This window comes from Nocardia sp. NPDC051832, from assembly GCF_040681285.1.
Lineage (GTDB): Bacteria > Actinomycetota > Actinomycetes > Mycobacteriales > Mycobacteriaceae > Nocardia.
Genome location: NZ_JBFAYL010000002.1, coordinates 1,187,364 through 1,245,034 on the forward strand (window position 1 = coordinate 1,187,364; position 57,671 = coordinate 1,245,034).

Sequence of the window (57,671 nt, forward strand, 5' to 3'; positions counted from 1 at the left end):
CGATAGATGTCGCCGCATTCAGAATCCCGCCGGTGCAGCGCGGTTCGATGAGCAGGATGCAGGTGCTCATGCTCGAGGCTGCCCGGCAGTGCCTGGCCGACGCCGGATATCCGGACCGTGCGCTGCCCAGCGACCGCACCGACGTCGTGGTGGGCACCTGTTTCGGTCTCGACCGCCAGTACGCGAACGCGTTGCGCATCGAAAGTACCCGCTACGTCCGGGAACTCGAACGCGCGGCGGCCACCGACCAAGACGATCGAGTCCGTCGTGCCGCCGATCGACTGACCCAGGAATTACGCTCCCGCCTCGCGCAACGCCTGGGAGTCTCGCGCCACGACCGGGTGGGTGAGATGGCGAGCACGATCCCGGCGCGGATCGCGACAACTTTTCAGCTGCTCGGCCGCACGATCGCACTGGAATCCGCCGACGCGACCTCGTTCGTAGCGCTCGAGGCCGCAATCACCAACCTGCGGGCAGGCACCTGCGACGCGGTGCTGGTAGTGACGGGTCAGCGCCGGGAAGGCCCCCTCAACGAAGCGGCGTTGGCCGCAAAGGGACTCACCACCGGGCCCGATGGAAGCTTCACTCTGTCGGACGGCGTCAGTGCGGTACTGCTCAAATGCCAGTCGAGAGCTGTGGCCGACGGCGACCGCGTCTACGCCTCGATCCTCGACTGCAGTCTGCGCCAGGAATCCCACCGTGGCGCCTTCCGCTACTCGACGACAGCCGAGGAGCGTTATTTGCTTGCCGAGCAGTGCCATCTGGTCAGTGGGGTTGATCCCGCGGCGGTGCGCTATGTCGAAAACGTGGGACCAGGGATCGCGGCCGTCGGTGCGGCTGATGCCAAAGGGATCGGTCGGCTACTCGGCGATGCCGCACCGGCTTCCGTGGCCTTCGGGAGCGCCATCGATGAGCTCGGGCACACCTTTGCCAATGCCGGCCTTGCCGGTGTCGCCAAGGCCGCACTGGCGCTGCATCACCGCACAATTCCAGCTCAGCGTGACGGCGATGCCGGTGTACCCGATCCCGGATCCGGTAGTGGCAGCTGGCCTGTCGAACGGGAATCCGGACACCGATATGCGGCGGTGTCCGGGTCCGGTTTGGGCGGCATGCTCAGTTACCTCCTGCTGCAAGATCACACAGCGCCGAAAACCGAGACCGCTGTACGCCCTCGGCCGCCGGCGAGGACCGAGCCGATCGCGATCGTCGGGTTCGGCGGAGCCTTCGCCGGCTCCGCGGACGCGGCGAGCTTCTGGGACAACAGCCGGTTCGGACGCGGCGGCATCGGCCCCGTGCCGGGCACCGTGCTCGATCGCGACCTGTACTTCGCGCCCGGCGAAATCACTCTGACGCACAGCTATTCGGAGATCGGCGCCGCCATCCCGATCCCGAACCGGCCACCTGCCGCCCTGCGCATCCCGCCGCGCCGCTACGCGGCAATGGACCCCGCACACCGCATCGCTCTGTCGGTGGCCGGCGAAACTCTGGCCAGGTACGGGTCGACGGCCGCGTTGGGCGGTCGCCGAGGTGTCGTGGCGATCGGCAGCACGCTGTGCCTCGCGACGGAGCGCCAGCGGGCCGGTGAACGGTCGTTCCACGAGCTGGAGTCGGCCGCAGCCGACTGCGAAGCGTTTGCCGCACTGCCCGCCGCCGCCCGGACCCGCATTCTCGAGCGCGCCCGCCACGCCTATGCCCCTGACATAGACCCGCTCGTACCCGCCGACCTGGACGGCTGGCTCGCCAGCGGTGTCGCAGGGGTCATCGCGAGCGAATTTCAGCTCGGGGCCGTCCCTATGGCAGTCGAGTCCGCATGTGCGTCGGCGCTCGCGGCGATCGAGCTCTCGGTCAGCGCACTGCGGATGGGCCGAGTCGATTTCGCGCTCACCGGAGGCGTCGAATTAGCTTGCACACCAAGGGATCTGGTGCTCTGCTCGGCGCTGGGCCTGCTGTCGCACACCAGGATCACCCCCTTCGACGCCGCAGCCGACGGGTTCAGCCCCGGCGACGGCTGTGCGCTGTTCTTGCTCAAACGTCTCTCCGACGCGCGGCGCGACGGTGACGAGATCTTCGGTCTGATCCGCGGTGTCGGCGCCGCCAACGACGCGAAATCGCTGATCGCCCCCGATGTCGACGGCCAGATCAGGGCCATGCGGGCAGCTTTCGCCCAGGTGGACTACGAGCCTGCCGCAGTGGACTATCTCGAGGCGCACGGCACTGGAACCCGAGTGGGAGACCGGGTCGAAATCGCGGCTGCGGCAGGTGTTTACGCCGCAGCCCAGCGGGCGCGCCCGCTGGTGATCGGTTCGGTGAAAGCCTTGATCGGGCACACCTTCGCCGCCGCGGGCGGCGCCGGATTGCTGCACGCGCTGCAAGCCATGCGCGGGGGCGTTTTTCCGTACAACGCCTATCTGAACACGATCAATCCGGAGCTGCCGTTGCAGGAGATCCCCGCAGTGCTGCCCCGGGCAGCAGCGCCATGGCCGGCGGAACCAGGCATCCCCCGCAGGGCGGGTGTGAGCTCCTTCGGCACCGGCGGCATCAACTATCACCTTCTACTCGAAGAAGACAGGCAGGACTGAGTCCGATGGATTTCGATCTCTCTGCGGATACCGAGGCGATGTGCGCGGCGTTGACCGCCTTCGCGCGACGCGACCTCGGCGGCACCGGAACCTTTGTGCCCCAGGACTTCCGGCGCCGCTGGCAGCTCGCCGGCAGGCAGGGTGTGCTCGGCGCGACCGTGCCGGAAGAGCACGGCGGCAGCGGTCTGGACGCCGTGTCGGCGGTCGCGCTGATGGAAGCCCTCGGGTGCGGCACCGCCGACACCGGATTCGGTTTCTCGGTGGCAGCACATTTGTTCGCCTGTCTGATGCCGATCGTCGAATTCGGTACACCAGAGCAACAGTCGCGCTGGCTGCCGCGGTTGAGTTCCGGGGAATTGATCGCCGCGCACGCCATCACCGAACCCGAAGCGGGTTCTGACATCTTCGCTATGCGCGCCACCGCTGAGCGGCGCGATGACGGCTATGTCCTCAACGGCGTCAAGGCATTCGTTACGAACGCGCCCATCGCCGACCTATTTGTCGTGCAGGCTGTCACCTCCCCGGGTGGCGGATTCTTCGGGCTGACCACCTTCCTCATCGAGGCCGGGACGCCAGGCCTGCACACCGGGCCGCCCTATGACAAGGTCGGCTTGCGCGGTTCGCCGACAGGGGAGGTGCATCTGGACGACGTCCGGGTGCCCTTGGATGGTGTGCTGGGCGGCCCGGGGGCGGGGGCTGCGGTGTTCGCCGAATCGATGAAGTGGGAGCGCACCTGCCTGTTCGGCGTCTATCTCGGTGCCATGCGCCGGGTTCTCGACAGCACCATCGAATTCGCCGGGGAGCGTGAGCAATTCGGTGCGCCCATCGGCGAGTTCCAGGCGGTGAGTCATCGGATTGTCGACATGGTCCTGCGCTTGGAGTGCGCACGGTTGCTGTTGTTCAAAGCAGCCGTGGACCTGACCCGGGGCGGCGCCGGCGAGCTGGTGTGGCCGGCGCTGGCGAAGATCGCGGTCAGCGAGGCGGCGGTGCAGCTGGGTCTGGACGCCATCGGGGTGCGCGGGGGGCTCGGTGTTGCCGACGGCGTGGCCGAGACCTTGCTCCGTGATGCGCTGCCTTCACGAATCTTTTCCGGTACCAACGAGATTCAGAAAAACAATGTGGCGCGTGCATTGGGATTGGGCCGACGCCGGCCTGCCCGGCGGCGCTGAGAGGGGAAGCCCGGTCATGCAGGTCATCGTTCATCTCATACAGCTTCATCCCGGCGTCGATCCGGCCGCATTCGAATCATGGGTGCGGACAATCGATTACACCACCTGCCCGCGGCTGCCCAGTGTTCGCGCCTTCAGCGTGCAGCGTTCGGCCTGCGTTCCAGGCGAGCCGTGGCAATACTTCGAGATCATCCAGGTGACCAGCCGAACCGACTTCGAAGCCGATATGCGCACACCGGCCTTCGCAGGCCTGGTGAGCGCATTCGACACGATGGCGACGGTGGTGCATGAGTTCGCTGGGCTGCGTCTGGATCCCGGCTACGCGGCCACCTGACTCTCCCGGGTCAGGTTCCGAGGCCGACGGGGTAGCAGCCGCTCCAAGCTCGCGGGCAACCACCAATTCCACTCGCCGAATAGCTTGAGCAGCGCGGGTACCAGCACGAGCCGCACCAGGGTGGCATCGATGGCGATGGCGACGGCGAGTGCGAAGCCGAACTGTTTCAGCTCCGGAACCGGGGCGATGAGGAAGCTGCCGAAGACTGCGACCATGATCGCCGCCGCGGCCGTGATCGGGCGTGCGGTGTGCTCGATCCCGACCGCGATGGCCGAGTCGGTGTCGTGGCCGTCCTCCCAGGCTTCCTGAATGCGGCGGATGAGGAAGACCTCGTAATCCATCGACAGTCCGAACAACAGCACGAACACCGTGATGGGGATATAGACCTGCAAGAACCCGGGACTGGTGAAGCCGAGTAGACCCGAGCCGTATCCCCATTGGAAGACCGCGACGGTCAGGCCGATGGCCGCGGCGGTCGCGAGCAGATTCATCAAGACGGCTTTGACCGGCAGCGCGATGCTGCGGAAGATCGCCAGCAGGAACAGCAGTGACATGCCGAGTACCAGTAGCAGGACCCAGGGCAGCTTGTGTGTGGTCTCGTCGGACAGATCGACGAAGCCCGCGGTCGCACCCCCGACCAAGACCTGGGCGGCGGGCAGGCCGCCGGTGAGATCGTCGCGGATATGGCGAACGAGCGCAATCGCTTGGCTGGAGTCGATGGCTACCTTCGGCACCACATTGAGCAGAATCCGGTTGTCGCCGGCCAGAGTTTCGATGTCACCGACGCGGTGGTCGTCGGACAGGGCGGTGGCGAGATGCTGGGCCTGCTGCCGGCCTTCGGCATCGAGCGGACCGTGATTGGGGCCGGTGATGACGACCTGAATCGGGGATACCGCGCCCGGGGCGAATGAACGGTCGAGAACAAGCTGGGCTTTGGCGGTGGGCTGGTCGCCCAACGACGACGTGCCGAGGTCGATCCCGTAGCGCAGGCTGCCGATCGGGATCGTGGCGATCAGCAAGATCGCCCCCGCCGCGGTCGCGAACAGGACGGGACGCCGCAGCACCAGATGCGCCCACCGTGCCCATACTCCCTGTGCCGCAGCTGAATCCGTGCGGACATCAGCGGGACGCCAGCGTACGGGCAGCTGCCACTTGTTCACTCGATGGCCGAGGATGGCCAGGACCGCGGGCAACAGCGTCAGCGCCGCGATCAGAGTGCAGATCACCGAGACGAGAACGCCGGTGCCGACCTCCCGGAAGATCGGCGAGTCCATGATGAAGAACGAACACACCGAAATGCCCACCACGACACCGGAGAACGCGACAGTGCGACCGGAGGTGGCGACGGCGACGCCGGTAGCCTCGGCGATGGCGGCCGGGGCGGGGCCGGCGATCTGGCGCCGGGCCAGTTCTTCACGGAACCGGCTGACGATGAACATGGCGTAGTCGATGCCGATTCCCGTGCCGATCATGGTGACGATGGTGATCAGGAACGCGTCGAAGGTCAGCCCGAAACTGAGCAGGTACAGCACACCGAAGGTCAGGGTGAGTCCGGCTAGGGCGAGCAGCAGCGGCAACGCGGCTGCCAATACCGCACCGAAGGCGAGCACCAGAATCACCAGTGCGAGTGGCAGACCGATCGATTCGGCCTCGGTCGTCGCCGCGGTTTCCACCGCCGTGAGATCGTTGGTGATCGGCGAGAAACCGGTCACGTTCGCCGTCACCGCACCCCCGGCTGCCCCCGCGACCGCGCGCTGCAAGGCGGCTGCGCGCGTAGGCAGCGAGCCGGCGTCACCCTGCACCGCTACCAACGCCAGGGCCGCGCGCCCATCCTCGGACACCTGATTCTTCGCGATCGGGTCGAACGGACCGATCACGGTGACCACGCCGGTCTCGGCGCGTGCCGCCGCCAGCACGGCGTCGACGACGGCTCGCCGGCCCGGATCGGCGATCCCGCCGTCCAGGCTCTCGAAGACGATTACGTCCTGTTCGTTGCCCAGGCCGGCGAAGTGGCGCTGGATCAGCTCGGAGGCGCGAGTCGAGGCAGCTTGGTCCACACCGTAGTTGGGAGCCTTCAGCTGCCCCATCAACAGCGGCAGGACTGCGCTGCACGCGATCAGCAGAGCAATCCAGGTCGTGATGACCAGGCGATGGTGGCGGGCCATCAAGGCGCCCCAGCGGTGATTTCTCATCGGTTGTCTCTCACTGGTAGGGAGTGTGCTCGTCACAGCGTCCGCAACGAGGCCGCCGGACTCCGGCGGGGTGACGGCGGGCAATGGTGCGCCGAATAGCCAAGGCGCGCAACGAAAAACACCAGTCCCGCAAGTCCGAACTCGGCGCACAGCCGAGCGTGCAGGTCGTCGTGCTGGATGACGACGCTGATCGGGTGCAGGACCAGGCCCATGTCGGTGGCCAGCAGCCAGAAGTCGGTGAGCAACTGCCCGGCGGCAACCAACTCGTCGTCACCGACCGCTGCTTCCGGCAGGCTCAGCAGCAGCACCGCGGGGGACTGCCGGACGAGGGCTGCGAGCTGTGCGGCGAGGATTCGCGGGAAGCCGGTCGGACGCAGCAGTCGCATGGTGATGGGAGCCAGCGCAATACGGCGCAGCAGCATTGCCGTTGCGGAGAGCGGGCCGAACAGGTGCTCGAGACTGAAGCCGTCGCCGCGCTCGCGGGCCTCGGTCTCGCTACGGCGGATGAAGGAGTGTGTTTCCCGCCATGCCGCGGGATGGGCGAAGTCACGCCCGGCGTGGCGGGCGACGAAGCGTACGAACCGGGATCGATCGTCCTCGGACGTCAGAAATCGGATGTCGATGCGCTGGGAAGTCTGGCTGCTACGTCTGGCCAGCGTGTCCGCGACGCCCACAGGAATCGGCTTATCCAGGTATGGCCCGCGATCGGTGTGCCGCGCTGCGGCGAGATCCCGCAGCTGCGTGCGGGTTTCGGTTGGTGTTCCGGCGCGCTCGAGCCGGGCCAGCCGCAGCGGCCGCCAGTCCGCGGGCAGTCCGAGCACGCCCAGGTCGGCGGAGACTACTTCGGTGCGCACGATCCAGCCCTCGGCGGCAAGCGCCCGCTGCAGCAATCGCCAGTACAGTCCGCAGCTGAGCTGCATCTCGGCATGATGGGCGGGAAGGGCCGCGAGCTCACGGGCACGGTCGGCCGCGAGCAGCAAGAATTCGGCGTCGATGTCGACTCGCACGCCTGGGAGGTCGGGTTGCGACAGGTTGTCGCCGCACAGAGCGGCAGCACGGCGGCGGGCCAGGTCGCTGACCACATACGCCAATCCCCACGGCTGACTATTGTGCGAGGACGGGGCTCGTGCCGCGGTGGCCATGGCTGCTGTCAGCGCCGTGCTGAACGAAAGGTCTTCCCGCTGAACGGAACGCCGTACTGTCATACTCATCTCTCCGCGCTCTACCAAACAAGTGCCAGGGAATAGTCCGGGTCCTCGGCCGCCCAGCCGCGCTGCGGCCACGGGCCGGCGGCGGCCGCGCTGTGCAAGTGCGGACCCGGCGCCCAGTGAAATGCGCCGTTCGCCAACCATCGGGTGAGCCGGACCTCGCGAGGATCGACGCGTAGGCCGAAGCCGAAGTATTTGAGCACTGCCTCTCGGCACACCCACCGCAGTGGCGTCCCCATCGTGTCGAGACGGGTGTGGCCTCCACCGGTTTGCGCGGTACCCAGCTCGGCCTCCAGAAATGGCGAGAACCTGCGGTTGCGCTCCAGATCGATACCGACCGGCCCCGAGGCGCACGCCGCGACGGCCAAGTCGCCGGAGTGCGAAATGCTGATACCGACAGGGGCATCCACCACCGGCATGCCCGCGCGAGGGCCGGCGTCGAGGGTGCGCACCGCGATGTCGCAGGTGGCGACGAGGCGGCCGGTGTGCTGCTGCTGGTAGGCCTGGACGGCGTACTTGGCGGCGAGCCGGCCTGCCAGCCACTGTGCGCGACGCCGGGGAATCGGCAACGTGGCGGCACGGCGCGCCTCTTCGGCGGACATGTGGAATTCCGAGTCCGACAAGTTTATCGACACAACGGCAACAGTCGGACCGCCCGGCGTATGGGAGATATGCAGCGGCCGCGCCGGATCAAGCATGCAGTACTCACGACGCGACATTTTCGAATTCTCCAGTATCTGAATAGAGTCATTATTGATGTGGCCGCTGACGATTCCGCTGACGGTCCGTTGACGTATTCGACCCGGTTACCGCTGGTAGGGACGGTCGTCGTCAGGTCTTTCGGAAAGTATTGACGCGCTGTTGATTTCATGGGTAGCTTGGCCGGAGTTCGTCCGAATCGATTATCGAGAACGGCCTTGATTCTGCGAGTGTTCGATTCGCAGTGTATGAATCTGGCCGATATGTAGAGGCTGGCATGAAGACCTTATCCATGGATTCCGTTGTCGTCGCGCGAAACTGGGTCGATCTCGTCAGCGCGAGAGCTCGGCAATTCGGTGATCGCACGGTTTATACCTTCCTCGGCGAGGATGGCCGGGAATCCGATGTCCTCACCTACCGTGAGCTCGATCGGCGCGCCCGGATAATCGCGCACACCCTCGCCATGCGCTGTGCGCGCGGTGACCGGGTGTTGTTGCTGTACCCGGCCGGATTGGACTATGTCGCCGCGTTCTTCGGCTGCCTCTACGCCGGCGTGATCGCTGTGCCACTGTATGAGCCGACGCGCAACCGAGCTGAGCAGATCGACGCGGTCGCGAACGATTGCGCCGCTGTCGCCGTGCTGACCACACACGACATCGTCTTGCAGCCCTTCGCCTACGGCACGGAGCACGCGTTCGCTGCGCTGCCACGGATCGCGACCGATATCTTGCGCGACATCGACGCCCCGCAGTCGGTGGCCACGACGGTGGACAGCGCCACCGTCGCCTACCTGCAGTACACCTCCGGCTCGACTGCTACGCCCAAAGGCGTGATCATCGATCACGCGATGGCGTTGCACCAGAGCGCGGACATGGTCCACTGCTGGCAGGTCGTGCAGGACGACACCATCGTCTCGTGGCTGCCGCACTTCCATGACTTCGGACAGGTAACCGCGATCCTGCTTCCGGTCTACGCGGGGTGCAGCGCGGTGCTCATGGCGCCGTCCACCTTCGCCAAGAACCCGGTCCGCTGGCTCGACGCCATCACCGCATACCGTGGAACACACAGTGGTGCACCGAATTTCGCGCTCGACCTGTGCGTGGACAAGACCACACCGCATCAGCGTGCAGCATTGGATCTCAGTAGCTGGCGGGTCTTGAGCAATGGCGCCGAGCCCGTGCGCAAAGCCGCGCTCGATCGTTTCCAAGCCACGTTCGCGCCGTGCGGGCTCAGCGGGACCACCCTGACCCCTGGGTACGGTCTCGCCGAAGCGACTCTCAAAGTGACGTGCGGCGACGTGCACGGTCGGCGGCTGGCTGTTCGCTTCGACCGCCGAGCCCTCGGTCTCGGTGACGCCGAACCGACCGCAGACGAGGACGGCGTCGACCTGGTGGGTCTCGGTGTCACCGCCCTGTCCACCGAGCTGGCCATCGTCGACCCAGGGACGGCGACGCGCCTGCCCGATCGCCGGGTGGGGGAGATCTGGGTGTCGGGACCCGCGGTCTCGGCCGGCTACTGGCAGCGACCGGAGGAGACCGAACAAACCTTCGGCGCTCGGATCGACGGCGGCGACAGTACCTGGCTGCGGACCGGTGACCTCGGATTCGTCTACGCGGGTGAGATGTTCATCTGCGGCCGTGTGAAGAACATGATGATTGTCAACGGTGTCAACTACTACCTCGAAGACATCGAGGGCACGCTGGCCGGTCACGACGCACTGCGGGCGGGCGGTGTCCTGGCCTTCGGCATCGAGCGGGACCGCCGGGAAGGGCTGGTGCTGGTGGCCGAGCACCGGCCCGAAAGCGGGGCCGAACCGGCGTCGCTGGCCGCCGTGCTGGCCGAACTCGTCGCCGCGCGGCACGGTATCGCCCCGGTCACGGTCGTCCTGATCACCCAGGGCACGATCCCGCGCACAACCAGCGGAAAACTGCGCCGCCAGCAGTGCCGCAACGACTTTCGAGCCGGCCGACTATCCGAAATACACCGTTGGGAAGGCGTGAGCACCACGATGACAGAAACCACCGAGCCCTACATCCCGGATGCAGCGGTCGTAGGAAATATGAGCGAACTGGTGCGCCTCGGCTTGATCGAGCGAGTGCGGACCTGGATGGCGGACCGCCCGGGCGCTGACGGGCCCGGCCTGGATCTGAGCCGATCACTCGTCGAACACGGCCTCGGATCGGTCGACCAGATCGACCTACACGAAAGCCTCGAGACCTGGGCGGGCAGGCGGTTTCCACCGGAATTGATCTGGGACTCGAAAACCGTCGAGGACATGGTCGCAGCCATCGCCAGGGTCTTGAGCCCCGCGCCCGCGAGGATGTGAGATGCGACTTCGTTCTGTAGCAGCCGGTCTGCCCTCGCGCACAGTGAGCAATGCCGACATCCTCGACCTGATCGCCGAACACAGCTCGGGCGGCTTCGAGGGCGACCTCGACGAAACACTGCGGACCATCGATAGCTTGCTGCGCTACACCGGTTCGGCCGAGCGGCGCTGGCTCGCCGCCGGTGAGCGGCCGATCGACCTGCTCCGAACCGCGACGCACAAGGCGCTGGACCGGGCCGAGGTGCACGCCAGCGAGGTCGATTTGCTGATCTACACCGGCATCGGGCGCGGATTCATCGAACCCGGCGGCGCCTATCATTGCGCCGCGGCACTGGGGCTGGGCGAGCCGGACTGCTTCGACATCATCGACGCCTGCATGAGCTGGACGCGTGCGGTGCAGGTGGCGGAATCCTTGATGCGGTCGGGTCGCTACCACACCGCGGTGATCGTCAATGCGGAGTTCAGCTTACGGATGGGCGGGATGGTGTTCCCCCATCTGTTCACTCTGCCCCGCCCGGAAGCGCTCGCCTCGATCTTCCCGGCCTACACCCTCGGGGAGGCCGCGACGGCGACCGTGCTGAGTGCCGAGGACAACGACCCGTGGGATTTCCGGTTCGTCTCCCGCCCAGACCTGGCGCCGCTGTGCAATGTCACGCTGCCGGGGTTCGAGGGCTTCTGTGATCCGTCGGACAAACTGGCCGCGAACGGCGTCGGCTACTTCAGCTCGTTCGGAGCAGAGATGCACGAGGTCGGCCTGGTCGAAGCCTTGGGTGTCTACCGCGGTCTCGAGGTGGATCCGGAGAAGGTCTCGGCCCTGTTCACCCATGCCTCGAGCAAGCGGCACTGGCAGATGATGGCCGACAGCGTTGGGCTCGGCGAGGTGATCCATCACGTCTTCCCCGCCACCGGCAATCTCGTGTCCGCGTCGGTGCCGACAGCGATGGCTTCGGCGATCGAGGCCGGTGCGCTGCGGCGTGGCGAGCGCGCGGTCGGCTGGGTCGGCAGTGCCGGAATGTCCTTCGGCGCTTTCTCTTTCGTCTATTGATCAGCGGAAACGGATAGTCAATTGTTCAGACATCTGGCCAAGGCCGTCGGCTGTGCGGCGCTCGGCGCCGCCGAGTACTCGATCGGTTCGGTGCGCCCGCGTCGACAGGACAGCCGGGACGAGCGGCGTGCCCACGCGATCGTCGATTTCCTGCTGCGGATGGGGCCGATCTATATCAAGATCGGTCAGATCGCGGCGACCAGATCGGATCTGCTGCCCGAATCCTGGATCGACACGTTGCGAGTGCTGCAGGACCACACCCCGCACATGAGCGAGGACCGGACCCGCCGGGCTGTCGAGCGCGAGATCGGTGCTCCGCTGGCCTCGCGGTTTCGTTCGTTCGACCTGGTGCCGATTGCCAGCGCCTCGGTCGCACAGGTGCATATCGCCGAACTGATCGACGGCAGAAAGGTCGCGGTCAAGCTGGTCAAGGATGCGGTGCCGGCTCAGATCGAAAGCAGCTTGCGGTCACTGCGTACCACGGTGCGGGTCGCCCACACGGTGGTGTGGCCGGTCCGGTATCTGGATCTGCCGACCCGGTTCGACGAGGTAGCCAAGTTGCTGCGGCCACAGGCCGATATGACTCATGAGGCCACCCAGCAGCGGCGCATCCACGCGAACTTCGCGGGGCACCCGTTCGTGAAAGTCCCCGCGGTGCTCTCCGAATTCGTCACCGAACGGATGCTGGTGATGGAGTACATGGCGGGCATTCCGGGCAAGGACGCCGCCACGGTGGGATTCCCGCCCGAGCGGCTCGCGCAGCGGTTGCAGGACGCGATCTACACCATGCTGTACATGCACGGCCATTGCCACGGAGATCCGCATCCCGGCAACGTCATGTTCACCACGGACGGTGAAGTGATCCTGGTGGACTACGGCGTGACCGCTGAGCTCACCGAAGACGAGAAGTGGGGACTGTCCTCGTTCTACTACGCGTGCAGCCGCAAGGAATGGAGTGTTGCCGTCGAGCGCTTCACTCGGCACTTCGTGGTCGCGGCTGCGGCTTTGGCAGAGCATCGCGAAGCATACGACGCGGAAATGGTGCAGGTCTTGCGCCAGCATTTCGACATCTCCAATAACAGATGGTCGACTGTCGCCTACTTCAACGACGTCAATGCCGTACTGCGCCGCTATGACTCGCGCTACACGACCACATTCACCAAAGTGGAGCTGGTCTTCCTGTCGGGTGAGGGTTTCGCTACCCAGATCGACCCGGGCATCGACATCTGGTCGAACGCGCGCAAATTCACCGATCGCTACTCGCCCTACATGAGCGCCGAAGTGGAACAGCGGTTCGAAGCCGAATTCCAGGAGCAGATGCCGGCGTCGCTGGCCATGCGCGATCGGGCCCAGGCGACGCTTGTCGCGCCGACGCACATCGACCGCTACTTCTTCCCCAGTAGCTTCCCGGTGTTCGTCGCGCACGCCGCCGGTGGCAGCGTCACCGACTGCGACGGGAACACCTTCCTCGACCTGTCCGGTGGATACGGTCCGCACTTGCTCGGCTACGCGCACCCGGCGATCAACGCCGCGATCGCCGGCGGTCTGGACAAGGGGCTGGTGAACGGCATCGGCAACACACCGGAGCTGGAGCTGGCCGAAAAGCTGGTCGGCGCATTCCCTTCGGCCCAAAAGGCGGTGCTGTGCAATTCGGGCACCGAGTCGGTGCTGTTCGCCATCCGGATGGCGCGCGGCTACCGGAAGCGGACGCGGGTGGTCAAATTCGAGGGCCACTACCACGGCTTTTCCGACCAGGCGATGGTCAGCTCGTGGTTCCGGTTCTCCGGCGCCAAGGACCGGCCCGCGCCAGTTGCCGGCACGCTCGGCACCGACCCGGCCGCGGTCGCGGGCACCACCGTGTTGCAGTACGGAGATATCGCCGGCCTGGATCGGCTCCGCGAAGAGGCCGACGAATTGGCCTGCGTTGTCCTCGAACCCATGCCGACCTCGGTGGTCACGCTGAACGTGGAGTTCCTGCGGGAACTGCGTGCCCTGTGCACCGAGCTCGACATCCCGTTGATCTTCGACGAGGTGGTCTCCGGATTCCGGGTTGCCTACGGCGGCGCGCAAGTGCTCGCCGACGTCCACCCTGATCTGACCTGTCTCGGCAAGGTGATCGGCGGCGGGCTGCCGTGCGGGGCGGTCATCGGCAAGCAGTACCTGATCGACATGGCCAAGAGCTCGCAGGATCCCTTCTACGACTACGAGAACAAAGTGTTCGCCGGCGGGACGCTGAGCGGGAATTCACTGACCTGCACCGCAGGAATCGCGGTGTTGGATCACCTGGACAGCCATCCCGAGATCTACCCGCAGCTCGAGGAGAACACCCGGCTGCTCGCACAGCTGATGCGCGAGGCGACGGAGTCGCGGGGCATCGCGTGCCGGATCAACGCCGAGCACTCGATCTTCTCGCTGAATTTCAGCCACCGCCCGGCAGGGCTGTATCGAGAGCGGATGGCGGGCAGTAACTTCAAGGCCACGATCGCGCTGGCGTATTACATGCGCAAGCACTATGTCTACCTACCCGAGATGCACAGCTTCTTGATCAGCGCCGCGCACGATGTCGAGGATCTCGGCCAGATCGCGCAGGCCTTCGAGAAGAGCCTCGACGAGATGCTGGCAGACCAGCTGTTCGTCACCTAGGAGTGATGGCGACGGCGCCGCGCGGAGTCGTCCGACCATCGCGAACCACGCACCGCGGCACACCGTCCTACCCCGGCGGAGTGCCGCGGTGCGTGCTCGGTGCGAAGGCAACCCGTTCCAGCAGCTCCAATGCCGCGGCGAGCGTGACCATCTCGGAGGGGGCGAGCTGCTCGGCCAAGGCGCGCGTGAGGAAGGTGTCCGTCGCGGTGGTCCGCAGGCCGCGCACCCAGCCCCGCCCCTCCTCGGTGAGCGCGAGCTGGATCCGGCGGGCGTCCACGGTGTCACGTGTGCCGACAACCAGGCCTCGGTCGCGAAGGCCATCCACGACGTTGCGAATGGTTTGCGGTCGCAGTTGCTCGATCCGCGCCAGATCCGCTGAGGACATCGGGCCGCCGCGATCGAGCCGTCCGAGAACCGAGATCTGAGTCAGCGACAACTCCGCTGACGCGGAGTCGTTGCGGGTGTGGCGCAGGATCAGACCGGAGATGATCCGCAACCATCCCGCCAGCGCCGCTTTGTCGATGTGCTGGGGCTCCTGGCCAGACTCATCCCCTTGGGCGATCGGCGATCCGTGTTCCGGGATCGTCTGCGGCCGAACGACTTCGGTCACCGGGCGATAGTTCCTGCGGTAGCGGTGGATGCGAGGATGGAGATGCGTCATTGCGACCCTTCACGGCGGACAGTTGATGGCAAAGCGGTCTCGGCGACAGCCGAGGTCGGCGTATCTTTTATGCGATAGCTGCTATTGCGGTGCGGCAACACGTGCGCGGAATGCGGTCGCACGGATGGCGCTGGGCGGCCGGCCCCACCAGCGGTGACCGCACCGGGTAAATGCGGATTGACTGGAGAGACCGAGCAATTCGGATATCTGATTGAGCGACAGAGCGGTTCCGGTCAGGTAGCGGTGTGCTTCCAGCTGGCGTGCCTCATCGACGATTGCGCTCAGGCTGGTGCCTTCCCGGTTGAGCAGGCGTTGCAAGGTGCGCTTGTGCAGGCGCATCGCATCGGCCACCAGGTCGAGGTCCGGAAAGGTCCGGCCCCGCAACTGCGCGACTACGGCGGCGACCTGCGGCGCGAGCCTGGCCCGCTCTGCGCAGTCCAGCCCGATGTCCTGGGAGTCCAATACTTGCCGCGCAGTCGTTGTGGCAACGGATATAAACGCCATGGCGACCAGCATGGCCTATGTCGTGCAAAGCGAAGAATGAGTCGAGAAGGCGCAGTGATTTTTCACAGCGGCATCCGAATCGCATGCCAATGCGGCACAGCAATAGCAACTGCACCGCGCCGCAACGCAATTCGCTGATAGCGTTCGCGAGGTGAATTTGAACCCGGCGCAGTTGCGGATGTCTTTAGATCCCGCCTTTAGCCAGGTCGGCAATATCTTCGCGCTATCGAACGATGTGCTGCGGAAGACGTTCAAGCGGCCTTTTCAATTTAGGGAACTCATCGAGCAGTCGTGGTTCGTCGCGAATGTTTCGATCCTGCCGAGCGCATTGGTCGCCATCCCGTTCGGCGCCGTCGTGGCATTGCAGACGGGCTCGCTGATCAAACAACTCGGCGCCGAATCCTTTGCCGGCGCGACCAGTGTGCTGGCCACCGTTCAGCAGGCCGCACCGGTGGTCACGGCGTTGATCATCGCCGGCGCAGCGGGTTCCGCGGTCGCCGCCGATCTCGGCTCTCGGACCATCCGAGAGGAGATCGACGCGATGGAGGTGCTGGGCATCGATCCCATCCAGCGACTGGTTGTCCCGCGAGTATTGGCGATGATGCTGGTGGCGGTGTTGCTCAACGGGCTGGTGTCGGTGGTCGGCATCGCGGGCGGCTATTTCTACAACGTGCTCCTGCAAGGCGGCACGCCCGGTGCGTACCTGGCTTCGTTCTCCGCATTGGCCCAGTTGCCCGACCTGTGGGTGGGGGAGTTCAAGGCACTGCTGTTCGGATTCATCGCCGGCGTGATCGCCTCCTACAAAGGTCTGCAACCCGGCCGCGGCCCGAAAGGTGTCGGTGAGGCGGTGAACCAGTCGGTGGTCATCACCTTCATGACGCTCTTCTTCGTGAATCTGATTGTGACGCTGGTGTATCTCCAGCTCGTTCCTGCCAAGGGGGCGTGAAGCATGGCAACGAAATACCGTCCCTCGGGCGTTGCCAAGGTGAGCCGTCGCCTCGGTGGAATCGGCCGGGCGCCGGTCGATGTCATCGACCGCGCGGGCGAGCAGATGCTGTTCTACTCACGCACCGTCGCGTGGATACCGCGAACAGTCGTGCACTATCGGAAGGAGGTCATGCGGCTGCTGGCCGAAGTGACCTTCGGCAGCGGTGCGCTCGCGGTGATCGGCGGCACCATCGGTGTCATCGTCTTCATGTCCGGCTCGGTCGGCGTGGTCGTCGGCCTGCAGGGCTTCAAAGCCCTGGACGCGCTCGGCAGCTCGACCTTGACCGGCTTCCTCACCGGTTATATCAACACCCGCGAGATCGCGCCTTTGGTTGCGGCGCTGGCACTTTCGGCGACTGTGGGCTGTGGTTTCACCGCGCAGCTGGGCGCCATGCGGATCTCCGAAGAGATCGACGCGCTGGAGGTGATGGCGGTACCTGGTGTGCCATTCCTGGTGTCCACCAGGGTGATTGCCGGGTTCGTCGCCGTGATCCCGCTGTATATCGTCGGGCTGCTCGGCACCTTCGTCGCCTCGCGGTTGATCAGTATCTGGTTCAACGGGCAGTCCAGCGGAGCCTACGACCACTATTTCGGGCTGTTCCTCCCGCCAGAGGACGTCCTCTATTCCTTCCTCAAGGTCCTGATCTTCGCCTTCGTCATCATCCTGGTGCATTGCTACTACGGCTTCCATGCCACGGGCGGGCCGGCCGGCGTCGGCGTCGCGGTCGGCCGGGCAGTGCGCGCGGCCATCGTGCTGGTCATGGTGCTGGATCTGTTTCTCGGCCTGGCCCTGTGGGGCACGACAACCACCGTCCGGATCGCCGGGTGAGCAGGGAGTTCGAACAGTGAATACGATCCGGAAAACGCGTGTCCGGATGGCGGGCATAGCGTTCTTCGCGACGGCTGGTCTATTTCTGTGGACCACCATCGCGATCTACAACAAGGACTTCGTCCGAACCGTCCAGGTCACACTCATCACCGACACCGCGGGAAACGCGTTGGCGCGGCACGCTGATGTGAAGGTGCGCGGCGTCGCCGTGGGCCAGGTCCGGGCCAGCCGCAGCGAACGCGACCAGGTGGTACTGGACCTGGCGATCGACCCAGGTAAGGCCGGGCTGATTCCGGCGAACGCGACCGCTCGGCTGCTGCCGAAGACGCTGTTCGGGGAACGGTATGTGGCGTTGGTCATTCCCGAGGATCCGAGCCCGGCGCGGCTGACCTCAGGGCTGACCCTGCACCAAGATCGCAGCGGCAACGCGATCGAGGTCGGCAAATTGCTCGACGACGTGATGCCGTTGCTGGCGGCGATCCCGCCGCAGGATCTCGCCTCGGTTCTGGGTGCGCTGTCCCAGGCGCTGTCGGGGCAGGGTGAGGCGCTGGGTGTGACGGTGGACCGGCTGGACACCATCCTCGGCGATGTCAACGCCGTGTTGCCGGATCTGCGGGAGGGGCTGCAACGCTTCGCCACGGTAGCGGCCACCTATTCCGATGCCGCACCGCAGTTGGTCGAGGCGATGAACAATTTCCGCACCACCAATGCGACGGTTATCGACCGCCGCACCGATATCGAGAACCTCTACGCCACAGTCACTCCGAGCTCATCGCGGCTCGCGGACTTCCTGGTCGCCAACCGCGACAACATCATCGACGTGGCAGTCGACTCACGCCCTGCGATGGAGTTGCTGGCGAAGTTCTCCCCGACCTATGCCTGCACGCTGAAGAACTTCGCGCAGATCAAGCCACGCATCGATGAGCTGTTCGGCAAGGGGACAGACATGCCCGGCACCAGGGTGACGATCGAACTGGTCAACAATCGCGGCCGGTATCTGCCCAACCAGGACGAGCCGCGCTGGTTCGATCCCCGTGGGCCCTGGTGTCTGCCCGAGATGCCGCTGGGAGTCGACCCGGGCCAGTATCCGAGCGGACCTCCGAACGACGGCTCCTATCAGCCGCCGAGCCGTAACCCCGGCGACCAGACCAGCGGGCATCTCCCCGCACCGCAATTGCGGGTGTTCCCCGCCGCGCAGCCGCCGACACTGGCCGGTTCGCCCGGCGAACAGGATTCGCTCGGAGCGATTTACGGCGCGGCGAACGGTGTTTCGCCGGATTCTGTGCCCGGTTGGTTGACCGGGGCCGCAGCGCCCGCATTCCGTGGCAGTGAGGTGAGTGTCCGATGAACGGACGTCGGCGTGGCCTGGTCGGCCCGCTCGTCAAATTCACGATATTCGCGATGGTGACGGTGTTCGCCACCACGATCCTCGCGTTGTCGATTGCCAATTACACCGGCGGTGGGACCGTGTTCAAGGCCCGGTTCACCGATGTGACCTCCCTCGCCGTCGGTGACGAGGTGCGCGTCGCGGGTGTGCGGGTCGGCAAGGTCACCGAGGTGCGGATCGCCGACCGTCGCGAAGCCGAGGTGGAATTCGAACTGCACGACCGGGATTGGTTACCGGCCACCGCCACCGCCACCATCCGGTACCGGAACCTGGTCGGGCAACGCTACATCGCGCTCGAACAGGGTGCCGGCGAGCAAGGTCGCAAACTGAACGCGGGCGCCACCATCGGACTGGACCGCACCCGGCCGGCGCTGAACCTGACGACGTTGTTCAACGGGTTCCGCCCGCTGTTCCGGACTCTCACCGCGGACGACGTGAACAAACTGTCCTACGAGATCATCCAGGTGTTCCAGGGCGAGCAGGGCACGATCCATGATCTGGTGGCGTCCACGGCGGCATTGACCAACAAGATCGCGGACAAGGACGCGGTGATCGGGCACCTGATCCGTGATCTCACCGCTGTTCTGAGTGCCGTCAACGATCGCGACGACCAGTTCGACCAGCTGATCGTGAACACCGAAGCGCTGGTGAGCGGGCTGTCCGCCGAACGGGACATGGTCGGCCGGTCGGTCACCTCGATGGGCAATCTCGCCTCGGCCACCGCGGATCTGCTGGTTCCGGTGCGCCCGACCCTGCAGGGCTCGATCGCGGGTCTGAGTGAACTCACCGCCACCCTCAACGAGCGTTCCGACGAGGTGAATACCGCGTTGTCGACCCTGCCGGTGAAGTTGGAAAAGCTCGGACGCGTCGGCAGTTACGGCGGCTGGTTCCAGTTCTACCTGTGCGGCCTCGACATTCAGCTCGGCACCGGGGCCAAGGACGCACCACAGCTCAATCTGCCCACCATGCCGACGATCAACCAGCCGCTGTACACCAACCCAGCTCCGCGCTGCCACGGGAAGGCCCGCTGATGGAATACCGGACACTACACCGCGGCAAACGAAGTCCCGTCGCGCTGGGCCGCCTCGGGGTCGCTCTGGTGCTGCTGATCACGATCGGCGTCTTCTTCCTGGACAAGGTGCCATTCTTCGGAATCAGCACCGGATACTCCGCGGAGTTCACCGAGGCCGCCGGCTTGAAAAAGGGCAACGAAGTTCGCATCGCCGGGGTCAAGGTCGGTCAGGTGTCCGACGTCCGCCTCGACGGTGACAAGGTTGTTGTCGATTTCCGGACTTCCGGGGCGTGGATCGGCAACGAGACCACCGCATCGATTCAGATCAAGACCGTGCTCGGTCAGAAGTATCTGGCCCTGGACCCGAAAGGGTCGGACGAGGCCGATCCCGACAACCCGATTCCCTTGTCCCGCACCCTGTCTCCCTACGACGTCGTCGAGGCATTCACCGACGCCGCCACCGACCTAGAACGGATCGACACCGCGCAGCTGGCCAACAGCATGCAGGTGCTCTCGGAGGCATTCGCGACAACCCCGGCCGAAATACGCGGCTCCATCGATGGCATGGCCCGGCTCTCGGCGACCATCGCCACCCGAGACGAACAGCTGCGGGCGATGTTCGAGGCCACTGCGGGCACCACGGCCGTGCTGGCCGACCGTAATGCCGAGTTCGAGCGCCTGCTCAGCACCGGCGGGGTGTTGCTTGCCGAGCTGAACGTCCGTCAGCAGGCCATCCATCAATTGCTTACCGGCGCAAAATCATTGGCCGCGGAACTGAGCGCGCTGGTCAAGGACAACAAAGACCAGATGGGCACCGCCCTGACCAATCTGCACTCCGCGATCGGCCTGTTGAACGACAACCAGGACCACCTCTCCAAGGCCCTGAAACTGGCCGCCCCGTTCTATGGCCTGTTCGCGAATGTGATGGGCAACGGCCGCTGGTTCGAGGCCGTCATCGTCAATCTCTCCCCGCCCGCGCTGCCGGAGATCCCCGGAGTTCGGCCGCCGATCCGCACCATCGGAGGTAACTGAGGTGGCAATCAGGATTCGTTCGCTGCCCGCCATCGCGATCTTTGTGGTCGTGGCGGTGGTGGCGGCAGGCACCCTGTGGTGGGGATATGAGCGGGTCACCAGTACGCGGATCACCACCTACTTCGACCGCGCCGTGGGGATCTACGAAGGTTCGGATGTCCGGATCCTCGGTGTGCCAGTGGGTTCGGTGGAATCGGTGGAGCCGATGGGCGATCAGGTGCGGGTGGTGTTGCGGGTAGAGGGTCGGGTCGACGTGCCCGCCGACGCCGGTGCTGCGCTGGTGACGCCCTCGGTGGTCTCGGACCGGCATATCCAGCTCACGCCGGTGTACCGAGGCGGCCCGAAAATGGAAGGCAGCGCGGTGATTCCGCGCGAACGCACCGTTACCCCGGTCGAAGTCGATCAGCTCTACAAGAGCATCACCGAACTCTCCGACGCGCTCGGCCCCAACGGCGCCAATAAAGAAGGCGCGGTGAACCAGCTGGTGCGTACCGGCGCGGCGAACCTGGCCGGCAATGGCGAAGCGATGGCCGAGAGCATCACCCAGCTCTCCCGCGCGGCGCATACCCTCTCGGATTCCCGCGGTGACATCGGTGCGTCGGTGCGCAACCTGCAGCGGTTTGTGTCCATGCTGACCGCCAACGATCAGCAGGTGCGCGAATTCAACACCCAGCTCGCGGATCTGACGGGATTCCTGGCGGGCGAACGTCACAACCTCGGTCAGGCGTTGCAGCTGTTGTCGGTCTCGCTCGGTGACGTCGCGGGCTTCATCGCCGACAATCGAGGTCTGATCGCGGACAATGCCGAAGCGCTGACCAGCCTCACCAAGACCCTCTCCGATCAGCGCGATGATATCGCTGCGGCGCTGCCGGTGATCGCGGTGGCGGCGAGCAACATCATCGGCATCCACAACGGTGAAGCAGGCACGCTGGATATGCGGTCGAACTTCTTCGACCAGCTACAGGATCCGTTCGGGACCATCTGCAAGATGATGGATCTCGGCAAGCTGATGCCCGGCAATCCCACCTTCGACGAGGTCAGCCGGCAGCTACGTCCCCTGCTCGACCATTGCGCCACTATCGCGGCCTCGGTGACCGCCGCGATGAAAACCCCGATGGTCCTGCCGTTCGGCATTTTCAGCGCCGAGAACATGCAGCGCGATCCGGTGCCGGGGACCATACCCGGTACTCCCTCGAACCAACTGCCGCCCTCGGAACAGGGAGATCGATGATGAGTGGAATACGCGGCACCGCACACGGTTTCGGCGCCGCGGTGGCGATCGCGGCGACCGCCTTGCTGGTGAGTTCGTGTGCCTCCGACGGTATCTACAGCGTCGCCTTGCCCGGTGGGGCCGACATCGGTGCTCGTCCTATGGCGATCGACATCGAGTTTGCCGACGTGCTGGATCTGGTCCCGCAGTCCGCGGTGAAGGTCGACGGCGTCCCGGTGGGCCGGGTCGAGGAGATTACCCTCGCGAAGGATATGTGGACCGCCAGTGTGCGGGCTGTGCTGAACTCCTCGGTCGAGCTGCCGGTCAACGCGCGAGCCGAGGTGCGGCAGTCGAACCTGCTGGGGGAGAAGTACATTGAACTCTTCCGCCCTGGTAAGGACGCGGACCAGGCTCGGCTCGCCGATGGTTCGGTGATACCCGTGGCCAATACCCGCCATGCGACCGAGGTCGAGCAGGTGCTCGGGGCGATGTCGCTGCTGGTCAACGGTGGCGGTGTGGCGCAGTTGCAGCCGATCGTCACCGAGCTGAACAAAGCGCTCGGCGGGCGCGAGGACAAGGCGCGCTCCCTGCTGGAGCAGGCCGACACCCTGATCGCGGGTCTCAATGCCCAGGTCGAGGACATCACCGCGGCGATCGACGGCCTGGCCACGCTCAGTGGACGGGTGAGTACCCAGACCGAGCAGATCGGCGCCATTCTCGACGAATTACCCGAGGGGATCAGGATTCTCGAGGAGCAGCGGCCCCAGCTGATGGCGTTGCTGACCCAACTGGACCGGGTCGGACAGGCGGGCTTCGATGTGCTGAATACCGCCAAGGCCGACCTGATCACGGATCTGACCGCGCTGCGACCGGTGCTGCAGGAGCTGGCCAAGGGTTCCGATGATCTGGTGACCGCACTGCCGCTGATGCCCACCTATCCATTCCCGGACGCGGCGCTGGAGAGCACCTTCGGCGGATCGGTCAACACCTGGCTCTCGGTCGATATGGAGATCGGCGTTCTGATGAACAATTTCGGTGTCGGTAAGCCCGCGCCGGTTTACACCCCGCCGCCGTTCGGACCGGAGGTCCCGGTGAACCCGGCCAACCCGTACTACAACGGCAACGGCCCGCGCCCGGGCTGGCCGACCATCACCCTGCTGCCGACACTGCCCATTCCGCACCTGCCGACGCTGGCGGGTGCGCTGACGCCGCTGCTGGAACAACTCGGGATCACCCCCGCCCCCGCTGGAGAAGGTGGTCCGCGATGACCCGTCTGGTTCGGTTTCAGCTGATCGCCTTCGCGGTGATCGCGGTGATCGGTGTCAGCTATGTCGGCGCCACCTATGTCCGGCTCGACGAGATGTTCGGGTTCGGCGTCTATCAGGTGCGAGTCGAGTCGGCCGAGACCGGCGGCCTCTACCAGGGTGCGGAGGTGACCTACCGCGGCGTCCCGGTGGGCCGGGTCGGCGAGCTCGAGCTCACCGCGGCGGGTGTCGCGATGCGGCTGGACATCAGCTCGGACGCACCGGAGATCCCCGCCTCGGCCGTGGCAGTGGTCGCCAACCGCTCCGCTATCGGCGAGCAGTACCTCGACCTGCAGCCGGACAGCCCGAACGGGCCATTCCTGCAAGACAATTCGGTGATCCGCGGTGCGGTGACTCCGGTCCCGGTCGAACAACTTCTCGCCGGAGTCGATCACTTCACCAAGTCGGTGGATCTGGTCGCGCTGCATACCAGCATTACCGAACTCGGAAAAGCGTTCCACGGCAAGGGCGATGACCTGCAAGTCCTGGTCCAGTCGCTGAACAACATCACAACTGAATTCCACACTTCACTCCCGCAGACCATCCAACTGATCCGCGATGGCCGGATCGCACTCGGCACCCAGGCCGAGCAATCCGGCGCCATCCGCGAATTCAGTGCCGGCTTGGATCAACTCACCGCGCAATTGCGCGACAGCGATCCGGACGTGCGCCGGCTGATCGACACCGGCGCGCAGGCGGGCGAACAGATCGACGGACTACTCGTCGACAGCGGCGACGCGATCACCGCGAACCTCGGCTCGTTGCGCACACTGCTCAAGGGCGTTTCGCCGAAATTCTATGCCTTGCAACCGATCCTGATGATGATGCCGCCGATCTCCTTCGGTGGTTCGGCCGCCGCACCCGGTGACGGTACGACCCACTTCGGCTATGTCTTCGAACTGAACTATCCCCCGGCCTGCTCGGTGGGTTACGAGGGCACCCGGCAGATCCTCGCGGATATGAAGGCCGCGAACCCGGATTTCGACGACACTCGCGACGATTTCCCATTCAACACCGACGCGAAATGCACGGTGCCCTTCGGCAACCCGACCGCGGTGCGCGGCGGTGCGCGCGCCGAATTGGCCGACCCCAGTATTCCGCAGCCCTGGGACGGCACTCCGAAAACCGACCCGGACAAGCTCGATGTGAGCCCGATCGCCATCCAGGTGGCGACTCTGCTCGGGGTCACGCCGAAGCGGTGACCGACAACAACGAAGTGAGGTACATGCGGTGAGTGAGTCGACCGAATCCCAGGAAGCGGCAAAACCTGTCGCGCACCCGCCGACCGCGGTCACCGTTGGCACGGCCGCTGCGCTGGTCGTGGCACTGATCGCGGCGATCTGGTTCGGCGGGGGCTGGGTGCGCGCGGCTTACTTCACCGACGGTCCCCGCGCCGAAGCGCGTGCGGCCGCGTTGACGGCTGCGTCGCAGGCCGCCATCAACATGACCACGATCAAGATCGACGACATCCCCGGCTCCTTGGAGCTGGCCCGGTCATCGATGACCGGCGCGATCCTGGATTCGGCGAACCAGAATCGGCAGAAATCCGAGGAGATGGCACAGCAGGCCGCCGTCGGAATGCAGTCACAAGTGCTCAATGCCGCGCTCATCTCGCTCAACAGTGAACTGGACAAGGCCGCGGCCCTGGTGGTGTTGAAAGTGACCGAGGTCAAGCAGGACAAGTCGGCGTCGAACTACCGGTACTCCTGGAGTCTGGACATGACCAAGGAGGGGGATGTCTGGAAGACCGAAAAGGTGGCGTCGCTGACTCAGCCTGTGCTGCTGGACAACCCGACCACTACCGCCACGGTGCCACCGGCGCCGGCCGCGCCCGCCCCCCGGCCCGGATCGTAGGAGCTTCTGATGTCGAACCGTCGACCGATCAACCGTGTCACCACCAAACGTCAGTCCGCGGAGCCGGAGGTCGTCACAACGCCCGAGCCTGCCGAATCGGCCCAGGACGCGGTGACCAGCCTGGAGCCTGCCGCGAGCACGGTCGATGAGCTGACACCTGCCGAGAATCCGTCAGTGGACGAGCAGGCAGAGGAAGAGCTCGAGCATGTCGACGACAAGACCGGGTCGGCGGAAACGGCGGTCGATTCGGCTGACGAGGCCGCACCCGAGTCCGGTGGGCGGCTCGCCTGGGCCCGTATCGGGCCGGGTCGGACGGGCTCGTGGCGTCAGGTAGCGGCCGCTGCCGCGGCCACGGTGATGCTCGGTGGATTCGCCGTGTTCGCGGCTACGCATCCCGGCGTGAACGACGCCAACGCGGCGCTCCTCGACTCGGCAGCTACCGATGAAGTGAAGGCAGCCGGCGTGCACGCCTTACTCACCATCTACGGCTACGACGTGAAATCCATCGACGGCTACGATGCCGCGGTGCGCGCAGTTGTCACCGGCCAGATGCTCACCGATCTGAACAAGTTCTCGGCCACCACCGTCGAGGCGATCAGGCAGGCAAAGACGAGTGTTCAGGCCGCTGCCGATCCGGTGGGGGTGGCCATGCTCACCGCCGATCGCGCTGAGCTGCTGGTCAACTTGACCGTAGCGGCAGCCAAGGACGGGGTCGCTCAGCAGAGTGTCTCCGGGACAGTTGTGCTGCGCATGCAACGCGTGAACGACGCCTGGCTGGCCAGCGAGATCCTCGATCGGTGAGACGAGAGTGTGCTGCTTGCTGTAGATGCGCCGGACGCGAAGATTTCTCACAGCGATTTGCCATGACGGATGTGAATCGTACAGCGCAGCGCATATATCCCACATAAACCGAGGTGCGAAGATAGCGTCGGAGTTGCGGCCTCTATCTTGATCCGTCTGTCGGGTCAGGTAATGATATGGCAGTCGAAGGAACGCAATGGTGCGCTATCCGAATACAGCAATTTCGAACGGTGCGGACGACACGCTGAATTGCCACGTGACCGTTCATTTCCACCGGCCGGATCCTCGGGCCGTGATAGTCCTCGAATATCTTGCGACGTGGCCGGAGGCGACCGAGTTCGCCGCAGCGGCAAGACAATTCGGACTGCAGGTAACGATCGACGGCCAGGTGAAGCCAGGACTGCGGCAGCTGCCCTGTCGCAGTCTCTGGCATTGACGACCTTCAGTCGTCGGCTCCATCCGGCACGTCGCCGCTGCCGGGCACCGACTCGATCGCGTGTTCCGGGGTCGGGGTTCGTACTGTTTGCCCGATCGCGAGCAACCGCTTGACGATCTTGCCGCTGGCGCCGCGAGGCAACTCGGTCAGGAACGACACATCGCGCGGCACGGAGATCCGGCCGAGGCGGCCGCGGATATAGGTCCGCACCATCGCCGAATCCAATCCGGAACCGTGGTCTTTGACGACGAATACGGCCAAGCGCTGACCGAACTCGGAATCCGGTACGCCCACCACCGCGACGTCGGTGACCTGCGGTAGGAACGACAACGCCTCCTCGACCGGCCGTGGAAAAACGTTCTCGCCGCCGGAGATGATCATCTCGTCGTCGCGGCCCGCGATGAACAACCGGCCCGCCACGTCCATATAGCCGAGGTCGCCGGTGTCGAGCATGCCGTCGGCCTCGGCGGGCGGCGTGGAGTTGACGTAACCGTCGAAGAGCATGTGGTTGCCCACGAAGATCCGGCCCACGGCGCCCATCGGAAGCGGGCGCCCGTCGGGGCCCAGGACGGCGACCTTGGTTCCCAGCGGCGGGCGACCGGCGGTGGTGGGGGAGATACGCAAATCCTTCGGATCGGCGATCGTCGCCCAGGACACCTCGGTAGACCCGTAGACGTTATAGAGGACATCGCCGAAGCAATCCAGAAAACGCAAGACGGTCGCCGCCGGAAGTGGCGCGCCGCAACTGGCTACGACTCGAAGGCTGCTGGTGTCGTAACGGGCCCGGACCGTGGCCGGCAGGCCGAGGATCCGCTGCACCATAGTCGGCACGACGATCAGAGAGGTGACCTGATGCTCGGCGATGAGGCGCAGGCAGCCCTCGGCGTCGAACTGTTCCGGCAGCACGACGGTGGCGCGCAATGCCGTGCTGAGCTGGAGAGCTGCCAGGCCCCAGGTATGAAACAGCGGTGCGGGGATGAGCATCGTCTCATGCATTTTCAAGGGGATCCGGGAAAGCAGCGCCGCGATCGTGCCGAACCCCTTGGCGTGCGGTCGCCGCGCACATTTCGGTGCGCCGCTGGTTCCGGAGGTCAGAACGAGCAGCCGACCAGGACGAGCTGGTCTGGGGATCTGTGTGCGACCCAAGGCGATCAGGTCATCGATGGTTGACAGATCAGGGCGTGAGCGCCGAATTCCGGTGGTGTACCGCGGAATACCACCATGCAGGTAGCGAACCAGCGGTTCGAGCTCGGCGTCGACGAACAGGGCTGCCAGGCGCTCGCGTTGGGCGATCTGCTCCAGCTGGGAGCCGGAAAGCCCGGCATTGAGCAGTACCAGATCAGCGCCGAGTTTGCCTGCGGCGACCATTGTTTCGACCATGCCGGCGTGGTTGTGCGCGAGCAGGCCGATCGACTGATGGGAATCGATACCGAGATCAGCCAGTGCGGTCGCCAGCGCGTTGGTTCGCCGGTCCAATTCCGCGAAGGTGCGGCTGCCGTGGTCATCGATGATGGCCGGTCGATCCGGGTCGAGTGCGGCGCCGGCCGCGTAGCCGCCAGGCAGCGTGAACCGCCACTTCGCCAGGCCGGCGAGCTGCCGCACACCACGGTCCGGCCGGGTCGGGGCCAGCACGCCGGTTCGGATCATCTGGCCTGCTACACCTATGCTGCGGCGAATCGGCAGGTTCTCGCCATTGATCAGTACGGATTTCGGGGCTTGCTGAGCGAATTCCGTTATTCGCCGCAGGCCGTCCCGAGTCCACTCGTGGAGTGCGGCCTTGGACACTTTTGTCAGCCCCGGATGCACTCGGGCGGCGGCGAAGAAGGTGATTCGGATAGTCGTCTGCTCGGCTTGATGGAAGCTGCCGCTGAACTCGCGTTTCAATCGAATTGCCGCGAGTGCGCCCACCTTCGGCGCGGATAGCTCCATCCGTTCGTACCATTGGCCGACGGTCAGCTGGACGTCGACGGTTTCGATTCCGAACGCGGGCGATCCGGCCCGAAATGCTGCGCGCCAGTGGCTGTCGTCCTGTTCGAGTTGCTCCATCCCGCCGATTCCAGTGAACAACCGCGCGTAGTTCTCCGGCTGTATGAGTATGTCCCAGACGACTTGCCGTGCCAGCGGCAAATCATCAACCACTTCGACGATTTCGGCAACCATTTCGCAACTCCTAATCCATCCGCGATGGGACGGGACAACTCGGAGGCTACCGCCGTCGAAGGTCGATCTCTTCGGTGATTGCTGGAGGCTGTCGGAATACACATTGCGGATAACAGCGCGCTGGGACGACGTCACGATCCCAATCGAATTCGCCCGCTTTCGAGCTGAGGTGACCACCACCGGCGAGTGCGGCCGATTTCAGACGACGGACCTGTAGCCAGCACACACCGGCGGTGGGACGCACCCGCCGGGATGGGGATTAGCGAGTCGACCCCGGCGGGTGCGGAGGGGGAACAACCCTCTTCACCACCCGCCGTGGGAGCGGCGGGTATGCACACTTTAAGCGTGCATTCACGCCGGGTGCGGACGTCGTGGCACAGGTCTGATCTGCGTCACAGCGCGGCCTGGACCGCGCTGGTGTCTATCACCACGAGCGCGGGCGGAAGATCGCGGAAGCTGTGTCGCGAGCTGGTCCGAAAAATGAGAGGTGACGAACTAACCGCGGTAGGAAAACCGCTCTGTAGCAAGCCTGACAACGGTAAATTCGCTGGTCATATACCGTAATTCGCTGTGCCGAGATCACAGGGCAAAGAGGAGTGGAATGTGAGCTCTGGGCCGACTTAGGGTTCGACTACGGATAGAACCGCAGCAAATGGGCGGGAAGGGAGTCGATGATGACAACCAATGAGACGCTTCGGCCGGGCCTCACAGTCTCGGGTAAACCGATGTCCACACCTCTGAAGGATGTGCGGAAGGTGTCGCGGGAGCTAGTTGGGCACTTCGTCGACAATGTGATCATCTGCGGCACCTTGCCAGGCGACATCATCTCCGGTGACGTCACCATGGTTACCCGGATCTGCTTGGAGCTGTCGGTCAGCATGCTCGACGGCCGCGATATCCCGGCCAAGACCGACCGGCTGGGCGCGGCCGCCGCGGGGTGGGCGCGCGAAGGCGTGCCGATCGACACGATCCTGCATGCCATCCACGAAGGCTTCAAGATCGGCATGGCTCTCATCGTTTCCGATGCGACCGCGCAGGATTACGCCAACTTGATGGACGGTATGGCACGTGTGGTCGAGCTACTCGACACCATGAGCGGGACGGTCGCTCGCGCCTATGTTCGCGAGCACAAAGCGGTGGTGAGCGAGCATCACACGGCCGTGCACACGCTGACTTCCGCACTGCTGGGCGGCTACCCCACCTCGACCATGGCCCGTGAGTGCGGAATCGCCGTCGCGCCAGAGTATTCCGTGCTCGCACTGGATATTCCGACCCACCCGGACGAGCGGAATCCGGCCCTCGACGGCAAGGTCGTCGCGCGCCGAAAACTGCGCCGTCTGCAGGCCGAACTGGCCACCCGCTGCGGCGAGAACGCGCTCGCCTTGCTCAGTGTGGACGGTGGAACGATCCTCATTCCGACGCAGATGTGGGCCGATGAGCAGCTCGATGGCCTGATCGCCCAGTTGTCGGCCGCCGCGCACGTGCCAGTAACCGCGGCTGTCGTGACCGCCTCGGTGGAAGAAGTACCCGGTGCCGCTGACCGCGCACACGAATTGCTCGACATGGTGCAGCGGCTGCGATGTGTGCCCGGCGTGTACCGGTTCGCCGATATGGCATTGGAGTACCAGCTGACCAGGCCCGGACCCGCTCGGGAAATGCTCGGCTCACTGCTTGATCCCCTGGACCCCCACCCGGAACTGCTGGACACACTGCACAGCCATATCAGCAACAACCTTAGTCGTCAGCGCACAGCCAAAGTGATGCACATCCACACCAATACCGTCGACTATCGGCTCCGGCGTATCGGCCGGCTCACCGGACTGGACCCCACTGCCACCTTGGGGCTGTGGCAGCTGCGTTCGGCGCTCATCGCCCGCTCGTTCCGCGAACGCGGCAACCCGGCCCCGAGTGAAGACTCATAGCTGCGGGGCCGGCAGGTCGGCCTGGATCCAGGTGGCGATCATCTGGGCGGTCATGGCCACGGTGTGCTTGCGTTCGAGGCTGTCGACCGAGGGCAACGACGCTCGCATCACTGCCGCGAACCCTGTATTGATCAGCACGAAGGTCATCCTGTCGTACTTCTGGTCGTCTCCGGGCCCTAGAACCTGGATCAGCAAAACCTTGACCAGCAAACGCAGGCGCGGTTCCAGCTCCGGAATGCCGCTGCGGTGGAACTGCACACCGATCACCAAGGCGCGCACCAACTTCGCGTTGGTGGCGAGCACGTCGGCGAAGAGCTCGAGGATCTCGGTGGTCAGCTGCGGTATCGCGGTGACGAGGTCGTCTATCGGGTGTTGTGGGCGGCTCGACATCCATTCGAGGAACCGTTCTTCGGCAATGCGGAGCATGCGCTCCTGCAGTTCGTCGACGATGACGGTGCGCTCGGGAAAGTAGCGATAGACAGTGCCGATGCTCACTCCGGCTTCTTGCGCGATCCGATTGGTCGAGGTCTCGGCGATGCCGCGCTCGCCGAACAGGCGCGCAGCGGTGTCGAGAATGTGTTCCCTTGTTGCTTTCGCCCGATCCTGAGTCGGCTGCCGGCGATGCTGCGGGGCCTTCGGCGGCATCACATCCTCCCTGGTGCGTGTTGAGATCTTGTGGACTGAGCATCGCTCAGCTTAGGTGTCGACAGTAACTATCGCGGCGGTATGTTTGGTTTGCCGCGCGATTTCTACGGAGGTGCGAATGGCCGATGGTCGGGTGCCGAGCAGTCGGCTGGCGCGGGGGAGCCGGCTGGGCCTGCTCGCCGCGGAACAAGCCGCGCGTGGGGTGGGGACACGGCTGTCGATGGTGGGTCGGCCGGAGCAGGCGCGGCGATTGCTGGCTGAACGCTCCTCCATGCAGGCCGCGCAGCAGCTCGTGGCTGTGCTCGGCGGGATGAAGGGCGCGGCCATGAAGGTCGGGCAGATGCTGTCGGTACTCGACGTCGACCTGGTGCCGGAATCGCATCGGGAGTTGTTCCGGCTCAAGCTCGCCGAACTGCGCGATAGCGCACCAGAGGCGCCGTTCCCGGTGATGCGCAAGGTGATCGAGGCCGACCTCGGCCCGCTGTCGGGGGTTTTCGCTGATTTCGACGAGACACCGATCGCCGCAGCCTCGATCGGTCAGGTGTATCAGGCACGGCTGCGGGACGGTCGCGGCGTTGCGGTGAAAGTGAAGTATCCGGGTGTAGACCAAGCGGTCCGCTCCGATCTGCGCAATCTGGAGTTCTTCAGCAGGCTCTTGAAATCCGTCCTTCCCAGCGCGGCTGACGCCGGGGTACTGGACGAGATCACCCGTAACATCGCCGGGGAACTCGACTACATGCGGGAAGCTCGGACCCAGCACCGGGTGGCCGCGCGCTACCGTGACCATCCGCTCATCGTCGTGCCCGACAGCATCGAAGAGCACTGCACAGCACATGTTCTTGTCACCGAGTTCCTCGAATGCCAGTCATTCGAACAGATGCGAAAGCTCCCCGCTGCGGAACGGAACCGGATCGGGGAGCTCATCTACCGTTTCTATATCGGTTCGCTCTTCGCCGACCGTGAGTTCTGTGGTGATCCGCATCCCGGCAATGTCCTGCTGGCCGCCGACGGCCGGGTCGGCTTCGTCGACTTCGGGCTCTACCACCGGATGGACCCGGTGCACGTCGAACACGAGCGGGCAGCTTTGCAAGCCGCGGCGGAGTGCCGGGCCGAAGATCTCTACAACCAGTGGATCGACCGCGGGATTGTCGACCGAGCCTCGGCCGTCACACCCCAGGAATGCCTCGATTACGTTTGGGCCGCCGCGGGTTGGCATCTCCTGGACGAGGAAATCACCATCACGCCCGAACTCGCCACCGGCGCAATGGTTCTCGCCGTCGATCCGAGAGCTGACGAATTCCGGGGTATGCGCAAACAGAGGCTGCCCCCGGAATGCGTCTTCTCCCGCCGCACCGACCTGTTCACCTTCGCCGCCCTCGGCCAGTTGGAGACCACCGCCAACTGGCACACCTTCGCCCGTGAATGGCTATACGGTGAGCCACCGGTTACCGAAATCGGAAAGGTAATGGCGCAGTGGCGAACTGAACGAGGCTAGTACCCGGCCTGCGTGTAGGCGGGAAGTACCTGCGTGTCACCCTCCCCGGCGAGCGACTCGCGGATGGCGTCCTGCGCGGCGCGGGGCAGCGTGTGCATGATTTCGCGGACCCGGGCTTGGCGGCGAGCAACCGCCTGGCGAACCGGCATACCCGGCTGCGCCTTCATCTGCGGGATGATGCCCTCGACCTCTTCGGCGCCGCCGTGGTGGTGACCGGCATCGACCATGGCCTGCTCGCGGGCCATCTGCGCCTCGTCCTTCTCCTCGGACATGCCGATCGGGCCGATCATGCGACCGTTGAGGAACTGCTTGACCACGGGCTCGTCGGAGGTGAGCAGCACCTCGCGCGGGCCGAACATGACCAGCTGGCGGCGGAACAGCATGCCGATGTTGTCGGGCACGGTACGGGCCAGGTTGATGTTGTGCGTCACGATCAGGATGGTGGCGTCGATCTGGGCGTTGATGTCGATCAGCAGCTGCGACAGGTACGAGGTACGCACCGGGTCCAGACCGGAGTCGGGCTCGTCGACGAGGATGATCTGGGGGTCCAGCACCAGCGCACGGGCCAGGCCGGCACGCTTGCGCATACCGCCGGAGATCTCGCCGGGCAGCTTGCCCTCGGCGCCGAGCAGACCGGTCAGCTCCAGCTTCTCCATGACGATATTGCGGATCTCGGTCTCGGACTTCTTCGTGTGCTCACGCAGCGGGAACGCCGTGTTGTCGAAGAGGTTCATCGAGCCGAACAGCGCGCCGTCCTGGAACAGCACACCGAAGAGCTTGCGGATCTCGTAGAGCTCCTTGTTGGAGCAGGTGGTGATGTCGGTGCCGTCGATGAAGATGGAGCCGCGCTCGGGGCGCAGCAGGCCGATCAGCGACTTCAGGAAGACGGACTTACCGGTACCGGACGGGCCGAGCAGCGCGCTGACCTCACCCGACGGCAGCGTAATGCTCACGTCCTGCCAAATACGCTGCGAACCAAAGGACTTGGTTACACTTTCGGTCCTGACTTCGACGCCCACGCCAACCTCCACAAATTCTTCAGCGAGCCCCCCACGTGCCGAACCGAGGGTCTTCGCTGTGCCATATCGCAATGGTTCGGTCACTGATTTCGCGGATGGGACGCGCCGCACCCGAGCTGACGGAAGAGTAGCCAAGATCGGTGCCTCGGGTAAGTGCGCTGACGCAGAGTCTGAAAACATCAATAGATCCCTGCGCCGTCAGCGCGCGCCAGTTCGAGCCGACTGCCTCATAAGGGGTTCCATGCATCAATCCATCAGCGCGGCAACGTAATTGAGGGTATCTTAGGGCGAGCGCGACGCCCTATGTGTAAGAGCGGGCGCGTTAAGGGTTCGCTGCGCTGTAAGCCGAGACGAGTGTGGCCGAGATCCGTCCGCGGCTGGATACTTCGTGCCCATGCTGGCGTGCCCATGCGCGGATGGCCGCACTTTGGTCCTGGTCATCCGCAGGCCGTTCGCTGCGGCTCTTGGCGCGGGATGTGCGACCGACTTTGCGAGCGTGGGGAGTCCACTGTTCGAAGATGCCGCGCAATACATCTGCGTTTGGCACCGACAGATCCATCTCATACGCGACGCCGTCGACAGCGAACGTGACGGTCTCGTCCGCTTTGGACTTGCCGTCGTAATCGTCGATCAGTGTCACAACAACCTTGCGCGCCATGCGGTATCCCTCTGAAGTAGGCGGACTGTCGAGAACTAGACATTAGAGCGGGTGGAAATGATCAAGCTAGATACCTCCGCGTCGCTGACGCGGGTGTTCACATCACCTGTAGAGAGAGCGTCTTGTCCTGTACGGCGATTCTCAACCGCAGGGGGAACAGTGTTCTTCCGGTGCTTTGCTGGTGACGGGCCTCGCCGGCAATGGCGGCGACCGCCCAGTCATGGAGATACGCGGGTACACGATAGGTCGTGCCGTCGGTACAGCGTAGCCAGGGTGATCCTGTGAGTGCCGGGTCGTCGAAACCGATCGCGGTGACGGTGAGAATCAATCCATCGCGTTCGGGGCTCCCGATGAGGAGCGGATGGAGATCACGCCCGGTGGAGGTGCTGTCCATGTACGCCACGCTAGGCCGCTGTTCACCTGTTCACCAGAAAGTTGCGGATGATGGTGGGGCGTCACAGTCATCCGGATGAAGTGTGATGATCTGATACGGAGGAAGTTGCCGCTGAGGGCGGTTGGGCTCAACTTTGGCAGACGTATCGTTCAGTTCCCTTGTCGCTCCGATCGCTGACAGACTCAGCCGGGCGCCCTCGACCGGAGTGGGTGCGCGGCCGAGGACGACCAAGGCGTCGCGGTCGGCGAGGCTGTCGAACGCTTCGAGCGCGCCCGGGTAGTACTCCCGTAGCGTCGACCGCAGGGTGTTGGTGTGGCGGATACGAGCCCAGATCAGGTTTTGGCGCCCGCGGGCGAGGACCTTGATCGCTTCGACATCGGGGCTGTCCCCGGCTATCGGGCGATGGTTGTGGCGGTCGGTGCGCACCAGATCGGCGAGCAGTTTCGCGTCGGCGGCATCGGATTTCGCGCCGGAAACATGATGGCGGTCGCGGTAACGAGCGACCGCGAGCGGATTGATCGCGTAAACCTCGTAACCGGGCCGCGACCAGCGTATCGACCCATAAACCACGATCGGTTTCGATCCCGATCACCACTTCGGTGGGATCGGTGGTGTGGGCGGCGAGCAGCGCATGCAACCCACTGATCCCGGCCAAACCTTCCGGTAGCCGTCGTGCGGTGAGTTTCTTGCCGTTTTCGTCCATCACCTGAACATCGTGATGATCTTCAGCCCAATCATCACCGACAAAGATCATCGATCACCTCCAAGCTGATCGGCGTGAGTTCTGTTCGAGCCCAAGGCAACCCGGCGGCGACCTAATGGATCAGTGCTCCAATGGCACGACATCCCATCAGCGCTACAGGCAACCTCACCGACCGGCCGGGGCACGATCTAACCGTAGGAATCGAGCAACATTCCCGGCGACAGAAGTGCTCACCGACCAGCGGCTCGTGATCAGCTTGCCTCCACCGGACTACATCCGGTGGAGGATTTCCCGATCAACTCCCATTAGGCACTAGCATGCTGAACATGAACCAGAGCCAACCATAGCTCTCATAGTTGGACTGGCCGCAGCCTCCGTTTCATTGCTTGCCTCAGCTTTGAGCTACCGCGCGTCGGCCAGAGATAACCGCTAGAACTGAAGCGGGACTGGGAGCTAATCAAGGATATGCCACCGGTAGAGTTTCCTGTCTGCGCGGGTATTGCGGAGTCCATCAATGCACGCATGTCAGGATTGGTGAGATTCGACCAGGCGGCCATACATCTGAGGCGCAAAGGGATTTTACTCACCGCCTTCTTGGCGGGGCTTACAATTCTGAATGCTGTTGCTGCAGGCCGCGGCTGGGCTAACTACACAGCTGAAATCGCGGGTGCTGGTTCAGCGCCATCGTGCCCAGTAGAACGACTTCCACATCGGCAGGTAGAACGATTCCCCGAGGGCCTCCTTGGGGCCGCCTCTGGCGGGTACCTTGCACACTCTCGTGTGGTCAGCGGTTTTGGCTCTGTGGCTTGGTCTTAATGACTATTGTCACCCCAAGGAGGAAGCAGACGATACCAATGATCGTTAGCAGGCGGAAATTGTGAGATTCGGGGTTGCTCATCAGCGTCACTCCGATGGCAGTCGCCGCTCCGATTAGCAATCCTCCAATACCGAACAGCCATGATGTGAGGGGGGTCCCGCGTGCTTTACTGTCCGCTTTTGTTACGTCGGGAACATCGATCACCGTTTGGTTCCGTTTACGGGCAAATTCAGCAGCGCTGACACCGAGGTCACCTGCTGTCTTTTCTGTAATTGCCGCCAGCTTCGCTAAAGCCTGAGGAGTGAAACCATCCAGCGGGTGAGACTCGTTGACGGCCTGCACGATCCGCTTGACAGCAAGCTCGCCGAACTGGATCTTGTGTTCTTCGTGGTTCAGCTGTACCGCACGGACCGGCTGCAGGATCGGATCCTCAGAACGGGGAGCCTCAGGGTTGGTCATTCCAGTTTGCCCCCGTCGCGACCCGACTCGCCGGTGACAGGCAGATTACTCAAGGAATCGCCCTGGGAATTTAGCATCCCCTGAAGCCAGCCGGGTAGATCGCCGGCCTTGACCACACGGCCGAGGTTACGATCTGCGATCGGGCCGACGAGGTCGTCGGCTCGCTTATCGATGTCGACTATGCGCGCCCGTTCGTTCCGCGCCGCCAAATAAGTTCGCAGGACCCCATACACAGCTGTCGCGACCGAGGCGACAGAGAGTACGACCGGGAACAGATTTTCCACTCCTCAAGTTTAGGCCGACCTTAGACCCGTTGTAGGAGTATCGGAAACGTTCGCGCGCCGAGCCGCATGAAGGACTGGCCAGCCCTGACGCCGAATTCAGCGTGTCACGGGCAACAACCTTGAGGTGCCCGCCTGATCAAGTTCAGTCCGACGACGTCCGTATGGGCTGAGGTACGCGAACAACAGGCCGTCCAGAACGCTATGCGGATAATTGCGCTTACTAAAGACCATGGAGTACCTCGGCTGGCGGATCGTCCGTTGACCGCGTTGCCAACTTCCGATCGTGCGGGTCGCTGCGAGGCAGCGTTTGGTGCAATCCGACATCCGACATCCGCCATTCGGGCAGTGACCGGTCGGGCAACGACGAATTCCCGGCCGCCCGCAACCCGGCGGTGAAGATGAGTTGAACTGAAAGAGCGGCTTCTGCGGACCAGTTCGAGGCGCACGTGTTGCATCACAGTATGTCTCGGACCACCGCGCATGCCCGGCCGATCTGCATTCCCGGCACCGACGGATAGCCGCAACCGATGCGCTCTGCGCCGACCCCGATTCGGCAAGCGCCCGGTGCTGATCCTGATCATCTTCGAACGATGAGCACGTCGCACGCCGGATGCGCCCTGTGCGGCAGCGCGAGCGGGTTTCTCGGCAAATACGCGCCGACGGCTTACCCGCAATCGGCCACTAAAACCACCTATAAAGCCGACCGGTAGGTATGAAATTCCTTGTGCGCCACTGGATTTGCGGATGTATTGTCAGTGTCGGCGTCAGCGCAGGCTCAGGCGATTGGACTCAACCTCCGTCTTGGGTGCCGTCGGAATCCCTCATTGGGGTACGGCATCTGGTCGGCTTCCCGTACCGGGAACCGGCATCCGAAATGGAGGTTGATGCACATGAAGCGTCCCCTGCTCTGGCAACTCAAGGCAAAGGCGAAGGCCGCCACGGTGATTCTCACCGTAGCGGCCTCGTTGGTAAACGCTGGTAAGGCTGCCTACCGGGTTGTTCGCGCTGTACAAGAAGACGACTGGCTATAGCCAGTCGGTGACCCTGGTTCGCTGCAACGGGCCAGGGTCACTTCATGTCCAGCTGCCGTCTCCGAATGTGGGGCGGCTGTAGCTAGCTTACAAACCTTACACTTTCCGCGCATCCGTAGCGGATCAAGAACGCTCAGCAGCCGTCACGACAAGCCCGTCGCAGGGGCCAGACCCTCCTACGGCTTATGCAGCGACGATTAGGCGACCGCGAGCGGTCGTGCCGGGCTGGAGTGTCGAGATGTGATGGATTGTCCGACGCACCACCATGGGGTCGGCGACATGCCGTACGTCCCCCTGTAACCGAGGGGCTTGAGTGATCGAATCGGCGCAGGAGAAATGCTGCTCCAGTAGCCAGTTGTGCCGCACCCTACTAGCGAGCCTCTCGGGCTTGCCTCCTATGAGGAGTTCACGATCCCAACGCCACCTGCATCGGCCATTATGGAGGACTCGAAGACCAAGGGGAGCCACAGGGGCACCGCGCCAGACCGAGCGACCCGAGCTCACAGATCGAATCGTCCGGAGATAAGTAGGGGAGCCGTGAGGATATGTTGGGCCGGCACCAGATCGGCTCGGCCCGTTGACCTTCCGCGGGGTTTCGCTGGCTGGTTCGATCGGCGCGCCATGAAAGCCAGTACGGGATGTTCGGCCTCAGGTTGAAGGTAAACCGGGGATCGTGAGGGCGGGGCGTCTCGGTGGTGGAGGTTCTCAGCAAGACGATTGAGCAGCATGGGGATTGCCTTCTGGCGTTCGTCGACGGGCAGCTGTAGGGGTTCTCCCAGATCATCAGCGCTCAGCCCGACGAGGACGCTGACGGGAAGTATGTGTTCGAACTGGAGCCCGCATCTCGATTTCTGTGGGCGATTGGTCGAAAGATTCCTCTGTAGGCGGCGCGGAACCCGGCTCTGGTCATGAGCGGTCAGGCGGTTCGGGAGTTCCTCGATTCGAATCCTCGGTGAGATCGTCTGCGGCGGTCGCTGGATGCCGCCACCGCAGCCGACGATCTGACGGCGGAAAACGGCGCTGCTCAAGCGGTCCGGTTCAACTGGCCACCCGCACGCGCGACGAGGCGTGCGGCCTCGGTGGTGCCGAGGAGGCGATCGACGTGCCAACGTTCCCACCGTGGCCGTGCGGCGGAGGTGCGGATGCCGTCCTGGTTGAGGGTGGCGCTGATGGCGGGGTTGGACAGGCCGGCACCGGCGCACGCTTGCCGGCACTACCGAGCGTTTAGCGAGGCCAAGACCATCTCTGCCCGTTGATTTTCAATGTCCTCGGCGTACACCAACTCCCAGCGCTGCGAGTCGGGCACAGAACTCGACACCCGGTAGCCGACCAGCGGAAGCCCGCTACTCGAATATCTCGCCGATTAGAGGTTTGCCTGGCTGGCCACCCCTCCGCGCGCGAATACCCGTCATCCAACAGGCGAAGACCATCTTCTGCATGCGAGCTGCCCAATCCAGCGGCTCGTTCCCACCACCGCCGGGCCTGTTCACGATCGCCCGCTTCCAAAGCGAGACTGCCTGGCTCGGACGGGATACCGTCAAATCGGGCAGGTGTGCTCGGTTTCGGTGTGTTGACGAATCGTCGCCCCTATTCTGCTGGCGTGACTCCGACACCATGGACGATGACGTGGCAGGGCGTGAGGGTGGGCGGGATGGAGTGCGGGGACCCGGACGGGTATCCGGTGTTAGCGCATCATGGTGTGCCGGGTTGTCACGTGGAGGGTGTCGCGTTTGCGCATGAGGCGGCTGCGGAGGTGGGCGTGCGGTTGATTGCGATCGATCGCCCCGGGGTGGGGATGTCGGAGATGGCGCCGCGCCAGCGGGTGCTCGACTTCGCTGAAACCGTTGCTGGCATTGCTGATTGGCTCGAGATCGATCAGTTCGCGGTGCTGGGCGCTTCCGGAGGCGGCCCGTACACCCTCGCGACTGCCGCACAGCTTCCCGATCGTGTCAGCAATGCGGTAGTCGTCAGCTCTCCGGCCCCCTTCGAAAAGGGTATCGACGGCGGCAAGAGCGCCGGCGGGTTGTCGATCTTGCGACGCTTCCCGTTCCTGGCCCGTCCAGTAGCTGCGCGGATGGCGAAAGTGGTGCGCAAACCCCGCGGGCTCGATGCGATGATCGCTCAGATGGGTGTGGCTGATCGTGATCGGGTCGCCGGTGATGATTGGCTGAAGAGCAAACTTGCGGAGAATATTCACACGGCGTTCGAGACCGGCAGCCGGGGTGTGGCGGTCGATTTCCAGGTGGTGTTCGCGCGGCCGTGGGGGTTCGACCCTGTCGATATTGCTGTGCCAGTACATATTTGGCACGGCGACGGCGATCAGAACGTTCCGGTCGCGGACGGCCGTCGACTGGCCGCGACGATCCCTAACAGTACTTACGACGAAATCGAGGGTGCCGGACATCTGTTGTTCGTCGATCACGCGGTGCCGATCCTTCGAGCGATTCTCGAAGACGACCACGCGCGGCAGTCGGACTAGGCCTTATTTGAGGCGTCTGGGGTCTACGAGGTCGGCGCAGAGGCTGCAGCCGCTGATCGGTGGCGGGTGGGGGACGGCGGGGGTGATGTCGAGGATGGCTTGTGGGCGGATGGTGTCGAGGCGTTTCCATTGGCTGTGGATGTCGATCCAGTCGTCGAGGGGGTTGAAGCGGATTCGTGCCTCGACGGTGGCGGCGGGTTGCCCGAGTGCGAGGTCGTAGCAGGTCGCGGCGACGCGGGCGCGGCCGTCGTTGTCGTAGGTGGGGTGGTGGTGTGGCCATCCGGCCAGGTGCGGGTCGTCGGTGATCCATTCGTGGACGAAGGCTGTGCCGAGGTCGACCAGGGCAAGGGCGTGTCCGGGCAGGATCGGGACGGCCCGTAGGGCTGCGACGGCCACGTCGGTTCCGGTGGGGTGGTCGGTGGTGGGAACGTCGCAGACGACCGCGCGGATTCGGCGCTGCGCTCCCGTGCCGACGGCGCGGGCAGCGATGTGGAGCTTGTGCAGGGTGCCGTCCTCGTAGCGTTTGTATGCGGAGCCGGCCCACTCGTCGGTGCGGCTGTTGCCGTTGAGGCTGAACATCTCGAACATGGCGAAGAATCCGAATTTGTCTTCCCAGTCTTCGAAGCTGGCCAGTAGCTCGGGCACGGTGTGGCCTGCGGGGCGGTCGTTGGGAGGTCGGAGCAGATACGCCGCGGCCGGAGTGGCGGTGAGGACGCCCGACGGGCTCCATTCCATCGCGCCGACTTTCGGGATCTGGGGCATTTGCTCGATGATGCTCGCTGACCAGACGATCACCGCGTAGATGCTGCCTGTGGGGCCGATAATCGGCATGGTGACCAGCCGATATGTCCGGCCGTCGTTGACGGTGACGGATCTCGAGATTGTTACCCCGGATCGGAGGCAATCGGCCACCGTGATTTCGAGCATCGTGCGTGGCAGGCTCGCCCGTCCGAGGCCTAGAAAGGTCTGGGGTTTGTTCTTCTTGAGCACGACCGAGATCTGATCGGGGTTACCGCGCAGGGTTTCGATGACTGTCCACTCGCGTGCGGCGGGGGCGTTGCCCAGCCGAGCTCGCGACGCGCCCCGGTGTGTGCTGACCATGCTGCCCGCCTCTCCGCCGCGCCAGTCCGGTATCCCAGAGATGGGTTTCGGTGACGGGAAACGCGCGGTCTGTGGAGTGCTCGTGGTTAACGGGTGTCCGTGGCCATCAGGTTTACCTCGATTCTATACCGCAAATACTTAGCAATCATCGGCCCGGCGGCATCCGACCTGCACCAGCAAGTGTGCGCTCAAGCAAATGTTCACAGGCCCGGGGCGAGGACGGGCAGGTAGCGGATGTGGGCGCGTTGCGCGGTTCGGCCATCCGAGGTGGGAGCCCGATTTCTGCCGCCATTGTTGCCTGGGTCATAGTCCGGCGGTATCGTGAAATTGTCAGTCCTGGGCTATCCAGAAGCTACTCGGAGTAGCCCGGTAAGGGCCGGTATTTCCCAGAGCTGCGGTGGCAGTTGCTGGATGAGCGCAAGGCGGATCCGCTTGCGGCGGCTGACGCTTGCGCGACTGAATTTCATTCACCCAAATCATTTGCGCTGTATCCCCATGTCCGCTGCGTGCGCGGCGGTGACGGTGACTTCTGTCTGCGTCCCGATTCGCTGTTGCGGCGGAGATCTTGCACGGGACGGCGACGGCAGGAGAGGTTTCGTGATGACGTCGACGATGAATCGGCATCTGCAGCAGCCGACCGCTACCGCGGTGAAATCTGCAGGCCATGAAAGCGTGAATCATATTGCAGCCCAGGGGATGCGGACGGTGTGGCGTAGCGGTCACAGCACGCCCGATGTATCGGCGTCGACGAATTGCGTTGTACGGAAGGTGGCGGATCATGACCAAGCAACCTGATAGCGCAGATGCCCGTCGGCTCGCATCGGCGCCACCGAACGGTAAGGATCCGTCGTGGCGACCGTACCGGCCGAGGACATCGAAGGACTGGGTGGTCGTCGAGATGCTCGACGACTGGAGCGAGCCGACCGTCGTCGTCGACGGACAATTTCGACGCGAGTTCTCAGCGCTCAAACGCATATCCATCGCCCCCAATACCGCGATCGCCGAGCGAGTGAAGCCGCTCCTCATCCGGTGTGGGAAGGCGCGGACCTCGGTAGTGGACAACGTGACCCTGCGGTCCGGGACACTGGTCAAGCTTGTTGCTCGCCCGGTCTATGGAATCTCAGGGGAGGTTCGCGGCGCGACAGTGTGGGCGGGCCCCGAAGGGGAGCGTCCCCCGCGGCCACCGCAGGTGGGTGTTCTGGAATGGAACACCCACCTGGTGGCGTCGATGTCGCCGACCGCGCGGGCGATGCTCCACGGTGATTCGAAGCTGGACAGTTTGCTGCTGCCGGAGCTGATCGCGGCTTTCGATCGGTTCGAGGATCGCGCTGGGTTTCTCAGCCTGTTCAGCTTGATGAACCCTGTGGCGAAATGGACGGGCGCTGCGACACGCACCTACGGGGACGGCACCGTGCACCAGCTGCATCTGGCCGCCCGCACTCCCTGGGCATCTGCCAGCACCGTCCGCGCTTTGGTGTGCGACGTGGGGCAAGAGCGGGTGCAGCCTGGTGCCGATCTGTACGAGGCGGTACTGCGGTGCGTCCCGATCCTTCCCGGACACGCCCTGGGCATCGTCGATCTCGACGCGATGGCCGTGCACGACTGGGTTGCCAACAACAACGAGCCGATCGCCGGCTGGCTGCACCACCAACCCCGGCCGCACCCCGAGGATTTGGTTCAAGTGGTGGAGCTGGGACGGGACCTGCTGAACGGCACACGAACGCGCGCCCGCTTCCGCAGCCGGATCCGCTTCGACGACAACGACGACTGGATCACAGTCGAATGCACATGGCACCGACTGCCCTCCGGCGCTCAACGCCAAGCGCTCATCGATGTCGCGATCGTGGCGCCGATGCCGGCCTCGGTGGTCGACGTGTGCCCGCGATGCAAGCAAATGCGGCGTGAGGCGTGCTGAATTATTCCGTGCTGCGTACGACGACAACTTCTATGTCGGAGATTGAGCAGCCCTGTCCCCGTTGCGGGACATCTCATATGGGATGTGTTTGGTCTGCTGTATTTCGGTAAATTGCTTGTGCTGGAGAGTGACTCGTATTACATTGGAAGCTGGTTCGTCGATCTTGGCGACATTTCCCGGCAACCGCCGCAGCGGAACCGGATGGCGCGAAATTTGGAAGCTCCTGCCCCGCCTGTTCAGTAATAGGCGTCGCGCCCGCTTCGGTGTGAATCGGAGTTTCCGATATCTACGCATACCCTCATTTGTGCCAAAGGTGCTGGTGTTGAGGGTTATTCGGTGATCTGCGGATGACGGGAGCCAGCCATGAACCTTCTCGATCGACGTGTGCGTCCCACTCGCCTGATCGGCTATTGCCGACCAGATTCCGAATGGGATGACGCGCTCAGTGAACAATTCGAACGACTCTACGACGAAATGATCGACGGCGAACTTCGTATGCGCCGTCACGCACGCCTCCGCCGTGAATTCGACGACGAATTGTAGCGGTTACCTCGAAGTCAATTAGGTGCCTGTGGCATTGATTTATTGCGGCGCAGCGCAATTCGTTCTGACATTCTCGGAGGTGAGTTCTATGCCGGAAAACTCATGTGAGCACTGCGGGCGCGTGCGCCGCGATCGCGTGCTGAATATCCGCCAGATCAGCGACCGGACCGGGCACACGCCCGACCGTATCCGGCACCTGCGAGTGACGGGACACCCGCTGTATTCACAGGCGTGGAAAGCCGGTGACGCGTCGAACTCGCCGCTACTGCTCGAGGCGTCTGTCGTCGAGGAATGGGTGAAGTCCCGCAGGGGGCTATCACTATGAACCACAGGGCAATTCGTGGACCGGCCGAGTGCTGGAGGCGACGCCGCGCTCTGGTTCTCATGACCGCCGCCGCAATCAGCGTGACTGCTGTCTCAGGGGCGGGCGCGGCGGTGGCCACGCCTTCCCACGCTGCAAGGACGGGTGGATGCCCGGCTGTGGCTGGAGTATTCGTCCCGGGGACGTGGGAGACGAGACCGAGCGCAGACGAAACTCGCGCTGTCGGGCTGCTCGGCCCGGTGGCGACGGAATTGGCGCAGCGATTCGAGACGAGATTCGAGTTTCGCTTCCCTGCCTACGCCGCCGCCGCGTTCGACGGAATGGCCTACGGCGACAGCAAAGCCACCGGCGTGGCCGCGGCGCGACGGGTGATCATCGAGTACGCGCAGCGGTGCGCGGCAACGAAATTCGTGTTGGCAGGCTACAGCCAGGGTGCGGACGCGATTGGAGATGTGGCTGCCGCGATCGGCTGCTCCGCCGATCCCGTGCCCGCCGACCGGATCCTGGCCGTCGGACTGGTGGCTGATCCGCACCAAGGCACCGAAGGCGGAAAACTGGTCGGGCCGGCAGTGGACGGGCAGGGGATCGCTGGTCCGCGCGAGAGCGGATTCTGCGGGGTCTCGGCGGTCACCGCCCAGATCTGCGCTCCTCAGGATAAGTACTGCGCGACCTCGGCGAGAGCGAACCCCATCCTGGCAAAGCTCGGCCGTGTGCTCTCTCAGCCGACCTCCGGCGAGCCCGAAAGACCCGGGGACGAAACCGATCTGACCCGATCGCTGGTCACCGATCTCGAAGGCGTGGATTTGGCCGCGCTACCCGCCGCGGTAGCGAACCTGGTCACAGCCGCCACTCGAGGGCCCCTCGACGCGGTCGCGTTGTCGAGGGCGGCCGCGCAGGTCGGCACCACGCTCGGCCCACTGTCCGCCTGGGCCACCCAACTCCTGACTTCAGGGGGCGCACAGGATTCGGTGAAGAACCCGCAGGTTCCTCAAGAGTTGGTGACCGGTGTGTCGGAGTCGGATCTTCTGGCCGCGAGGACGGCGCTGTCGGAACTGGCAGGGCCGGACGGCACCGATCCCGCGGAGGCCGCCAACCGGCTGGCGGATTCGCTTGCCCCGCTGGCGGATTCGCTGACGAACTCCTCGCCGAACGGGCTCGCTCAGGCCTCGCGTGTGCTGGGGCTGGCCAAGCCCTCGGCATTGGTCGGCCAGGTGTCCAACGTGCTCACCCACGGCCTCGATCTTGTGACGAGCCTGCCAGCGATCGTGGACACGCTCACGAAACTGACGAACACCATCGTCGATCTGAATATCGTTCTTCCGGAAAAGGTTTCGCGACTACAACATTTGTTCGGTGAGCTCAATAACCAGTTCGCGCCACTGGTCGCGATGGCCGACGGCGTCGATCTCGGCCTGCTTGCGAAGTTCGTCGCGTTGATCCCTGACCCCACCGGTGTCGCCGACGTCGCCGCCCTGGTCGTGGAACTTCTGGAAAATCTCGACATACGAGCTCTGGCTCGCCAACTCGGCAAACTCCAGGAAGACCTCTGGGGGATCGCCCAAACCCTCACCACCGGAGCGGACCCCGTTCAGCTCGCTACGCGCGTCGCGGCGCTGGCGCCGACCATGCTGGGGTTCGCCGAGATCGCGTTGAACACCCTCACCGGTGAGAAGACCAACCCCTCCGGCGGCACAGCCAGCTTGGCCGGATCGGCACGGGCGCTGACCGAGTCGACCGGCACCCAGACCGCCGACGCCCTGGCTCAGCTGGCCAGCGAGGGCTTATCGGCGGCGTCGTTCCTCGCCTCGGGTGTGCACCAGGATTACGAGCGTCATCTCGTCGACGGGCAGCGCAACACGGTGGCCTGGCTCGTTGATTGGTTCGCCGGGCGGATCCGTCACGCCAACGGGGCCCTGTGATGGCCGCCCCACTGCTGGCCGCGTTGGTGGCCGGAGTGGCCCTGGCCGCCGGGCTCATCGTCTTCGGCTCCCAAGACACTCCGACGACCGAACCCGGTTGCCTGCCCAACATTCCCCGCACCTCACGCCGCGCAGCACCGGTCGAGATTGCGATGCCGCGGCCCGCCGCGCTGACCTCGACGCTGGCCGGCTACACCGAGAACCAGCTCGGTATCGCCCGCACCGCGATCGACGTCGGCCGCCAGCGCGGGATCAACGAGCGGGGAATCACCGCGGCATTGTTGGCCGCGGCGGCGGAGAGCGATTTCCGTAACTACGCCAATTCCGGTGTGCCGGAATCGTTGCGGTACCCCCATGACGCAGTGGGAGCCGATTACGACTCGGTCGGGCCCTGGCAGCTGCGGGCCTCGATCTGGGGGTCGGTCGGGATGGCGCAGCTGATGACGCCGGCCTACCAAGCGAATTGGTTCTACGACCAGCTCACCGCAATCCCCGGCTGGGCTCAGGTCCCCGCCCCGGAGCTCGCCCAGGCCGTCGAACGCTCCGCCGTCCCCGCTGCCTACGGCCGTCACACCGAGCGCGTCACCGAGCTACTCGCAGCGCTCGGCTCGACAACGAGCACGGTATCGGTCGGCTGCGACCCCCATTCTGGCGACGGATTCGGACAGCGTGTTCTTGCAGCGGCGCACCGCTGGATCGGGCAACCCTATGTCTGGGGTGGTGGCGACGAAAACGGCCCCAGCAAGGGCGGTTTCGACTGCTCCGGCCTCACCCTGCATGCGATCCACATTGCCTCGGGCGGACGAATCACGCTGCCGCACTACACCCAATCTCAACTCCAGCACCCCACCGCGGTCGCAGTCCCACGCGGCCAACAACGCCTCGGCGACCTGATCTTCTTCACCCAGCCCGGCGACGCGGACTCCCACCACGTCGCGATCTACGCCGGAGTCATCGGAGGGGTCGAGACCGTCCTGCACGCAGCGACATTCGGCGTCCCCGTCGGCTACTCACCCTTGTCGCAATGGTCTACCGAAACGTGGGACATCAGGCGTTACGCGGCGGGCGACGCACCAGAACCCGACCACGGCCCGACTCGGCCACGCAGGGCTTGAACAACCGCAACGCTATTTGACTTCGAGGAGGACGAGCCCATGGACGAACCCAGCGCACCGAACTTGAACGGGACCGACAACACGGAGTACACAGCCGAGGAACCAGTCAACCTGCGCCGTCAACGAATCCGCCCACCCATGGAAACTGTAGCGGCCACCGATGATTCCGGACCCGACGAATCCTCCGAAGAGCCGATCCCGGACGACCCCTATGGCATCGGTGACGAGCCAGCGCCAGCGGTCTCGGAACAGGAGCTCGCGGACGCGCGCGAGGAGCGGTTGGCGATGCTGCTCGAACCAGCGCCCGGGATCGAAACCGACCCCGCCCGCTGGGGCTGGCGTGGTGGCCTCAACACCCTCGGCCTACGGCTCAAGCCCAACCGCTCGGGCCCGGAGGTCTTGTACCGGCGTGCTGTGGCGCGTATCCGCCAACCTTTGCCCGGTACATCGGTGATCGCGGTCGCCAACCCCAAAGGCGGCTCCGGGGTGACACCGGCAACCGTTGTGCTCTCGGCGCTGTTCGGCCAGATCCGCGGCGGGCAGGTGGTGGCCTGGGACGCGAACGAAGCCTGCGGAACCCTCGCTGCCCGTGCGACGGTATCCGAGGGCCCGGAAACGGTGTGGGATGTGCTCGCCCACGCCCGCGAACTGTGCTCGCCCAACCGTGACGCCTCCGCGCTGGGGCGACTGCTGCAACGTCAGCCGACCCTCGACGAGGTCCTGGCCTCCGATCAGACGCCGGCGGCCACCGCGGTTCTGGGGCGCGAGGAATGCGCGGCGATCATGGCTGTGCTGCGTCGGCACCGCTCGATGATCCTGATCGACACCGCCAGCAACGAGCGCTCGCCCGCGTTCGCCTGGGCGATGGAGCACGCCACACAATTGGTGGTGCCGGTGACCGCGCGCCGTGACAGCGTTGTCGCCGCGCTTCGGCTTCTCGATGGCTTGACCCAGAGCGGCAATATCGCGTTGGCGGCGCGGGCGGTGCTGGTGTTCGCCGAGCAACCCGGCACGCGCCGCGGTGAGCAGGCGCTGGCCGCGCTCGACCGCGCCGGTGTTCAGCGCGTGATCCGGGTGCCTTTCGATCCGATGCTGGCCGAGGGGGAGCGGATCGTCGTGTCCCGCATGGGCCGTGGTGGGGTGCGGGCGTGGGCCGATGTTGCCGCCGCGGTTGCTGACGGGCTCGCCGAAGCGCTCGGCACACACATGGCGCCGCTGGGCACCGATTTCGTGCCTGACTCACGTCCCGACCTCGACCCTCGCCGAAGGGCGACGTCTCGACAGCGCCCCGAATACACGATGACCGACAGCTTCGGCCGTAACCGCCAGGTGCCGCGCGGCTGGGACACCGACAGTGCCTATACCGCGGGCTGGTGACACCGACCGACCCAGGCCAGACAGATCCACGCTGAAGCTAATCCGATCGGAGGCTCGTCATGAACTTCAAACCCATTGCACCACCAGTGATTATCCGCCAGCTGCGACTGCTCTTGATCCTCTGGGCGGGAGCGTTGGTGCTGGCGCTGGCCGGAGCTCCTGCGGCTTCCGCGCAGGGGATTCAGAATCCCCTCGACGGTGTGGCACCGGACTTCGGGCTGCTCTCGGGAACGCTGGACACCACCTGGAAACGCATCATCGCGTTCGTCTGGGCCCTGGTCATCATCGGTTGCGCGGTGCGGGTCATCGTCGGCGCGTTCAAGGTCAAACGCGCCAAATCGCGTGGGTACGCGAACGACCTGTCCGAGGGCTCCGAAGAACTACAAGACGCCCTGATCTCGGTGGCGTTGGTGGCCGCAGCCTCTCCGCTGGTAGCGACCGTCCTTTTCGTCGTCGGCGGCTGACGTGCGCTTCTCGCCGACGTGACCTGATTCGCTGATCCGCGCGATGCGGCAAAGGAGGCTCTTCATGAGTTGGAACGCCAAGGGATTCGGTGACCTCACCCCCGAAAGTCCTGAACGATCGACCGAACCAGCCGGAGCCACCCGCCGAACCAGGACTCCACGTCAAATCCTGATCGCGGGCGTGATCGCGGTGTCGTTGGCGGTCACCGGATTGCTCATTCTCAACCAGTGCGCGGACGACACCACGAGCACAGTCGACTCCGGCGAGTCGGTGCGCCTGCCCCACGGCCCGAGAGATGTGCGTGACGGTGTCCCGGTCGGCTACAGCCGCGACCGTGAAGGTGCGGCCACTGCCGCAGTCAATATCGTGCAAGCCCTCTTTCAAGCGGGTGAGGGCCGGGTCGCGATGAGCGCGGTCGAGACTGTGCTCATCGCCCGTGACCCGGGTCCGAACCTGCGCCGCTCGATTGACCGCGCACGCGACAGAGCCGAGAACTCCAGCGTCGTCAATGTGATGCCGGCGGCTGTCAGCGTCGCCGGATTCGGAGAATCGGGCGCGCGCGTGGCGGTCTGGATGATGGCGGTCTCCCGCTCGCAGATCAACCCGCAGACACCGATCTCGGTACTGACTATCTGGTCGACGCACACCGTGGATCTGGTGTGGGAGCAGAGCGATTGGCGAGCCAAGGAATCGCAGTCCAAGACCGGACCGGACCCTTCGGAACTGACGAACATCACGAAGGACTCACCGCTGGGCCAGCCACTGGAGTCGGGCCATTACTCGATCTACGTCAACTGAGAGGGGGAGTGGTGCCATGAGTGTTCGTGACATGCTGACCCGACTATCCACGGTACTGCTGTGTGCGGCATGGCTTTTCGTCACGTTGGGCAGTGGCATCGCCGCCGCGCAACCGGCGCAGCCGGTCCCTTCGGGCGCGCTACCTCAAGGTTTTCCCGCCGATCTGCGCCGATTCGTCGACGGCACTGACGAATTTCGTGCAGGGCCCTGGTTCGGCGGTGCCTGTGCCGATCGGGGCGGGGACATCGGCGCGTACATCAACGCGGTGATGGCGGTAGAAGACCGCCTCATCTACTGGTCGGCGACACCGGATAAACGCAAGGAGCTCGCCGGGGTTGAAGTCGCGCCCGGAACCGAACCGCTGCCGCAGTCGCTACCCCGCGTGTTCCCGGCAGCCGACCAAGCCTTCGCGATGCCCTCGGCGTGCGCCGAGGACCTGAAAGAGTGGACCGGTCCTGCCGAGAACGCCTGGGGATTCACCTGGGCCACAACCCCGGACCAAAGTTCTCTACAGGCGATCCGCAAGCATGTCGGCGCGGAGGAGTTCCAGTTCGTTCCCTTTGGCGCCTGGACCGATCCGTGTTCCGAGCATGGAATGTACTGCAACCACGCCTTTTTCGCAGATTGTGGTCAGGCAGACGGTCAGTCTGGTGATCAGTCGCGGTGTCTGGATTGGAATCGCGCGGTCGGTCGCTTATTTGTCGGCACGGGGAGATGGATAGACGCCAACACTACTTTCGGTGATCGATTCCGGGAGTCGGTTTTCGGCACGGTCGTCGCTGCCGGTGCCGCGGTGGTGGAGGCGTTCGGTTGGCTGTGGGATGCGGCGGCGGCCACGATCCGGTTCATCGAGGACCCGCAGTCGGTGATCGATGACTGGGCCAACTCGTCCAAAGACAGCGCCGTCGATCTGACCGCCCAGGTCCTCGACGGACTCTCAGCGACAGGTCGTTTCGATCCGGGTGCGCCCTGGTTCCTGCGCTGGTATGCGTTGAGTACCGGTATCGGGGTTGCGGTGATGGGGTTGATGACGTTGCTGGCGTTGTGGCGCGCCGCGGCGAAAGGTCAGACGCTGAAGACGATCGGCGCGGATCTGGTGGCCTACCTGCCCGCGGGGCTGGTGCTGATGCTGTTCGCGCCGCTGTTCGCCTCGATGCTGGTGGACGCGGCGAACGCAGCGACCGACGCTATCGTCGCCACCTCTGGCCCAGAGACCGGCGCGATGATCAACCAGTTGCAGCAGTTCACCGCCGGACTGACGGACACGAGTTTGACCGGCGGCGTTTTGGTCGGGTTGTTGCTGTTTCTGTTGTTGATCGTCGCGGTGCTGAGTGTCTTCTTCGGGCTGTTGGTGCACCAGGTCGCGTTGCCGTGCCTGGCTGTCGCCGCCGGGATCGGGTTCGGGATGTGGGTGCATCCGCAGTGGCGGCGCAAAGCTCTGCGGCCGGTGCTGGTGTTCCTGGCGGTCGTGATCTCCAAGCCGCTGCTGTTCTTGTTGCTCGGCACGCTCACCAGCTTGATGAACGCCGCATTGACCAACACTGTGGGCCCGGAGGAACTCGGCGGATTGAGCCGATTGTGTTTGATCATCGTGGCTTTCGCGGTCGCGGGGATGGCACCGTGGTCGCTGCTGCGCTACGCGCCGCTGCTGCCCTCGCGCTCGGACGCGACCGGGTTCGGACAATCGGGCTCGCTGATAGCCGGAGCGGCCAGCGGCGCCGGGTCAGCGATGTTGTGGCACGGCCGTGGTGCAGCCGGCGGCCGCGGTACCAGGGCCGAAACCACGCGCACCGCAAACTCAACCATGAGCGAAACACAAGGCGGGGAAGGGGATCCGGGATGGCGCACGGCCGGCAGTAGCGACGGCCGTTCACCGACAGAAGCCCGTCTGGGCAACCAACTCAATAGCCGCACCGCCACGAGCGCCGCAGCTGGATCGACCGGAGGGAGCCGGGTCGGGCGCACGAGCAAAGCCATCACCGGCAAGGGTAAAACCGCGCTGCGGATGGGTGCGAAGGGCGCGTTGGCGGCAGGGGTGATCGCCGCACCGATCGCCGCCCAAGCCGCGGGCGGAGCGCTCAATAAGGCCCGTTCGGTGGCCGAGTCCGCGCCGGGTGAGGCCGAGTCGGAGCCGGAGGTGAAGTGATGAATCAACGGACGAGCATTCTCGGCGGTGAGATCGCACGCCGTTCGTGGCTGGGGCTTTCGCGTCCCGTGTTGACCAGCTGGGCACTGGCAGTGGCCACCGCTGTGGTGATGTATCTGCTGGCTGGCGGTGCGAGCTGGGCTCTGGCCGCGGCGGCGGCGCTGTTGGCGGCGGTGTTCGCCGCGACCATGGAGTGGCGGAACAAGCCGTCGTGGGCGGCGAGCCGACTCCATACTGCTCGGACCTGGTTGCGCCGTCGCCGGGGCGAGCACGTTTTCCGCCACCGCCATGATCCGAAATATGGTGACCCTCTCCAGGATCCGGGTTGGGAGTTCCCGCCGCCGCTGGGCAACACCGCCCCGCTCCCGGTCGCCGGTACAGGGTTGGACGATATGTTCATCCTGCGCACTGCCAACCCCGGGGAACGCACCAGCTATTGCACCATCCTGGCCGTGGAAGGCGTCGCCGACGGCTTACGCGGTGACCCCGCCTACGCCGCCTCCTCGTCGGCGTTCGGGACGTTCTTGGCGCAGATGGCGCGGTCGAGCTCCCACATCCGCGGGCTTCAGTTGCTGCACCGTAGCGTGCCTCATGACATGACTCAGCACATCGGCTGGGCCGAGTCCCGTGTCGCCGAACTCGCTGATCCGAGGCTGGCGCCGGCGGTGGAATCCTATGGCGCGCTCATCGATCTCGCCGTGCCGTTGGCCGAGGAGCACCGGTCGGTGATCGTGTTACGGATTCCGCAGACCACCGCGTTCATGGCCGAGACCGCACGCATTGCCCGGGCGAAGGACGCCACCACCGTGGCGGCGATCGCGCAGCTGGTGCGTGATGAAACCGAACGTGCGACAAGGCTTCTCACGCTGGCGGGGATGGGCCGAGTCGACGTGCTGGGGGAGCGGCGGGCGTGTGCGCTGATCCGGGCCTTGATCGACCCCAGCTTCAAGATCGAGCGCCACCGCGACGCGGCCTGGGCGAGCTGCTGGCCCTCCTATGTGGGCGGACGCGACAGTGTCGCAATCGGCGCCGAGGGCCGCTGGCGTACCCGCGTTGGACGCATCCCGGCGCGGGCGATCGAACCTGTCCCGCTGGGTCCGTTGTGGCTGGTGCCGGTGCTGACCGGTGTCGAAGCCGATCCGGGTGATGATGACACCGCCCCGATGCCGACCATCCGAACCTTGTCTGTGCGTATCGATTTCGTGCCCGCGCACATCGCCCGCGCCGCAGCGCGCGGTGACTTCACCGCCGACCAGGCACGGCGCACCAAGGACGCGCAGAAGGGCAAACTCGACGATGGCTCCACCGAAGTCCTCGCGAGCGCCTCCGACCGTCGCCGCGCCGATCTGGTCCCCGGATCCGGCCATCATGGCGCGATCTACTCCGCGACGCTCGCGGTCACAGGCCGCTACCCCGACGATGTCGAGCGCGCCTGCCTGCGCGTGACCGAAGCCGCGAACGAGGCCGCGATCGCCGAGATCGACTGGGCGGTCGGCGATCACGATGTCGCCCTGTTCGCCACCCTGCCATTGGGTCGTGGCTTGGCCGCTACCCGCTACACCCGATAAGGAGGTGGCCGATGCCGAAACGACGGCCCACCAAAGGAATCTCAGCACTTGACTCTGAAAGTGTTACAAGACAACAGAACTCAACCCGCGCCGATGCACCGTGTTCCGGCGAGGCCGCGCAAGTCATGGATCGTAGGCGGGCGCCGCGGCGGCGTCGCTGGCTGGACCGTTACGGCTGGTACGAACCACGCCAAGAAGGGGCATGGACGACCACCCGCCAAGCTGAGGCGTGGAATGTGGCCACCAGCCGGCGGCGTTCCCGCCACGACGGCGTGCTGGCCGGGTTGAACACGATGTCGCAGGAAGTCGAGATCGTCGACGCCTTCGCCTCCTACGGCAGCGACACCAGCGGCATCAACATGGTCATCATCGGCGACATCGGACGCGGCAAGAGCGCCTGGATCAAAACCGTCTGCGTCCTGCGCCAACTGGTCGCTGACCGCCAAGTCGTCATCCTCGACAAGAAGCCCCAAGCGGGAGTGGGGGAGTACACACCACTGGCGAAAGCGCTCGGCGCGGAGAGTATCCGGTTCCGGATCGGAGGTTCCGGTGGTGCGTGCCTGAACCTGCTCGACCCTGCCATCAGCGCCCGCGGCGACCACCACGGCGGACTCGACGGCGTCGTCCCGGCCGGGCAAGAAGCACTCGTGATCGCGGTACTCACCGACGCCATGGGCCGCCCCCTCGATGAGCGCGAAAAGGCCGCGGTCGGAGCGGGACTGTCCGCGGTGACATCCGAGGCTCGCCGCACTGGCCGGGACCCGGTGATCCGCGACCTCGCGATGCGACTACTCGACCCCCACACCGACGACGGAGCCGGCTTCGGCGCACGCTGGTCACAGCGAGCTTTGGAGTGGGGTGTGGAGCCAGGGTTGGCGTTGCTGCGCCTGGCCGAGCGGGATCTGTGCGGGCTCGTCGACGCCCCCACCAGTCCCGCGGTGCGCGACGCGCTCGACACCCATCCCCTGGTGCACTTCGACCTCAGCGCCCTGCCGACCGACGGTCCGGCATTGCGGGTGGTGATGACCACGGCCAACACATGGCTGGCCAACAAGCTGGCAGGGCGCTCCTCGCGCTACCAGCAGACCATCCTTGTGGTGGAGGAAGGCTGGCACGTCGCGGCCGGATCGACCGGCGAAGTGTTTCGCGGGAACGCGAAACTCTCACGCGGGCTCGGGCTTTCGACGGTTGCGGCGTTTCACCATCCGGCTGATCAACCGCCGGATTCACCGGCGCGGGCGTTGATGAGCGAGGCCAGCATCGTGGTGCTGTTCGGCCAGGCCCGCTTCGACGATGCCGCCGAAACCGTGCGACTCTATCGGCTCCCGGCCGGAACCGAGGACATCCTGATGCGACTCGGGCGCGGCCAGGCGCTGGTCAAGATCGGCAGCCGAGACCCCTTCCTGATCACCCACCTGCGCTCACCCCAAGAAGTACTACTCACCGACACCGACGCCGCGATCACCGGTATCCCTGGCGGGACCACCCCATCCGAATGCCCCCGAACTCACCCGGACGGTGCCGGTGTCCATGCCGGACCGCGACCATGTGGCGGATCCGAACCCCGCCCGGTCGAATCGGCGGGCCAGCCAGCAGTCAACGAGGCGTCGGCTCTGTGCGAGCCCACCGTCGCACCCGAACCCAACGATGAAGCCCCAGCAGGCGATAGCGCCACGAATGGATCGAAATCCGTCGGCCCGCTCACGGCCTCGGTCCAGCCCGTCGCGTCCTCGGCGCAGGACGACCCAGCCGAGCATGGCGACGCCGGACACGGCACCGCCTTGACGGGAAGTGGGGCATGAACAGCGGGCGAGGGCTGCCCAATCCCGTGCGCAGCGAACCGGCTCTACCCGCTGGCATTGTTGTCGCGGCGTACGCGGCGACGACGATCGCAGCCGGAATCTGTGGCGGCGGAGCGCTGTCGGGGCTGCTGGCTGGTCACGGCCTCGTTGTGGCTGGACCGGGGAATCTGGTGCCGATACTGATCCGGTTGATCGCCGATCCGGGCTCGCCCGCGGCGGCGTGGCCGGGTGATCCGCGTCCGGGTCCGGCGTGGTTGACCTGGCTGTGCATTGGAATCGTTGCGGCCGTGTGGTGTTCGACTGCCGTCATCCTCTCCGACCTGGTCGACAAGCGCTGGCGCAAACGCCGTCGCCCAGGGCTGGCCGGCGCCGCCGACCTGCGACGAGTCGGCTTGGACCGCCGACGCGCCTTCGCCAAGGCGCGTCATGAGTACCCCAGCCTGACTCAGCGCCGGCGGTGGCGGCGATGAGGCCCGGATGGCGGACCGGCCACCGTCGAGCGAGCGCGGCCGCGATCGATGTCGGTGCCCTGGCTGAGAACCCTGCCGATCACGTCTATCTCCAGCACCGTGACGGCGTGATCGTCCATGGCCCCACCGGCGCCGGCAAAACCTGGCGGGTCGCCTACCAACGTGTCTGCGACGCACCAGGATTCGCGCTCGTCACTACCACCAAAGCCGACCTCGTCGCCGCCACCATCATGCAACGCGCCGCTCGCGGTCGAGTGGCGATCTTCGACCCCGAAGGACTGACCGGCTGGCCTGCGTGCCTGCGCTGGTCGCTGCTCTCGGGTTGCACCGACCCGGACACTGCGATTCGCCGTGCCGACGCAGCCGCACGCGCCATGCCGTTGGAGGGCACTCGCAACGGGGCCTATTTCGAGCAGAAGGCGTCCACGATGCTGCGCTGCTGCTTGCACGCCGCAGCGCTGGCCGGGCACGGCATCCGTGAAGTGCGGGTGTGGATCTCCTCGCGCAGCAACCGCACTCCGGTCGACATCCTCGCCAACCGACTACCGGACTGGGCCAGCGAACTCGACCAAATCCTCTCCTCTGCCAGCGAGTCCACCGACGATGTCCTGGCCGCCGCCGCACGACTCCTCGAACCCCTGGCGTCCCCGAAACTCCTCGACGCTGTCGACATCGATCCTGCGGGTTCCTTCGACGTAGAGGAATTCGTCCTCTCCGGAGCGAACACCCTGTATCTGGTCTCACGCGGCAGCAGCCGCTCGATGGCTCCCTTCGTCGCCGCGCTCGCCGCCGAAGTCCACCACATCGCTGACCGCGCCTCCCAACACCGGCCAGGCAAGCGCCTCGACCCGCCAGTGCGGCTGGTACTCGACGAGGTCAACAACGTCGCCCCGATACCGGATCTGCCCCAAATCATGACCGACTCCGGCGGCAAAGGCATCACCGTCTGGGCTTTCGCGCACAACCAAGACCAGAACGAATTACGTTGGGGCACAGAAGGCGGACGCGTCCTTGCCCAATCAGCACCTGCGATGCTGATCCTGCCCGGCCTGCGCGGCACCGACGAACTCGCCAGCCTCTCACGCCTGATCGGCGAACGCAGAAGCTGGGAGGCCAGCCTGCATCAAGGCGGACGTAGCTACCAACTCCACGACGACACCGTGCTACGCCCCGATGAAATCCGCGAACTCCCCACCGAGCAAGCACTTTTGCTCTACCGCAACGCTCCCGCCGTCCTGTTGCGACTGCCCAGCGTCTGGGAAGTCCCGCAGTGGCGCAGGCAAGTTCAGGCATCCACCGCGCAATTCGACCGCATCCTCAACACCAGAACAGTACCGAAGACTCTTCTCCCGCAACATGATTACAGGCCGACGCCATGAACGCCGACAATCGACATCCGTCGGGCCTGCACCCGGGGCCTTACGCGTGGCGCGAGCTGAGCCGGTCGGGCGCAGCGCGGCTGTGGCGCGAGCTCGTCGACTGGGTGGGTTGGCTGCGCGAGACCTACCAGCTCGGCTCCCGGGTGCCTGGCTGTTGGTACCGGCATCCGAGCGTGCGCGAAGAGCTCACCGCACTCATGGCCGCCCACTACGCCGCCTACTACTGCGACTGCGACAACCCCGAACTACCCACCGAGGAACCCATCGCCTGGCACACCCAATGGCTGTGGCCCGCCGTGGAGCGCCTCACCCGCAACTCCGACTTCTCGGGCTGCCGTCCCGGACTCTGCCGCTTCACCGCACAACCCCAACCCACCCTCGACGGCCTCGACGACTACATCCGCGCCGACCTCGACACACGAACCCACCACGACCTCGGCACTACGTAGCCAGTCACGGACCGCAACCAGCGA

General features: G+C 65.0%; 47 protein-coding genes and 1 pseudogene (1 of these 48 only partly in view). 34 read left to right on the forward strand and 14 right to left on the reverse strand.

All coding sequences use genetic code 11. The annotated features are described in order from the left end of the window. The 3 genes in view from AB0M14_RS15420 to AB0M14_RS15430 are tightly spaced (at most 16 nt apart) and all read left to right on the forward strand, a layout consistent with a single transcriptional unit that may run on beyond the window. A protein-coding gene (locus AB0M14_RS15420) for a polyketide synthase (RefSeq protein WP_364994466.1) crosses the window boundary here: on the forward strand, positions 1 to 2,579 show its 3' portion. Its footprint begins 130 nt before the window's first position; 2,579 of the gene's 2,709 nt are visible here — the last part of the coding sequence; its start codon lies beyond the left edge, outside the window; the stop codon is at positions 2,577 to 2,579. Between the two features lie 5 nt (positions 2,580 to 2,584). Continuing rightward, on the forward strand, positions 2,585 to 3,748 hold the full coding sequence (gene redW, locus AB0M14_RS15425; protein ID WP_364994469.1) for an L-prolyl-[peptidyl-carrier protein] dehydrogenase: 1,164 nt from the start codon (positions 2,585 to 2,587) through the stop codon (positions 3,746 to 3,748). A gap of 16 nt (positions 3,749 to 3,764) precedes the next feature. Then, complete coding sequence (locus tag AB0M14_RS15430) at positions 3,765 to 4,082, forward strand: hypothetical protein (protein ID WP_364994471.1); 318 nt, start codon at positions 3,765 to 3,767, stop codon at positions 4,080 to 4,082. On the opposite strand, the gene AB0M14_RS15435 is transcribed toward AB0M14_RS15430, so the two are convergent. The 3 genes from AB0M14_RS15435 to AB0M14_RS15445 are packed head-to-tail and all read right to left on the reverse strand — an operon-like array spanning position 4,067 to position 8,201. Continuing rightward, complete coding sequence (locus AB0M14_RS15435; RefSeq protein ID WP_364994474.1) at positions 4,067 to 6,274, reverse strand: MMPL family transporter; 2,208 nt, start codon at positions 6,272 to 6,274, stop codon at positions 4,067 to 4,069. The two genes, AB0M14_RS15430 and AB0M14_RS15435, sit on opposite strands and share 16 nt — an antisense overlap. Positions 6,275 to 6,306: 32 nt before the next feature. Then, the gene (locus tag AB0M14_RS15440; protein WP_364994476.1) at positions 6,307 to 7,479 is read right to left on the reverse strand and encodes a hypothetical protein; all 1,173 of its coding nucleotides are present in this window, start codon (positions 7,477 to 7,479) and stop codon (positions 6,307 to 6,309) included. A gap of 17 nt (positions 7,480 to 7,496) precedes the next feature. Continuing rightward, complete coding sequence (locus tag AB0M14_RS15445) at positions 7,497 to 8,201, reverse strand: hypothetical protein (protein ID WP_364994479.1); 705 nt, start codon at positions 8,199 to 8,201, stop codon at positions 7,497 to 7,499. Positions 8,202 to 8,458: 257 nt separating this feature from the next. On the opposite strand from AB0M14_RS15445, the gene AB0M14_RS15450 reads away from it, so the two are divergent. Genes AB0M14_RS15450 through AB0M14_RS15460 form a run of 3 tightly spaced genes read left to right on the forward strand, consistent with a single transcriptional unit; the run spans position 8,459 to position 14,195 of the window. Then, the gene (locus AB0M14_RS15450; protein WP_364994481.1) at positions 8,459 to 10,507 is read left to right on the forward strand and encodes an AMP-binding protein; all 2,049 of its coding nucleotides are present in this window, start codon (positions 8,459 to 8,461) and stop codon (positions 10,505 to 10,507) included. A gap of 1 nt (position 10,508) precedes the next feature. Next, positions 10,509 to 11,552, forward strand: a complete 1,044-nt coding sequence (locus AB0M14_RS15455; protein WP_364994484.1) for a 3-oxoacyl-[acyl-carrier-protein] synthase III C-terminal domain-containing protein — start codon at positions 10,509 to 10,511, stop codon at positions 11,550 to 11,552. A gap of 21 nt (positions 11,553 to 11,573) precedes the next feature. After that, the gene (locus AB0M14_RS15460; RefSeq protein WP_364994487.1) at positions 11,574 to 14,195 is read left to right on the forward strand and encodes an aminotransferase class III-fold pyridoxal phosphate-dependent enzyme; all 2,622 of its coding nucleotides are present in this window, start codon (positions 11,574 to 11,576) and stop codon (positions 14,193 to 14,195) included. Between the two features lie 67 nt (positions 14,196 to 14,262). On the opposite strand, the gene AB0M14_RS15465 is transcribed toward AB0M14_RS15460, so the two are convergent. Both AB0M14_RS15465 and AB0M14_RS15470 read right to left on the reverse strand, forming a co-directional pair. Further along, positions 14,263 to 14,805, reverse strand: coding sequence for a MarR family transcriptional regulator (locus AB0M14_RS15465; protein ID WP_364994489.1), 543 nt, complete (start codon positions 14,803 to 14,805; stop codon positions 14,263 to 14,265). A gap of 132 nt (positions 14,806 to 14,937) precedes the next feature. Continuing rightward, entirely contained in the window at positions 14,938 to 15,372 is a 435-nt protein-coding gene (locus AB0M14_RS15470) for a helix-turn-helix domain-containing protein (RefSeq protein WP_364994492.1), read from the reverse strand. Positions 15,373 to 15,538: 166 nt separating this feature from the next. Here AB0M14_RS15470 and AB0M14_RS15475 point away from each other — a divergent pair, with 166 nt between their 5' ends. From AB0M14_RS15475 to AB0M14_RS15525, 11 genes are all read left to right on the forward strand, one after another. After that, on the forward strand, positions 15,539 to 16,306 hold the full coding sequence (locus tag AB0M14_RS15475) for an ABC transporter permease (RefSeq protein ID WP_364995825.1): 768 nt from the start codon (positions 15,539 to 15,541) through the stop codon (positions 16,304 to 16,306). 3 nt (positions 16,307 to 16,309) lie between these two features. Continuing rightward, positions 16,310 to 17,176: an ABC transporter permease gene (locus AB0M14_RS15480; RefSeq protein ID WP_364994495.1), complete on the forward strand. Its 867-nt coding sequence runs from the start codon at positions 16,310 to 16,312 to the stop codon at positions 17,174 to 17,176. 46 nt (positions 17,177 to 17,222) lie between these two features. Next, a complete protein-coding gene (locus AB0M14_RS15485) occupies positions 17,223 to 18,524 on the forward strand; it encodes an MCE family protein (protein WP_364994497.1) in 1,302 nt (433 codons plus the stop codon). Then, positions 18,521 to 19,594 (forward strand): MCE family protein, encoded by a 1,074-nt coding sequence (locus AB0M14_RS15490; protein WP_364994500.1) that lies wholly within the window; start codon positions 18,521 to 18,523, stop codon positions 19,592 to 19,594. The genes AB0M14_RS15485 and AB0M14_RS15490 overlap by 4 nt, the downstream gene beginning before the upstream one ends. Continuing rightward, entirely contained in the window at positions 19,594 to 20,607 is a 1,014-nt protein-coding gene (locus AB0M14_RS15495) for an MCE family protein (RefSeq protein WP_364994502.1), read from the forward strand. Before AB0M14_RS15490 ends, AB0M14_RS15495 begins: the two co-directional genes overlap by 1 nt. A 1-nt stretch (position 20,608) precedes the next feature. After that, complete coding sequence (locus AB0M14_RS15500; RefSeq protein WP_364994505.1) at positions 20,609 to 21,838, forward strand: MCE family protein; 1,230 nt, start codon at positions 20,609 to 20,611, stop codon at positions 21,836 to 21,838. Continuing rightward, positions 21,838 to 23,085 carry an MCE family protein gene (locus tag AB0M14_RS15505; protein ID WP_364994508.1) on the forward strand — a complete coding sequence of 416 codons (1,248 nt, stop codon included), beginning with the start codon at positions 21,838 to 21,840 and terminating at the stop codon, positions 23,083 to 23,085. Before AB0M14_RS15500 ends, AB0M14_RS15505 begins: the two co-directional genes overlap by 1 nt. Beyond that, positions 23,082 to 24,323, forward strand: a complete 1,242-nt coding sequence (locus AB0M14_RS15510; RefSeq protein ID WP_364994511.1) for an MlaD family protein — start codon at positions 23,082 to 23,084, stop codon at positions 24,321 to 24,323. Before AB0M14_RS15505 ends, AB0M14_RS15510 begins: the two co-directional genes overlap by 4 nt. Positions 24,324 to 24,351: 28 nt before the next feature. Next, positions 24,352 to 24,975 (forward strand): hypothetical protein, encoded by a 624-nt coding sequence (locus tag AB0M14_RS15515; RefSeq protein WP_364994514.1) that lies wholly within the window; start codon positions 24,352 to 24,354, stop codon positions 24,973 to 24,975. Between the two features lie 9 nt (positions 24,976 to 24,984). After that, the gene (locus AB0M14_RS15520; RefSeq protein WP_364994516.1) at positions 24,985 to 25,776 is read left to right on the forward strand and encodes a hypothetical protein; all 792 of its coding nucleotides are present in this window, start codon (positions 24,985 to 24,987) and stop codon (positions 25,774 to 25,776) included. Between the two features lie 196 nt (positions 25,777 to 25,972). Beyond that, positions 25,973 to 26,212 carry a hypothetical protein gene (locus tag AB0M14_RS15525; protein WP_364994518.1) on the forward strand — a complete coding sequence of 80 codons (240 nt, stop codon included), beginning with the start codon at positions 25,973 to 25,975 and terminating at the stop codon, positions 26,210 to 26,212. A 6-nt stretch (positions 26,213 to 26,218) separates the two neighbouring features. Here the strand turns inward: AB0M14_RS15525 and AB0M14_RS15530 are convergent, their stop codons facing one another. Next, entirely contained in the window at positions 26,219 to 28,372 is a 2,154-nt protein-coding gene (locus tag AB0M14_RS15530) for an AMP-binding protein (protein ID WP_364994521.1), read from the reverse strand. Positions 28,373 to 29,097: 725 nt separating this feature from the next. On the opposite strand from AB0M14_RS15530, the gene AB0M14_RS15535 reads away from it, so the two are divergent. Continuing rightward, positions 29,098 to 30,294, forward strand: coding sequence for a helix-turn-helix domain-containing protein (locus AB0M14_RS15535; protein ID WP_364994523.1), 1,197 nt, complete (start codon positions 29,098 to 29,100; stop codon positions 30,292 to 30,294). Here the strand turns inward: AB0M14_RS15535 and AB0M14_RS15540 are convergent. Next, positions 30,289 to 30,939 carry a helix-turn-helix domain-containing protein gene (locus tag AB0M14_RS15540; protein ID WP_364994526.1) on the reverse strand — a complete coding sequence of 217 codons (651 nt, stop codon included), beginning with the start codon at positions 30,937 to 30,939 and terminating at the stop codon, positions 30,289 to 30,291. The genes AB0M14_RS15535 and AB0M14_RS15540 overlap by 6 nt on opposite strands. Positions 30,940 to 31,057: 118 nt before the next feature. Between AB0M14_RS15540 and AB0M14_RS15545 the strand changes: the two genes are divergently transcribed. Beyond that, on the forward strand, positions 31,058 to 32,434 hold the full coding sequence (locus AB0M14_RS15545) for an AarF/ABC1/UbiB kinase family protein (protein WP_364994529.1): 1,377 nt from the start codon (positions 31,058 to 31,060) through the stop codon (positions 32,432 to 32,434). On the opposite strand, the gene AB0M14_RS15550 is transcribed toward AB0M14_RS15545, so the two are convergent. From AB0M14_RS15550 to AB0M14_RS15575, 6 genes and pseudogenes are all read right to left on the reverse strand, one after another. Beyond that, positions 32,431 to 33,453 carry an ABC transporter ATP-binding protein gene (locus AB0M14_RS15550; RefSeq protein WP_364994532.1) on the reverse strand — a complete coding sequence of 341 codons (1,023 nt, stop codon included), beginning with the start codon at positions 33,451 to 33,453 and terminating at the stop codon, positions 32,431 to 32,433. The genes AB0M14_RS15545 and AB0M14_RS15550 overlap by 4 nt on opposite strands. Positions 33,454 to 33,775: 322 nt before the next feature. Further along, the gene (locus tag AB0M14_RS15555) at positions 33,776 to 34,111 is read right to left on the reverse strand and encodes an Lsr2 family protein (protein ID WP_364994534.1); all 336 of its coding nucleotides are present in this window, start codon (positions 34,109 to 34,111) and stop codon (positions 33,776 to 33,778) included. A 97-nt stretch (positions 34,112 to 34,208) separates the two neighbouring features. After that, on the reverse strand, positions 34,209 to 34,505 hold the full coding sequence (locus tag AB0M14_RS15560) for a hypothetical protein (protein WP_364994537.1): 297 nt from the start codon (positions 34,503 to 34,505) through the stop codon (positions 34,209 to 34,211). Between the two features lie 174 nt (positions 34,506 to 34,679). Further along, positions 34,680 to 35,259 (reverse strand): annotated as a pseudogene (locus tag AB0M14_RS15565) (IS110 family transposase); the annotation flags it as partial. Between the two features lie 733 nt (positions 35,260 to 35,992). Continuing rightward, positions 35,993 to 36,484, reverse strand: coding sequence for a hypothetical protein (locus AB0M14_RS15570; RefSeq protein ID WP_364994539.1), 492 nt, complete (start codon positions 36,482 to 36,484; stop codon positions 35,993 to 35,995). Continuing rightward, positions 36,481 to 36,768, reverse strand: a complete 288-nt coding sequence (locus AB0M14_RS15575; RefSeq protein WP_364994542.1) for a hypothetical protein — start codon at positions 36,766 to 36,768, stop codon at positions 36,481 to 36,483. Before AB0M14_RS15575 ends, AB0M14_RS15570 begins: the two co-directional genes overlap by 4 nt. Positions 36,769 to 39,450: 2,682 nt before the next feature. Here AB0M14_RS15575 and AB0M14_RS15580 point away from each other — a divergent pair. Then, complete coding sequence (locus AB0M14_RS15580) at positions 39,451 to 40,278, forward strand: alpha/beta hydrolase (protein ID WP_364995828.1); 828 nt, start codon at positions 39,451 to 39,453, stop codon at positions 40,276 to 40,278. Positions 40,279 to 40,281: 3 nt separating this feature from the next. Here AB0M14_RS15580 and AB0M14_RS15585 read toward each other — a convergent pair whose 3' ends face one another. Further along, a complete protein-coding gene (locus AB0M14_RS15585) occupies positions 40,282 to 41,379 on the reverse strand; it encodes a GAF domain-containing protein (RefSeq protein WP_364994545.1) in 1,098 nt (365 codons plus the stop codon). 778 nt (positions 41,380 to 42,157) lie between these two features. Here AB0M14_RS15585 and AB0M14_RS15590 point away from each other — a divergent pair. The 14 genes from AB0M14_RS15590 (at position 42,158) to AB0M14_RS15655 (ending at position 57,647) form a co-directional block, all read left to right on the forward strand. Next, positions 42,158 to 43,294 (forward strand): GAF domain-containing protein, encoded by a 1,137-nt coding sequence (locus AB0M14_RS15590; protein ID WP_364994547.1) that lies wholly within the window; start codon positions 42,158 to 42,160, stop codon positions 43,292 to 43,294. A gap of 363 nt (positions 43,295 to 43,657) precedes the next feature. Further along, positions 43,658 to 43,837, forward strand: coding sequence for a hypothetical protein (locus tag AB0M14_RS15595; RefSeq protein ID WP_364994550.1), 180 nt, complete (start codon positions 43,658 to 43,660; stop codon positions 43,835 to 43,837). Positions 43,838 to 43,925: 88 nt separating this feature from the next. Then, positions 43,926 to 44,162, forward strand: coding sequence for a hypothetical protein (locus AB0M14_RS15600; protein WP_364994552.1), 237 nt, complete (start codon positions 43,926 to 43,928; stop codon positions 44,160 to 44,162). Positions 44,163 to 44,317: 155 nt separating this feature from the next. Beyond that, a complete protein-coding gene (locus AB0M14_RS15605) occupies positions 44,318 to 46,078 on the forward strand; it encodes a cutinase family protein (RefSeq protein ID WP_364994554.1) in 1,761 nt (586 codons plus the stop codon). Further along, complete coding sequence (locus AB0M14_RS15610; RefSeq protein ID WP_364994557.1) at positions 46,078 to 47,193, forward strand: C40 family peptidase; 1,116 nt, start codon at positions 46,078 to 46,080, stop codon at positions 47,191 to 47,193. Before AB0M14_RS15605 ends, AB0M14_RS15610 begins: the two co-directional genes overlap by 1 nt. Before the next feature lie 279 nt (positions 47,194 to 47,472). Then, the gene (locus tag AB0M14_RS15615) at positions 47,473 to 48,570 is read left to right on the forward strand and encodes a hypothetical protein (RefSeq protein WP_364994560.1); all 1,098 of its coding nucleotides are present in this window, start codon (positions 47,473 to 47,475) and stop codon (positions 48,568 to 48,570) included. A gap of 59 nt (positions 48,571 to 48,629) precedes the next feature. Continuing rightward, on the forward strand, positions 48,630 to 49,034 hold the full coding sequence (locus AB0M14_RS15620) for a hypothetical protein (RefSeq protein ID WP_364994562.1): 405 nt from the start codon (positions 48,630 to 48,632) through the stop codon (positions 49,032 to 49,034). 64 nt (positions 49,035 to 49,098) lie between these two features. Then, positions 49,099 to 49,833: a hypothetical protein gene (locus AB0M14_RS15625; RefSeq protein ID WP_364994564.1), complete on the forward strand. Its 735-nt coding sequence runs from the start codon at positions 49,099 to 49,101 to the stop codon at positions 49,831 to 49,833. Positions 49,834 to 49,849: 16 nt separating this feature from the next. Further along, on the forward strand, positions 49,850 to 51,979 hold the full coding sequence (locus AB0M14_RS15630; protein ID WP_364994566.1) for a hypothetical protein: 2,130 nt from the start codon (positions 49,850 to 49,852) through the stop codon (positions 51,977 to 51,979). After that, positions 51,979 to 53,547: a hypothetical protein gene (locus tag AB0M14_RS15635; protein ID WP_364994569.1), complete on the forward strand. Its 1,569-nt coding sequence runs from the start codon at positions 51,979 to 51,981 to the stop codon at positions 53,545 to 53,547. Before AB0M14_RS15630 ends, AB0M14_RS15635 begins: the two co-directional genes overlap by 1 nt. Positions 53,548 to 53,783: 236 nt before the next feature. Beyond that, positions 53,784 to 55,349, forward strand: a complete 1,566-nt coding sequence (locus AB0M14_RS15640; protein WP_364994572.1) for an ATP/GTP-binding protein — start codon at positions 53,784 to 53,786, stop codon at positions 55,347 to 55,349. After that, on the forward strand, positions 55,346 to 55,819 hold the full coding sequence (locus AB0M14_RS15645) for a hypothetical protein (protein WP_364994574.1): 474 nt from the start codon (positions 55,346 to 55,348) through the stop codon (positions 55,817 to 55,819). The genes AB0M14_RS15640 and AB0M14_RS15645 overlap by 4 nt, the downstream gene beginning before the upstream one ends. 107 nt (positions 55,820 to 55,926) lie before the next feature. After that, a complete protein-coding gene (locus AB0M14_RS15650; protein WP_364994577.1) occupies positions 55,927 to 57,198 on the forward strand; it encodes a TraM recognition domain-containing protein in 1,272 nt (423 codons plus the stop codon). After that, complete coding sequence (locus AB0M14_RS15655) at positions 57,195 to 57,647, forward strand: hypothetical protein (protein WP_364994579.1); 453 nt, start codon at positions 57,195 to 57,197, stop codon at positions 57,645 to 57,647. Before AB0M14_RS15650 ends, AB0M14_RS15655 begins: the two co-directional genes overlap by 4 nt. Positions 57,648 to 57,671 lie beyond the last annotated feature (24 nt).

Excerpts from the sequence above, each read along its gene's own strand:
- AB0M14_RS15570 (WP_364994539.1), bottom strand. The coding sequence starts at position 36,484 with ATGACCAACCCTGAGGCTCCCCGTTCTGAGGATCCGATCCTGCAGCCG.
- AB0M14_RS15540 (WP_364994526.1), bottom strand. The coding sequence starts at position 30,939 with ATGCCGCCGAAGGCCCCGCAGCATCGCCGGCAGCCGACTCAGGATCGG.
- AB0M14_RS15620 (WP_364994562.1), top strand. The coding sequence starts at position 48,630 with ATGAACTTCAAACCCATTGCACCACCAGTGATTATCCGCCAGCTGCGA.
- AB0M14_RS15440 (WP_364994476.1), bottom strand. The coding sequence starts at position 7,479 with ATGACAGTACGGCGTTCCGTTCAGCGGGAAGACCTTTCGTTCAGCACG.
- AB0M14_RS15485 (WP_364994497.1), top strand. The coding sequence starts at position 17,223 with ATGGCGGGCATAGCGTTCTTCGCGACGGCTGGTCTATTTCTGTGGACC.
- AB0M14_RS15520 (WP_364994516.1), top strand. The coding sequence starts at position 24,985 with ATGTCGAACCGTCGACCGATCAACCGTGTCACCACCAAACGTCAGTCC.
- AB0M14_RS15495 (WP_364994502.1), top strand. The coding sequence starts at position 19,594 with ATGGAATACCGGACACTACACCGCGGCAAACGAAGTCCCGTCGCGCTG.
- AB0M14_RS15475 (WP_364995825.1), top strand. The coding sequence starts at position 15,539 with ATGTCTTTAGATCCCGCCTTTAGCCAGGTCGGCAATATCTTCGCGCTA.
- redW (WP_364994469.1), top strand. The coding sequence starts at position 2,585 with ATGGATTTCGATCTCTCTGCGGATACCGAGGCGATGTGCGCGGCGTTG.
- AB0M14_RS15645 (WP_364994574.1), top strand. The coding sequence starts at position 55,346 with ATGAACAGCGGGCGAGGGCTGCCCAATCCCGTGCGCAGCGAACCGGCT.
- AB0M14_RS15445 (WP_364994479.1), bottom strand. The coding sequence starts at position 8,201 with ATGTCGCGTCGTGAGTACTGCATGCTTGATCCGGCGCGGCCGCTGCAT.
- AB0M14_RS15430 (WP_364994471.1), top strand. The coding sequence starts at position 3,765 with ATGCAGGTCATCGTTCATCTCATACAGCTTCATCCCGGCGTCGATCCG.
- AB0M14_RS15450 (WP_364994481.1), top strand. The coding sequence starts at position 8,459 with ATGAAGACCTTATCCATGGATTCCGTTGTCGTCGCGCGAAACTGGGTC.
- AB0M14_RS15655 (WP_364994579.1), top strand. The coding sequence starts at position 57,195 with ATGAACGCCGACAATCGACATCCGTCGGGCCTGCACCCGGGGCCTTAC.
- AB0M14_RS15595 (WP_364994550.1), top strand. The coding sequence starts at position 43,658 with ATGAACCTTCTCGATCGACGTGTGCGTCCCACTCGCCTGATCGGCTAT.
- AB0M14_RS15470 (WP_364994492.1), bottom strand. The coding sequence starts at position 15,372 with ATGCTGGTCGCCATGGCGTTTATATCCGTTGCCACAACGACTGCGCGG.
- AB0M14_RS15560 (WP_364994537.1), bottom strand. The coding sequence starts at position 34,505 with ATGGACAGCACCTCCACCGGGCGTGATCTCCATCCGCTCCTCATCGGG.
- AB0M14_RS15630 (WP_364994566.1), top strand. The coding sequence starts at position 49,850 with ATGAGTGTTCGTGACATGCTGACCCGACTATCCACGGTACTGCTGTGT.
- AB0M14_RS15610 (WP_364994557.1), top strand. The coding sequence starts at position 46,078 with ATGGCCGCCCCACTGCTGGCCGCGTTGGTGGCCGGAGTGGCCCTGGCC.
- AB0M14_RS15525 (WP_364994518.1), top strand. The coding sequence starts at position 25,973 with ATGGTGCGCTATCCGAATACAGCAATTTCGAACGGTGCGGACGACACG.
- AB0M14_RS15435 (WP_364994474.1), bottom strand. The coding sequence starts at position 6,274 with ATGAGAAATCACCGCTGGGGCGCCTTGATGGCCCGCCACCATCGCCTG.
- AB0M14_RS15625 (WP_364994564.1), top strand. The coding sequence starts at position 49,099 with ATGAGTTGGAACGCCAAGGGATTCGGTGACCTCACCCCCGAAAGTCCT.
- AB0M14_RS15510 (WP_364994511.1), top strand. The coding sequence starts at position 23,082 with ATGACCCGTCTGGTTCGGTTTCAGCTGATCGCCTTCGCGGTGATCGCG.
- AB0M14_RS15580 (WP_364995828.1), top strand. The coding sequence starts at position 39,451 with ATGGAGTGCGGGGACCCGGACGGGTATCCGGTGTTAGCGCATCATGGT.
- AB0M14_RS15505 (WP_364994508.1), top strand. The coding sequence starts at position 21,838 with ATGAGTGGAATACGCGGCACCGCACACGGTTTCGGCGCCGCGGTGGCG.
- AB0M14_RS15545 (WP_364994529.1), top strand. The coding sequence starts at position 31,058 with ATGGCCGATGGTCGGGTGCCGAGCAGTCGGCTGGCGCGGGGGAGCCGG.
- AB0M14_RS15480 (WP_364994495.1), top strand. The coding sequence starts at position 16,310 with ATGGCAACGAAATACCGTCCCTCGGGCGTTGCCAAGGTGAGCCGTCGC.
- AB0M14_RS15455 (WP_364994484.1), top strand. The coding sequence starts at position 10,509 with ATGCGACTTCGTTCTGTAGCAGCCGGTCTGCCCTCGCGCACAGTGAGC.
- AB0M14_RS15555 (WP_364994534.1), bottom strand. The coding sequence starts at position 34,111 with ATGGCGCGCAAGGTTGTTGTGACACTGATCGACGATTACGACGGCAAG.
- AB0M14_RS15490 (WP_364994500.1), top strand. The coding sequence starts at position 18,521 with ATGAACGGACGTCGGCGTGGCCTGGTCGGCCCGCTCGTCAAATTCACG.
- AB0M14_RS15535 (WP_364994523.1), top strand. The coding sequence starts at position 29,098 with ATGTCCACACCTCTGAAGGATGTGCGGAAGGTGTCGCGGGAGCTAGTT.
- AB0M14_RS15590 (WP_364994547.1), top strand. The coding sequence starts at position 42,158 with ATGACCAAGCAACCTGATAGCGCAGATGCCCGTCGGCTCGCATCGGCG.
- AB0M14_RS15600 (WP_364994552.1), top strand. The coding sequence starts at position 43,926 with ATGCCGGAAAACTCATGTGAGCACTGCGGGCGCGTGCGCCGCGATCGC.
- AB0M14_RS15585 (WP_364994545.1), bottom strand. The coding sequence starts at position 41,379 with ATGGTCAGCACACACCGGGGCGCGTCGCGAGCTCGGCTGGGCAACGCC.
- AB0M14_RS15635 (WP_364994569.1), top strand. The coding sequence starts at position 51,979 with ATGAATCAACGGACGAGCATTCTCGGCGGTGAGATCGCACGCCGTTCG.
- AB0M14_RS15530 (WP_364994521.1), bottom strand. The coding sequence starts at position 28,372 with ATGGTTGCCGAAATCGTCGAAGTGGTTGATGATTTGCCGCTGGCACGG.